This is a genomic window from Shimia fortis (assembly GCF_040225985.1).
Classification (GTDB): domain Bacteria; phylum Pseudomonadota; class Alphaproteobacteria; order Rhodobacterales; family Rhodobacteraceae; genus Shimia.
In genome coordinates this window covers 107,277-157,429 of the sequence record NZ_JBBPEU010000009.1, presented here as the reverse complement: position 1 = coordinate 157,429, position 50,153 = coordinate 107,277, and the positions used below count along the sequence as shown (strand labels likewise).

General features: G+C 60.9%; 57 protein-coding genes (1 of these 57 only partly in view). 14 read left to right on the top strand and 43 right to left on the bottom strand.

The window, feature by feature from the left end; all coding sequences use genetic code 11:
• Nucleotides 1-43: 43 nt before the first annotated feature.
• The 6 genes from WNE31_RS14405 to WNE31_RS14380 form a co-directional block, all read right to left on the bottom strand.
• The gene (locus WNE31_RS14405; RefSeq protein ID WP_349980597.1) at nucleotides 44-1,102 is read right to left on the bottom strand and encodes a branched-chain amino acid ABC transporter permease; all 1,059 of its coding nucleotides are present in this window, start codon (nucleotides 1,100-1,102) and stop codon (nucleotides 44-46) included.
• 1 nt (nucleotide 1,103) lies between these two features.
• Nucleotides 1,104-2,135 (bottom strand): branched-chain amino acid ABC transporter permease, encoded by a 1,032-nt coding sequence (locus WNE31_RS14400; RefSeq protein WP_349980595.1) that lies wholly within the window; start codon nucleotides 2,133-2,135, stop codon nucleotides 1,104-1,106.
• A 63-nt stretch (nucleotides 2,136-2,198) separates the two neighbouring features.
• A complete protein-coding gene (locus tag WNE31_RS14395) occupies nucleotides 2,199-2,924 on the bottom strand; it encodes an ABC transporter ATP-binding protein (RefSeq protein ID WP_349980594.1) in 726 nt (241 codons plus the stop codon).
• Nucleotides 2,917-3,681 (bottom strand): ABC transporter ATP-binding protein, encoded by a 765-nt coding sequence (locus WNE31_RS14390; protein ID WP_349980592.1) that lies wholly within the window; start codon nucleotides 3,679-3,681, stop codon nucleotides 2,917-2,919. Before WNE31_RS14390 ends, WNE31_RS14395 begins: the two co-directional genes overlap by 8 nt.
• A gap of 74 nt (nucleotides 3,682-3,755) precedes the next feature.
• Nucleotides 3,756-4,931 carry a substrate-binding domain-containing protein gene (locus WNE31_RS14385; RefSeq protein ID WP_349980590.1) on the bottom strand — a complete coding sequence of 392 codons (1,176 nt, stop codon included), beginning with the start codon at nucleotides 4,929-4,931 and terminating at the stop codon, nucleotides 3,756-3,758.
• A 111-nt stretch (nucleotides 4,932-5,042) separates the two neighbouring features.
• Complete coding sequence (locus WNE31_RS14380; protein WP_349980589.1) at nucleotides 5,043-6,455, bottom strand: pyridoxal phosphate-dependent decarboxylase family protein; 1,413 nt, start codon at nucleotides 6,453-6,455, stop codon at nucleotides 5,043-5,045.
• Nucleotides 6,456-6,559: 104 nt separating this feature from the next.
• Between WNE31_RS14380 and hpaR the strand changes: the two genes are divergently transcribed.
• Entirely contained in the window at nucleotides 6,560-7,000 is a 441-nt protein-coding gene (gene hpaR / locus WNE31_RS14375) for a homoprotocatechuate degradation operon regulator HpaR (RefSeq protein WP_349980588.1), read from the top strand.
• A gap of 6 nt (nucleotides 7,001-7,006) precedes the next feature.
• Here the strand turns inward: hpaR and WNE31_RS14370 are convergent, their stop codons facing one another.
• The 6 genes from WNE31_RS14370 to WNE31_RS14345 form a co-directional block, all read right to left on the bottom strand.
• Entirely contained in the window at nucleotides 7,007-7,816 is an 810-nt protein-coding gene (locus tag WNE31_RS14370) for a PaaX family transcriptional regulator C-terminal domain-containing protein (RefSeq protein WP_349980587.1), read from the bottom strand.
• A gap of 79 nt (nucleotides 7,817-7,895) precedes the next feature.
• The gene (gene paaZ / locus WNE31_RS14365) at nucleotides 7,896-9,926 is read right to left on the bottom strand and encodes a phenylacetic acid degradation bifunctional protein PaaZ (RefSeq protein ID WP_349980586.1); all 2,031 of its coding nucleotides are present in this window, start codon (nucleotides 9,924-9,926) and stop codon (nucleotides 7,896-7,898) included.
• Between the two features lie 130 nt (nucleotides 9,927-10,056).
• Nucleotides 10,057-11,409, bottom strand: coding sequence for a TRAP transporter large permease (locus WNE31_RS14360; RefSeq protein WP_349980585.1), 1,353 nt, complete (start codon nucleotides 11,407-11,409; stop codon nucleotides 10,057-10,059).
• Complete coding sequence (locus WNE31_RS14355; protein WP_349980584.1) at nucleotides 11,406-11,912, bottom strand: TRAP transporter small permease; 507 nt, start codon at nucleotides 11,910-11,912, stop codon at nucleotides 11,406-11,408. The genes WNE31_RS14360 and WNE31_RS14355 overlap by 4 nt, the downstream gene beginning before the upstream one ends.
• Nucleotides 11,913-11,989: 77 nt before the next feature.
• Nucleotides 11,990-13,012, bottom strand: coding sequence for a TRAP transporter substrate-binding protein (locus WNE31_RS14350; protein WP_349980583.1), 1,023 nt, complete (start codon nucleotides 13,010-13,012; stop codon nucleotides 11,990-11,992).
• A 71-nt stretch (nucleotides 13,013-13,083) separates the two neighbouring features.
• On the bottom strand, nucleotides 13,084-15,123 hold the full coding sequence (locus WNE31_RS14345) for an FAD-dependent oxidoreductase (protein ID WP_349980582.1): 2,040 nt from the start codon (nucleotides 15,121-15,123) through the stop codon (nucleotides 13,084-13,086).
• A gap of 104 nt (nucleotides 15,124-15,227) precedes the next feature.
• Between WNE31_RS14345 and paaG the strand changes: the two genes are divergently transcribed.
• From paaG to WNE31_RS14320, 5 genes are read left to right on the top strand one after another with little or no spacing between them, the layout of a single operon-like run.
• Nucleotides 15,228-16,013, top strand: coding sequence for a 2-(1,2-epoxy-1,2-dihydrophenyl)acetyl-CoA isomerase PaaG (paaG, locus tag WNE31_RS14340; RefSeq protein ID WP_349980581.1), 786 nt, complete (start codon nucleotides 15,228-15,230; stop codon nucleotides 16,011-16,013).
• A complete protein-coding gene (paaI, locus tag WNE31_RS14335; protein WP_349980580.1) occupies nucleotides 16,010-16,435 on the top strand; it encodes a hydroxyphenylacetyl-CoA thioesterase PaaI in 426 nt (141 codons plus the stop codon). The genes paaG and paaI overlap by 4 nt, the downstream gene beginning before the upstream one ends.
• A gap of 19 nt (nucleotides 16,436-16,454) precedes the next feature.
• Complete coding sequence (gene paaK, locus WNE31_RS14330; protein WP_349980579.1) at nucleotides 16,455-17,765, top strand: phenylacetate--CoA ligase PaaK; 1,311 nt, start codon at nucleotides 16,455-16,457, stop codon at nucleotides 17,763-17,765.
• A gap of 3 nt (nucleotides 17,766-17,768) precedes the next feature.
• Nucleotides 17,769-18,365 carry a TetR/AcrR family transcriptional regulator gene (locus WNE31_RS14325; RefSeq protein WP_349980578.1) on the top strand — a complete coding sequence of 199 codons (597 nt, stop codon included), beginning with the start codon at nucleotides 17,769-17,771 and terminating at the stop codon, nucleotides 18,363-18,365.
• 51 nt (nucleotides 18,366-18,416) lie between these two features.
• Entirely contained in the window at nucleotides 18,417-19,520 is a 1,104-nt protein-coding gene (locus WNE31_RS14320; protein ID WP_349980576.1) for an acyltransferase family protein, read from the top strand.
• Between the two features lie 53 nt (nucleotides 19,521-19,573).
• Here WNE31_RS14320 and WNE31_RS14315 read toward each other — a convergent pair whose 3' ends face one another.
• Nucleotides 19,574-20,635 carry a Glu/Leu/Phe/Val family dehydrogenase gene (locus tag WNE31_RS14315; protein ID WP_349980575.1) on the bottom strand — a complete coding sequence of 354 codons (1,062 nt, stop codon included), beginning with the start codon at nucleotides 20,633-20,635 and terminating at the stop codon, nucleotides 19,574-19,576.
• A gap of 132 nt (nucleotides 20,636-20,767) precedes the next feature.
• Here WNE31_RS14315 and WNE31_RS14310 point away from each other — a divergent pair, with 132 nt between their 5' ends.
• Nucleotides 20,768-21,226 (top strand): Lrp/AsnC family transcriptional regulator, encoded by a 459-nt coding sequence (locus WNE31_RS14310; protein WP_349980573.1) that lies wholly within the window; start codon nucleotides 20,768-20,770, stop codon nucleotides 21,224-21,226.
• Here WNE31_RS14310 and WNE31_RS14305 read toward each other — a convergent pair.
• Nucleotides 21,223-21,663 carry a PACE efflux transporter gene (locus WNE31_RS14305; RefSeq protein WP_349980571.1) on the bottom strand — a complete coding sequence of 147 codons (441 nt, stop codon included), beginning with the start codon at nucleotides 21,661-21,663 and terminating at the stop codon, nucleotides 21,223-21,225. The two genes, WNE31_RS14310 and WNE31_RS14305, sit on opposite strands and share 4 nt — an antisense overlap.
• A gap of 79 nt (nucleotides 21,664-21,742) precedes the next feature.
• On the opposite strand from WNE31_RS14305, the gene WNE31_RS14300 reads away from it, so the two are divergent.
• Nucleotides 21,743-22,258, top strand: coding sequence for a MarR family winged helix-turn-helix transcriptional regulator (locus WNE31_RS14300; RefSeq protein WP_349980569.1), 516 nt, complete (start codon nucleotides 21,743-21,745; stop codon nucleotides 22,256-22,258).
• 57 nt (nucleotides 22,259-22,315) lie between these two features.
• On the opposite strand, the gene WNE31_RS14295 is transcribed toward WNE31_RS14300, so the two are convergent.
• The 14 genes from WNE31_RS14295 to hmgA all read right to left on the bottom strand — a co-directional run bounded on the left by WNE31_RS14295 (nucleotide 22,316) and on the right by hmgA (nucleotide 35,197).
• Nucleotides 22,316-23,074: a Phenylacetic acid catabolic protein gene (locus WNE31_RS14295; protein WP_349980567.1), complete on the bottom strand. Its 759-nt coding sequence runs from the start codon at nucleotides 23,072-23,074 to the stop codon at nucleotides 22,316-22,318.
• Between the two features lie 13 nt (nucleotides 23,075-23,087).
• Nucleotides 23,088-24,164, bottom strand: a complete 1,077-nt coding sequence (locus WNE31_RS14290; RefSeq protein ID WP_349980565.1) for a 2Fe-2S iron-sulfur cluster-binding protein — start codon at nucleotides 24,162-24,164, stop codon at nucleotides 23,088-23,090.
• A gap of 12 nt (nucleotides 24,165-24,176) precedes the next feature.
• A complete protein-coding gene (paaD, locus tag WNE31_RS14285; RefSeq protein WP_349980563.1) occupies nucleotides 24,177-24,638 on the bottom strand; it encodes a 1,2-phenylacetyl-CoA epoxidase subunit PaaD in 462 nt (153 codons plus the stop codon).
• A gap of 51 nt (nucleotides 24,639-24,689) precedes the next feature.
• Complete coding sequence (gene paaC, locus WNE31_RS14280; RefSeq protein WP_349980562.1) at nucleotides 24,690-25,454, bottom strand: 1,2-phenylacetyl-CoA epoxidase subunit PaaC; 765 nt, start codon at nucleotides 25,452-25,454, stop codon at nucleotides 24,690-24,692.
• Entirely contained in the window at nucleotides 25,454-25,738 is a 285-nt protein-coding gene (gene paaB / locus WNE31_RS14275; protein WP_349980560.1) for a 1,2-phenylacetyl-CoA epoxidase subunit PaaB, read from the bottom strand. Before paaB ends, paaC begins: the two co-directional genes overlap by 1 nt.
• 22 nt (nucleotides 25,739-25,760) lie before the next feature.
• Nucleotides 25,761-26,753, bottom strand: a complete 993-nt coding sequence (gene paaA / locus WNE31_RS14270; protein ID WP_349980558.1) for a 1,2-phenylacetyl-CoA epoxidase subunit PaaA — start codon at nucleotides 26,751-26,753, stop codon at nucleotides 25,761-25,763.
• Nucleotides 26,754-26,771: 18 nt separating this feature from the next.
• Nucleotides 26,772-27,974 (bottom strand): 3-oxoadipyl-CoA thiolase, encoded by a 1,203-nt coding sequence (gene pcaF, locus WNE31_RS14265; protein ID WP_349980556.1) that lies wholly within the window; start codon nucleotides 27,972-27,974, stop codon nucleotides 26,772-26,774.
• Between the two features lie 270 nt (nucleotides 27,975-28,244).
• Nucleotides 28,245-28,883, bottom strand: coding sequence for a maleylacetoacetate isomerase (maiA, locus tag WNE31_RS14260; RefSeq protein WP_349980554.1), 639 nt, complete (start codon nucleotides 28,881-28,883; stop codon nucleotides 28,245-28,247).
• Nucleotides 28,884-28,959: 76 nt separating this feature from the next.
• Nucleotides 28,960-29,505 (bottom strand): VOC family protein, encoded by a 546-nt coding sequence (locus WNE31_RS14255; RefSeq protein WP_349980553.1) that lies wholly within the window; start codon nucleotides 29,503-29,505, stop codon nucleotides 28,960-28,962.
• A gap of 6 nt (nucleotides 29,506-29,511) precedes the next feature.
• Complete coding sequence (locus tag WNE31_RS14250) at nucleotides 29,512-29,712, bottom strand: DUF2783 domain-containing protein (protein WP_349980551.1); 201 nt, start codon at nucleotides 29,710-29,712, stop codon at nucleotides 29,512-29,514.
• A 5-nt stretch (nucleotides 29,713-29,717) separates the two neighbouring features.
• Nucleotides 29,718-31,340: an FAD-dependent oxidoreductase gene (locus tag WNE31_RS14245; RefSeq protein WP_349980550.1), complete on the bottom strand. Its 1,623-nt coding sequence runs from the start codon at nucleotides 31,338-31,340 to the stop codon at nucleotides 29,718-29,720.
• 133 nt (nucleotides 31,341-31,473) lie between these two features.
• Nucleotides 31,474-32,424, bottom strand: a complete 951-nt coding sequence (locus WNE31_RS14240; protein WP_349980549.1) for an MBL fold metallo-hydrolase — start codon at nucleotides 32,422-32,424, stop codon at nucleotides 31,474-31,476.
• A gap of 82 nt (nucleotides 32,425-32,506) precedes the next feature.
• Nucleotides 32,507-33,763, bottom strand: a complete 1,257-nt coding sequence (gene fahA / locus WNE31_RS14235) for a fumarylacetoacetase (RefSeq protein WP_349980548.1) — start codon at nucleotides 33,761-33,763, stop codon at nucleotides 32,507-32,509.
• 81 nt (nucleotides 33,764-33,844) lie between these two features.
• On the bottom strand, nucleotides 33,845-35,197 hold the full coding sequence (hmgA, locus tag WNE31_RS14230; RefSeq protein WP_349980609.1) for a homogentisate 1,2-dioxygenase: 1,353 nt from the start codon (nucleotides 35,195-35,197) through the stop codon (nucleotides 33,845-33,847).
• Nucleotides 35,198-35,293: 96 nt separating this feature from the next.
• Between hmgA and WNE31_RS14225 the strand changes: the two genes are divergently transcribed.
• From WNE31_RS14225 to WNE31_RS14210, 4 genes are all read left to right on the top strand, one after another.
• On the top strand, nucleotides 35,294-35,731 hold the full coding sequence (locus WNE31_RS14225; RefSeq protein WP_349980547.1) for a MarR family winged helix-turn-helix transcriptional regulator: 438 nt from the start codon (nucleotides 35,294-35,296) through the stop codon (nucleotides 35,729-35,731).
• Between the two features lie 4 nt (nucleotides 35,732-35,735).
• Nucleotides 35,736-36,965, top strand: a complete 1,230-nt coding sequence (locus WNE31_RS14220; protein WP_349980545.1) for an adenylate/guanylate cyclase domain-containing protein — start codon at nucleotides 35,736-35,738, stop codon at nucleotides 36,963-36,965.
• Between the two features lie 76 nt (nucleotides 36,966-37,041).
• Nucleotides 37,042-38,502, top strand: a complete 1,461-nt coding sequence (locus WNE31_RS14215; RefSeq protein ID WP_349980544.1) for a pyridoxal phosphate-dependent decarboxylase family protein — start codon at nucleotides 37,042-37,044, stop codon at nucleotides 38,500-38,502.
• Entirely contained in the window at nucleotides 38,499-39,353 is an 855-nt protein-coding gene (locus WNE31_RS14210) for a DMT family transporter (RefSeq protein WP_349980542.1), read from the top strand. The genes WNE31_RS14215 and WNE31_RS14210 overlap by 4 nt, the downstream gene beginning before the upstream one ends.
• Here the strand turns inward: WNE31_RS14210 and WNE31_RS14205 are convergent.
• Both WNE31_RS14205 and WNE31_RS14200 read right to left on the bottom strand, forming a co-directional pair.
• Nucleotides 39,350-40,159: a division plane positioning ATPase MipZ gene (locus WNE31_RS14205; RefSeq protein ID WP_349980541.1), complete on the bottom strand. Its 810-nt coding sequence runs from the start codon at nucleotides 40,157-40,159 to the stop codon at nucleotides 39,350-39,352. The genes WNE31_RS14210 and WNE31_RS14205 overlap by 4 nt on opposite strands.
• A gap of 106 nt (nucleotides 40,160-40,265) precedes the next feature.
• Entirely contained in the window at nucleotides 40,266-40,895 is a 630-nt protein-coding gene (locus WNE31_RS14200) for a pseudouridine synthase (RefSeq protein WP_349980540.1), read from the bottom strand.
• A 105-nt stretch (nucleotides 40,896-41,000) separates the two neighbouring features.
• Between WNE31_RS14200 and WNE31_RS14195 the strand changes: the two genes are divergently transcribed.
• Complete coding sequence (locus WNE31_RS14195; protein WP_349980539.1) at nucleotides 41,001-42,143, top strand: trans-sulfuration enzyme family protein; 1,143 nt, start codon at nucleotides 41,001-41,003, stop codon at nucleotides 42,141-42,143.
• A 175-nt stretch (nucleotides 42,144-42,318) separates the two neighbouring features.
• Here the strand turns inward: WNE31_RS14195 and rpmE are convergent, their stop codons facing one another.
• Together rpmE and rplS are read right to left on the bottom strand one after the other, a co-directional pair.
• Complete coding sequence (rpmE, locus tag WNE31_RS14190; RefSeq protein WP_058311915.1) at nucleotides 42,319-42,540, bottom strand: 50S ribosomal protein L31; 222 nt, start codon at nucleotides 42,538-42,540, stop codon at nucleotides 42,319-42,321.
• 11 nt (nucleotides 42,541-42,551) lie between these two features.
• Entirely contained in the window at nucleotides 42,552-42,926 is a 375-nt protein-coding gene (gene rplS, locus WNE31_RS14185) for a 50S ribosomal protein L19 (protein ID WP_349980538.1), read from the bottom strand.
• A 385-nt stretch (nucleotides 42,927-43,311) separates the two neighbouring features.
• Here rplS and WNE31_RS14180 point away from each other — a divergent pair, with 385 nt between their 5' ends.
• Complete coding sequence (locus WNE31_RS14180; RefSeq protein ID WP_349980608.1) at nucleotides 43,312-44,109, top strand: glycoside hydrolase family 25 protein; 798 nt, start codon at nucleotides 43,312-43,314, stop codon at nucleotides 44,107-44,109.
• Nucleotides 44,110-44,115: 6 nt separating this feature from the next.
• Here WNE31_RS14180 and WNE31_RS14175 read toward each other — a convergent pair whose 3' ends face one another.
• From WNE31_RS14175 to ffh, 11 genes are all read right to left on the bottom strand, one after another.
• A complete protein-coding gene (locus WNE31_RS14175; protein ID WP_349980536.1) occupies nucleotides 44,116-44,448 on the bottom strand; it encodes a YegP family protein in 333 nt (110 codons plus the stop codon).
• Between the two features lie 75 nt (nucleotides 44,449-44,523).
• Complete coding sequence (gene trmD / locus WNE31_RS14170; protein ID WP_349980535.1) at nucleotides 44,524-45,342, bottom strand: tRNA (guanosine(37)-N1)-methyltransferase TrmD; 819 nt, start codon at nucleotides 45,340-45,342, stop codon at nucleotides 44,524-44,526.
• Nucleotides 45,343-45,422: 80 nt separating this feature from the next.
• Nucleotides 45,423-46,247 carry a hypothetical protein gene (locus tag WNE31_RS14165; protein ID WP_349980533.1) on the bottom strand — a complete coding sequence of 275 codons (825 nt, stop codon included), beginning with the start codon at nucleotides 46,245-46,247 and terminating at the stop codon, nucleotides 45,423-45,425.
• 1 nt (nucleotide 46,248) lies between these two features.
• The gene (gene rimM, locus WNE31_RS14160) at nucleotides 46,249-46,752 is read right to left on the bottom strand and encodes a ribosome maturation factor RimM (RefSeq protein WP_349980532.1); all 504 of its coding nucleotides are present in this window, start codon (nucleotides 46,750-46,752) and stop codon (nucleotides 46,249-46,251) included.
• A 90-nt stretch (nucleotides 46,753-46,842) separates the two neighbouring features.
• Entirely contained in the window at nucleotides 46,843-47,472 is a 630-nt protein-coding gene (gene bluB / locus WNE31_RS14155; RefSeq protein ID WP_349980531.1) for a 5,6-dimethylbenzimidazole synthase, read from the bottom strand.
• Nucleotides 47,473-47,489: 17 nt separating this feature from the next.
• On the bottom strand, nucleotides 47,490-47,864 hold the full coding sequence (gene rpsP / locus WNE31_RS14150; RefSeq protein ID WP_349980530.1) for a 30S ribosomal protein S16: 375 nt from the start codon (nucleotides 47,862-47,864) through the stop codon (nucleotides 47,490-47,492).
• Between the two features lie 69 nt (nucleotides 47,865-47,933).
• Complete coding sequence (locus WNE31_RS14145) at nucleotides 47,934-48,230, bottom strand: chorismate mutase (protein ID WP_058311923.1); 297 nt, start codon at nucleotides 48,228-48,230, stop codon at nucleotides 47,934-47,936.
• Entirely contained in the window at nucleotides 48,223-48,828 is a 606-nt protein-coding gene (locus tag WNE31_RS14140; RefSeq protein WP_349980528.1) for a GNAT family N-acetyltransferase, read from the bottom strand. The genes WNE31_RS14145 and WNE31_RS14140 overlap by 8 nt, the downstream gene beginning before the upstream one ends.
• The gene (locus tag WNE31_RS14135) at nucleotides 48,828-49,382 is read right to left on the bottom strand and encodes a GNAT family N-acetyltransferase (protein WP_349980526.1); all 555 of its coding nucleotides are present in this window, start codon (nucleotides 49,380-49,382) and stop codon (nucleotides 48,828-48,830) included. The genes WNE31_RS14140 and WNE31_RS14135 overlap by 1 nt, the downstream gene beginning before the upstream one ends.
• Complete coding sequence (locus tag WNE31_RS14130; RefSeq protein ID WP_349980525.1) at nucleotides 49,379-49,918, bottom strand: GNAT family N-acetyltransferase; 540 nt, start codon at nucleotides 49,916-49,918, stop codon at nucleotides 49,379-49,381. The genes WNE31_RS14135 and WNE31_RS14130 overlap by 4 nt, the downstream gene beginning before the upstream one ends.
• Nucleotides 49,919-49,922: 4 nt before the next feature.
• Nucleotides 49,923-50,153, bottom strand: the final stretch of a protein-coding gene (gene ffh / locus WNE31_RS14125; RefSeq protein WP_349980523.1) for a signal recognition particle protein. It continues 1,275 nt past the right edge of the window; 231 of the gene's 1,506 nt are visible here — the last part of the coding sequence; its start codon lies off the right edge, out of view; its stop codon occupies nucleotides 49,923-49,925.

The following is a 50,153-nucleotide window of genomic DNA, read 5'->3' as shown; positions in this document are numbered from 1 at the left end:
GGGGGGCTATGCCACCGCCGCGGCCCAGTTGCGTGCCTGACGCCTATTTACCCTGGCGTAGACGCCCGACAATGCCCGTCGGGAAGAAATAAACCGACATGATGAACAGCACACCCAGCCACAACAGCCAGCGATCCGCGCTGAGCAGTTCGGGCAGGATGGGCAGCCCTTCGACCGCCTGTGACGCGGCGCCCATGAGGTTCTGCAGATAGTTCTGCGCCAGCACGAACAGGGTCGCACCGATCACGGCCCCGTACATTGTGCCCATGCCGCCGATCACCACCATCAACAGGATGTCGATCATGATCTCCATCGACAGTGATGTGTCCGGCCCGACATAGCGCAGCCAGATCGCATAGAGTGACCCTGCCAGTGCCGCCAGCGCCGCCGACAGACAGGTCGCAACCACGCGGTAATGCACCACGCGATAGCCGATCGCCTCGGCGCGGAAATCGTTTTCGCGGATGGCCAGCAGAACCCGGCCAAAGGGCGAATGCACGATCCGCAGCATGAACAGGAACAGCACGAGGCACGAGATGAACACGAGATAGTATTTCAGCAGGTTGCCGTTCATCTTCACGCCGAGAAACTCTCCATCGGCGAACTTGAACGCCGGGCCCAGTTCGCGCGGAATCTTGTAGGACAGGCCGTCCTCCCCACCGGTCAGGCCGGACAGTTGGCTGACCAGCACGGCCACGGCCGAGGCCACCGCCAGCGTGATCATGGCAAAGAAGATCGCCCGCACCCGCAGGGAAAACAGCCCGATCACCAACGCCAGCAACGCCGCGATCAAAGCGCCGGACAGCGACCCGACCAGCAACGCGTCAAAGCCGCGCCCCATATGGGTGCTGGCCAGCGCGACGCCATAGGCCCCGAGCCCGAAGAACATCGTATGGGCAAAGCTGACGATCCCGCCATAGCCCAGCATCAGGTCGTAGGACGCGACCAGCACGATGAACACGCAGATGCGCGCCGCCGTATCGACCGAGCGTACCCCCGGAAACAGGAAGGGCGCAAAGGCGAGACAGAACAGGATGCCACCCAGGACAATGGCAAGAACGGTGCTGCGGGGCATGTCGCCCGAAAGAAGTTTGTTCAGCATCTTACTTGGCCTTCACAACAGGGATCATGCCTTGCGGGCGCCACATCAGGATCGCAACCATCAGGCCGATGTTGGAAATCAGGGCCACCTTGGGTTCAAGGAAGGCGACATAGTTCTGCATCAGGCCCACCAGCAGCGCGCCGATGAAGCAGCCCTCGACGCTGCCCAGACCGCCGATGATGACCACGATGAAGATCAGGATCATCGAATGGTTGCCCATATGTGCGGTGATGACCTCTTGGTAGAGCCCCCAGAGCACGCCGCCCAGACCGGCCAGCGCCGAGCCAGCCAGAAACACGCCGATAAAGACAAGGCGCAGGCGATAACCCAATGCCTCGACCATTTCGCCGTTTTCCACACCGGCACGCACGATCAGGCCGATCTTGGTGCGGCGCAGAACCCAGCGCATCGCAAGGAATACCACCAGACCGATGGCCACCGCCACGAGGCGGTACTTTTCGAGCGCGGCGCCGGCAAAGGTGATCGCACCCTTCAGGGCCTCGGGGCGGGTGATATAGATCTCTTCCGGCCCCCACAGCACGATGATCAGCTGTTCCACCACGATCAGACCACCCATCGTGACAAGGATCTGTTTGAGGTGGTTGCCATAGACCGGCTTGACGATGACCTTTTCAAAAGCCCAGCCCATCGCCCCCGTCGCCGCCATGGCGCCAAAGATCGCCACCATCATCGCGGTGAGGTTCAACGCCAGTGACGGCGCATCGGTCATGTGTTCCAGGACCAGCAACAGCGAGACCCCGACAAAGGCCCCGACCGAGACAAAGGCCCCGTGGCCGAAGTTGATGATGTCCATCAGACCAAAGACCAGTGTCAGCCCCGAGGCCATGATGAAGATCATCATCCCCATGGCCAGCCCCGAGACGGTCAGGGTCAGCCAGCTTGAGGTGGTCGGGATCAGGATCAGGCCCAGGATCATCAGGCCCAGCACCAGCAATACGGGTGCGTATGGTTCAAGCCGTTGTGACAGGCTGATCTGGGCCATGGTCGGAGTGTGATCGGGTGCGGCGCTCATGGCTGTTCCCCTTGTTTCGCGTTTCCAAACAGTGTCATTGTTCTTGCTCTTTCCCGAAGTTCGCTAGTGTTGGGCGTCCAGAGACAGCCCCATCAGGCGTTCCTGCAACTCGGCGTCGGTGGCGAGCGTTTTCATGTCGCCCGACCAGATCATGCGCCCGTCATCCATGACGTTCGCCGTATCCCCCAGCGCCTTGGCCACCGAAAAGTTCTGTTCGACCAAAAGGATTGATGCGCCCTGTTCCTTCAATTCGCGCAACGCGCGCGCCATGGTCGAGATGATCGCGGGCGCGAGGCCCTTGGTCGGCTCGTCAATCAGGTAGAGCTTGCGTTCCTCGATCATCGCGCGCGCGATCGTCAGCATCTGTTTCTGGCCGCCCGACAGGGTGCCCGCGTCTTTCTTCCAGAAGGTTTCGAGCGCGGGAAACACCGTGAACAGCCATTGCAGGCGGGTCTGGTCGATCGGGCCGGATGCAGCGGCAAGGATCATGTTCTCCTCGACGCTGAGATCGGCAAAGATGCCCATGTCCTCGGGGACAAAGCCGACACCCAGACGGGCAATGGCCGGGGTTGGCATCTTCTTGATATCCTCACCATCCAGCAGGATTTCGCCCTCATGCGCGCGCCAGTGGCCGATGATCGTGCGCAGCGTGGTGGTCTTGCCCACCCCGTTGCGCCCCAACAGCATTGTGACCGCGCCGCGCGGCACCTCGAGGTCGACGCCCTGAAGGATGTGATACTGGGCGATGTTGGTCTTGACGCCCCTGAGCGTGAGAATGTTGTCAGACATCTTCCAGTTCCTTGCCCATATACGCCTCTTGCACCACGTCCGAGGCGATCACCTCGGCGGGTTCGCCATCTGCGGCCAACGCGCCGTTGTGCAGCACGATGATCCGGTCGGCGAGGGTGCGGATCACGTCCATCTTGTGTTCGACCAGAAGGATCGAGCGGTCTTTCTTGGCCTTGAGTTCGGCAATCAGGTCCAGCACGACGGGTGCCTCGTCCACGGACATGCCCGCGGTGGGTTCGTCAAACATGTAGACCAGCGGGTCCAGCGCGATCAGCAGCGCGACCTCCAGCTTGCGCTGGTCGCCATGGCTGAGTTCGGACACGATCTGGTGGGCCTGGTCGGTCAGGCGGACGCGTTCGACGATTTCCTCGGCTGGCGTCGTCAGGTCGTCATGGTCCGATGCCATCGAGAACATGTTGAACCCGCGCCCGGCCTTGGACTGAATCACCAGCCGCACGTTTTCCAGAACGTTCAGGTTCGGAAACAGGTTGGTCAACTGAAAGGCCCGCCCGATGCCCAGATGGGTGCGCTGGGCGACGGACATGCGCGTGATGTCGCGCCCGTTCAGCTTGACCCGGCCCTCGCTGGACGGGATCTGCCCTGAGATCAGGTTGAAATAGGTGGTTTTACCTGCGCCGTTCGGGCCGACAATCGCTGTCAACTCGCCCGTGTTGAAGCCGCAGGAGATGTGGTCGACCGCCACGTGGCCACCAAAGCGCACGGTCAGGTCGGTTGTTTCTAGGATGGGGTGTGACATGTCACCAAGTTTCCCTTTGGGGAATGCAAAGGCCCGGCGGCCGCAAAACCGCCGGGCCTGATGTTACGGTTCGATTACTTGTTGCGGACGGGGATCGGCAGATCGTCCATGGTCAGTTCACGCACCAGTTCGGGGATCGCCCACTCGACATTGTCGTCGACGCGGATCTTGAAGTGGTACATGGACTGCATCGCCTGATGATCCTCGGCGCGGAACTTCATGGTGCCCTTTGGGGTCTCCCATTCCATGCCCTTCATCGCGGCAATCAGGTCTTCGGTGTCGGTGCCACCGGCCTTCTTGATGGCCTCAACCGCGGCGATCCCGGCGGTCATGCCACCTGCGGTGAAGAAATCGGGCGGCGAACCAAAACGCTCCTGGTGGGTTTTCACCAGCCAGTCATTCACCGGGTTCTGCGGGATTTCGTAGTAGTAGTAGGTCGCGCCTTCCATGCCGGGGAAGTCCTTGTAAGCTTTCATCGCCGCAAGGATGTTGCCGCCAGTCGCGATTTCGATGCCAAAGCGGCTGGGATCCATCGCTTGGATCTTGCCCATCGGGTTGCCGCCACCGGCCCAGATGATGAACAGCCGTTTCTCACCATCCAGATCCTTCATCGCATTGAAGATCCGCTCGGCGGCTGCGGTAAAGTCGGTGGTGTCGGTGGGCACGTATTCTTCGTGCGCAATGCTCGATCCAACGCTTTCAAGGGCCTCCTTGAAGGCGCCGATCCCGTCACGGCCAAAGGCATAGTCCTGGGCGAGCGTGGCGATATGCACATTTTCACCCGCCAGTGCGATCGCGTTCGACACGGCGTCTTGCGACGAGTTGCGCGAGGTGCGGAAGATATAGCGGTTCCAGTTCGAACCGGTGATCGAGTCTGCCACGGCGGGCTCCACGATCAGGATTTTCTCGTATTCCTCGGCAACCGGCAGCATCGCCAGCGCCACGCCCGAGCTGACCGGACCGATGGCAAGATCGACCTCGTCATCGCCATAGGCCTCTTCCAGAAGGGCCTTGCCGTTGTCGGGCTTCAACTGGGTGTCTTTTTCGATCACGACGATCTTTTCGCCGTTGATCTCCATGGTGCCACCGGTGGCGTATTCCAGCCCCAGCATCAGGCCGTCATGCGACTGTTTCGCATAGGCCTCGAACGGGCCGGTTTTGCCATAGACATGGGCAATCTTGATATCGGCAAAGGCCGCGCTGGCAAGCGCCATCGCCGAGACCATGCTGCCGAGCAGCAGTTTCTTCATTGGTTTTCCTCCCTGTCGACCAGGCCCCGGAAAGGGACCCGTATCCATTGTCACAATCGTAGAGGTGCGGCGCCGGAACGGTCAACTTGGTGGAAATACGTAGTTCACCCCTTACCTAAGGTCGCGGGCAATTTCCTGAATGACTTCAAGGGCTAAGAGGATGTCTTCGCGGGTTGCATCGACCTGTCCCGCCTGAAAGCGGATGACCAGCGCGCCTGCGACCCGCGTCTGGGTCAGGTAGATGCGTCCGTCATCGTTGATGGCATCGACCAGTCTCTGGTTCAACTCATCCAGGTCTTTGGCCCCCTCGGGCGCATAGCGGAAGGTGAACAGCGACAGCACCGGCGCGGTCAAGATTTCAAAGTCGCTTTCCTGCGCAAGCAGGTCGTGCAGTTCCTCGGCCCATGCAACGTGATTTCGGATCATCGCCTGCAATCCTTCAATGCCATAGACCCGCAGCACAAACCAGATTTTCAAGGCGCGGAAGCGCCGGCCAAGCGGCACCGACCATTCGGAATAGTTGATGATCCCGTCCGCGCCATGGGTCTTGAGATACTCGGGGCGGATTGCCAGCGTACGCACCAGATCGTCGGGGTTTTTTACAAAATGCGCTGAACAGTCGAATTGCATCCCAAGCCATTTATGCGGGTTGAACACGACCGAATCCGCCTTGTCGATGCCGGTCCAGTAATGCCGGTATTCAGGACAGATCATCGCCGCCCCCGCCCAGGCCGCATCGACATGTACGTAAAGATCAAATTTGGCCGCGATATCGCAGACCGCCGAGACGTCATCGCACCCGCCGGTGCCGGTGCCCCCAACACAAGCCACGATGCCTGCGGGCTTCAGCCCGTTGGCGATATCTTCTTTGATGGTCGCTTCCAGAGCCTCGGGCTGCATCGACCGCAATGGTCCTTGCGTCGGTACACGGCGCAGGTTGTTTTGTCCGATGCCAGCGATCCAGATGGCGCGGTCCACCGAGGTGTGGACCTCTTCCGAACAATAGATCCGCAGGGTGTCGAGACCGGCGAGCCCCTCTTCGTTGCCCTTCCACGCAAGCGCCCGTTCGCGCATTGTCAGCACCGCAGCCAACGTTGCGGTCGAGGCGCTGTCCTGAATAACACCTTCGAAATGGTCTGCCAGCCCCAGTGACTGGCGCAACCATTGCAGCATTCGTGTTTCCATCTCGGTCGCGGCGGGCGAGGTCTGCCATAGCATACATTGCGGCGCGACCACCGTGGCTAGATAATCTGCCAGCATCGAAGGCGGTGTGGCATTCGCGGGGAAATATGCAAAGAAGCGGGGATGTTGCCAATGGGTGATGCCGGGCATGACGATGTTTTCAAAGTCTGCAAACACATCCTCCATCGCGCCGCCCGTGGTCGGGGGCGTCTCGGGCAATTGCCGCAGAATGTCACCAGGGGCAACCTGTGCCCGCACGGGGCGGTCACGCAGGGTTGTGTGATACCCTTTCGCCCAGTCCGAGATGCGCGCGCCCCATTTCGAAAACTCGTCCCAGTTCACCTGCCATGCCTCCCCTTAAGTCTTGGATCAGCGTCACCTTTTGGGCGGTAGTTTACAAGTGAAATGATATTGCTCTTCAGGGCATAAAAGTGCATCATTATGTTATGCCTACCACGCGTTCCAACCCGTCTACATCCCGTTCGCTGCCCATCGCCCTTTTGCGGGCCCGTGAGAAAGTCATGGGGCCGATCCGGCACATGCTGGCCGATGCCGGTGTGACCGAGCAGCAATGGCGCGTTTTGCGGGTGCTGGATGAAGAAGGCCCGTTGGATCCGACCACCATCGCCGACCGTGCGGTGCTATTGCTGCCCAGCCTCACGCGCATTCTGCAAAAGCTTGAGGAAAAGGGTCTGGTCACGAGGCGTCGCGATGAACATGACCGCCGCCGCCAGGTCATTGCCGCCACCGAAAGCGGCAGTGCGCTGATTGCGGCGAACATGGAAACCAGCCGGAAAATCCTCAGCGACCTGCGCGACCGTATGGGCGAGGACAAACACGAGGCGCTGATCGACCTTCTGGCCGAGTTGACCGACCTCGAAATGTGACCGCCCCTAGCGGGCGTCCAGCTCGGTCAGCGTGGGGCGTCCAAGGCGATCCAGAATGCCCATCACCTTGTCGCGGCAGGCGGTGCCGCGCCAGTGTTCGCTGAAAAAACTGTCGGGAAGATCAGGATGGGACAACAACGCCTTGCGCCAGTTATGCACGATCACAGTTCGCAGACTTGCCACTTCGCAAGGGGACAGGCACGGTGCCGCGTCAAGCATGCCGGCAAACCGGTCCAGCGCCTGTTCAAGATCGGCATAGGCCTGCACCAATTCCGGTGGCGAGGTGCGCGCCCGCAGCCAATCCGGCACGGTGTCGACGGTGCCGGTCATGACCAACCCGTCCACATCCGACAAGGGTGCGGTCGACGGCGCCAGAAAGACACCCGGCGCCACCACAAGATGCCCGCTGCGGGTCAGTTCCTTTTCGACCGATTGCCGTTCCGCCATTTTCACCGTGTCCTGCACCAGAAGACGCCATTGGTCGGGGGCGGCGCTGGCGCGGGCATAGATGCGTGGGGTGGCGGCGGCGGTTTCGGCAAGGCCGTGATCCGTCAGGGAATAGAGGCTTGAGCGGCCCGCCTTTTCGCTGCGCAGCCAGCCGTCATTGCGCAACCGGAACAGGGCCACGCGCTGGGCCTCGGGTTTGATGCCCGTGGGTTCGATGATCGAAGACAGGGTGGTGCCCGCAATCCGGTCTCCGGCGGTACCGGCAAGATCCCCGAACAGGGTCACGATGACCGACCAGACCCTCTGGTTGCGGTTGTAGGTCAAAACCGAAATTGCGGTTTCAAACCATTTGTTTGCGGTGTCTTTCATGCCCCCGTTATAGGCGGGGCGCAGAGCAAACACCATCCCCACCCGAAGTCTGTACCCTCGGGCGGGAATGGGTGATCGCTTAATAGGCGTTCATGGTCAGCAGTTCGTATTCCGCGACCAGTTCGTCGTCCTGGTTGGTCAGCGTCACGTGCCAGCGGACCTCGCCATACTCATCGTTGCGCTGAGTCTTTTTCTTGACGGTCAGGCGCACCTTGATGCTGTCGCCAGCCGAGACCGGCTTCATGAAACGCAATCCGTCCAGGCCGGTATTGGCCAGAACCGGACCTTCGTTCGGCTCGACAAACAGGCCCGCCGCGAAGGACAGGAGAAGGTAACCATGTGCAACACGGCCGGGGAAAAACGGGTTCCGCTCGGCGGCTTCCTGATCCATGTGGGCATAGAAGGTGTCGCCGGTGAAGTTCGCGAAATGCTCGATGTCCTCAAGGGTTACGGTGCGCGGCGCGGTGTGCAGGGTTTCGCCGATCGACAGCTCGCCATATTTGCGGGTGAACGGATGCGCAGGGCCTTCGATCTCGGTCGCGCCAGGCACCCATTTCTCGCCAATCGCCGACAGGATATCGGGCGACCCCTGGATCGCGGTCCGCTGCATGTAGTGTTTCACACCACGCACACCGCCCATTTCTTCGCCGCCGCCTGCGCGACCCGGACCGCCATGCACCATGTGCGGCAGCGGAGAGCCGTGACCGGTCGATTCCTTCATCGAGTCGCGGTTGTTGAAATAGAGGCGACCATGGAACGCGCCCGATCCCATTGCGACGTGACGCGCGACGGTCGGATCATGGGTGATGACCGACGCCACGAGCGAGCCCTGACCCTTGTTGGCCAATTCGATCGCGTGGTCCAGATCGCGATAGCCCATGATGGTCGACACGGGGCCAAAGGCCTCGGTGTCGTGGATGCGCTCTGCGGTATCGGGGTTGGCGCAGTGGAACAGCATCGGCGGCACAAAGGCGCCCTTGTCGGCGTCGGCGCCATCGACCGCGAAATCCTCTGGGTTTCCAAAGACACGCTCGGCCTCGGTGCCGATGATCGCGGCTTTTTCCAGCACGTCGCGTTTCTGACCGTTCGAGACCAGCGCGCCCATGCGGGTGGTTTCGAGACGCGGATCGCCGATCACGGTTTTCGCCAGACGTGCGGACAGGGCTTCGATCACGGCCTGTACCGTGTTTTCCGGTGCGATGATGCGGCGGATTGCGGTACATTTCTGGCCCGCCTTGGTGGTCATCTCGCGCTGGACTTCTTTGACAAACAGATCGAACTCGGGTGTGCCAGGTTGCGCATCGGGGCCAAGGATCGAGGCGTTCAGGCTGTCCTGTTCGGCCACGAACCGCACCGAGTTTTCAAGGATCACAGGGTTGGAGCGCAGCTTCAGCGCGGTGTCGGCCGAGCCGGTAAAGCTGACCACGTCCTGCATGCCCAGACGGTCGAGCATGTCGCCCAGGCCACCAGACACCAACTGGATCGCACCGGCGGGCAGAATGCCCGAGTCGAGCATCAGGCGCACGCAAAGCTCTGTCACATAGCACGAGTTCGTCGCGGGTTTCACGATGCAGGGCACACCGGCCAGAAGGGTCGGCGCAACCTTTTCAAGCATCCCCCAGACAGGGAAGTTGAAGGCGTTGATATGTACCGCCACACCTTGCAGTGGGGTACAAATGTGCTGACCCAGGAAGGTGCCGTTGCGCGACAGTTGTTCCAGATCCCCGTCGAGATAAACATGCCCGTCGGGCATTTCGCGGCGGCCTTTCGATGCAAAGACCAGAAGCGTACCGATCCCGCCGTCGATGTCGATCAGGTGGTCCGACTGGGTCGCGCCCGTATCAAACGACAGGTCGTACATGGCCTGACGGTGCTCGCGCAGATGCAGTGCCACAGCCTTGAGCATCTTGGCGCGCTCGTGGAAGGTCATTTTGCGCAGGGCAGGGCCGCCCACGTTTCGTGCGTAGTCCAGCATGGCCTGCACGTCGAGATCGTTGTTGCCCGCGCTGGCGATCACGTCGCCGGTGACGGCGCTGGCGATGTTGCGGGCACCTGCGCCCGGAGCAATCCATTCACCAGCGGCAAAGCTGGAAATCTGTTGGACGGTCATGGTTTTTCCTCCTGTCACACCCTACAGGACGCGGGTGGATTCTGGGTTAGCATATAACCAACCGTACGGTCGGTCAATAAATTCGGTCAGGAAAAGGCCGCAACGCTTGCACGCGCGGCCCTTTCAAAGGTCAGTGGCCCATCGCGCCCATTTGCTCGGGCAGGACCAGAACGATCCACGGGATCAGAACGATCAGCGCCAGACGGAAGATATCGGCGATCCAGAACGGGGTCACCCCGCGGAAGATCGTACCGGTCGAGACATCCCCGACCACCCCCTTGAGGATGAACACGTTCAAACCCACAGGTGGTGTAATCAACGAGATCTCGGTCACCACGACCACCACGATGCCGAACCAGATCGGATCATAGCCCAGCGATGTGACCAGCGGGAAGAAGATCGGAACCGTGAGCAGCAGCATCGACAGCGATTCAAACACGCAGCCCAGAATGATGTAGATGCCAAGGATCATCAGGATAACCACGAAGTTCGGCACATCATAGGCGGTGACCAGCGCGATCAATGCCTCGGGCAGGCCCGCAAGGTTGATGAAGTTCGAAAAGATCTGCGCGCCGATCAGAACCGAGAACAGCGCCGCGGCGGTGAAAGTGGTTTCTTTCAGCACCTCGAAGGTGGACTTGATGGTCAGCCCGCCGCGCGACAGCGCGATCAGGAACGCACCCGCCGCGCCCATGCCAGCGGCTTCGGTGGGCGAGAAGGTCAGGTTCAGCGGAGCAATGTCAAACGCACCATACAGACCGCCAATCACGAGGAAGAACAGCAACAGCACGGCCCAGACCGATTTCAGGGCCAACAGGCGCTGACCCCAGCCAGCACGTTCCCCGGCCGGACCGGCCTCGGGGTTACGCCAGACGGTGTAGCGGACTGCAAACAGGTAGAACAGGATGCCCATCGCGCCCGGCAAAATGCCGGCCATGAACAGCTTGCCGATCGAGGTTTCGGTCAGCAGGCCATAGATCACGAGGATCACCGAGGGCGGGATCAGGATGCCCAGCGTACCGCCTGCCGCGATCGAGGCGGTTGACAGTTCATCCGAGTATCCATAGCGGCGCATTTCGGGCATCGCGACTTTCGACATGGTCGCCGCAGTGGCCAGCGAAGAACCACAAATGGCCGAGAACCCGCCACAGGCGGCAACGGTCGCCATGGCGATCCCGCCGCGCATATGGCCCAGGAAGGCGTTCGACACGGCATAAAGCTCTTTCGCCATGCCACCCTTGTTCACGAACAGGCCCATCAGGATGAACAGGGGCACAACCGACAGGCCATAGTCCTGCGCGGTATCGGTGATCTGGCGCCCCACCATCGACATGGCAGCCTTGAGGCCACGCTCGTCAAAGATCGAGCCACCGCGTTCATAGGCAAAGCCAAGCGTGCCCACTAGACCCATCGCGAACACGATGGGCATGCGGACCAGCACCAGCACAAGAACAATGAAGAATCCGATGATTGCGGCGGTCATGCGCGATGCTCCGTCAACAGTTTGGGGGCCAGGAAGTGCAACAGGCCGATGACGACCATGGCAATAGCGGCGATTGCAGTGAAGACAGCGATGAACCAACCCACATAGAATTGCGGGATACCGAGATATTCGGTGACATCGCCATAGTCGCGGGCGCGTTCAGCAAGGATCCAGACGCGCTGGATGGGCCAGTACAGCATCACGCCGCAGACAATGTAGATAATGCCATCGCGGATGTGGCTCAGGCGCAGGCGGGCAAAGATACCGTCGGTCAGGTCAACCGCGATATGGCCGTTGCTGGCCGAGATATTGGGCAGGACGGCAAACACGAGGATCGCCATCAGAATGCGGGTCAGTTCGGTCGCGGCCTCGATGGGCGCGTTAAAGACCGACCGCAGGATCACGTCGCAGAACGTCATGACCATCAGGATGAACAAGGCGCCGCAGGCGACCACAACAGGAATGGTGCTGAGCCGGCGTATGAAGTGAAGGAGCGCAGCCATAGGAGCAGCCCTTTCGTCAGACATGGGGGAAGGGGGATGACCCGGCGGGGGTGCCGCCGGGTCCTAGAGGACGGGTCTTAGTAGGCCGACATCTCTTGGGCGATCATGTCATAGGCCGCCTGACCGTCAACACCGGCTTCGGTGACTTCGGCGATGACCTTGGCACGGACGTCTGCAGCAATGGCGTTGAACTTTTCAAGGTCCGCTGCCGAGGCCGCGTTGATGGCGTTGCCTTCGGTCGAGGTGGTGGCCTCACGACCGATGCCGTCGATCTCGTCCCAGATCTTGCCGATTTCGCGCGACAGCGGTTCACCAAAGACTTTCTCGTCCAGGGCTTTCTGCAGGTCGGCAGGCAGGTCTGCGAACACGTCTTCGTTCATGATGAACGCGAACGAACCACGATACAGGCCACCCGGAACTTCATAGACGTTCTGGGCGACTTCGGTCAGCTTAAAGCCCTTGCGCGATTCCATCGGCATCACAACACCGTCGGCGGCGTTCGAAGCGAGGGTTTCATAGACCTTGGGGGCAGGCACGGCGATACCGGTGGCACCCAGAGCCGCGCCGACGTCACCGCCAACACCACCGGGGATACGCACTTTCATGCCTTCGATCTGCGCCATGTCGGTCACGGTCGCGCCCGAGTGCAGCTGGGCCGGGCCGTGCGTGTGCAGAGCAATCAGCTTTACACCGCGGTGCTCGTTGGCAGCCGACAGGTATTTTTCATAGGCGCGCCAGTAGGCCACCGATGCCGCCTCGGCCGAGCCTTCATAGCCAGGCAGTTCGATCATCTTGGTGGTGACAAAACGGCCGGGCTGGTAGCCGTGGAAGATGATCGACGCATCCGCCGCACCGTCCATGATCAGGTCCATTTGGGCCGGGGGCGGGGCGATGCCCAGCTTCAGCTCGGCAGTGACCTTGCCGTCCGTGGCTTCTTCCACCATCTCGATGAACTTGGGCCACATCTTGGCGTTGATGCCGTGGGTCGGCGGTGCCCAGCTCGAGATAACGAGCGTGTGGTCTGCAGCAAAAGCCGCGGCTGCCGACAGAGCCATGGTGGCGCCTGCCAGAAGCGAGGTGATTTTCGAGAATTTGGCCATGAGATCCTCCCTTAAATGCCAATTCGTTGCGGTGTTAACCGTTGATTTTGTAACTATCAACGATGTTCGGTTCACTTTTCAAACCGCGCCGGGACCGGTGCGATCTTCCATGAGTCGGGGCTTTCCTCCACCACCAACTGCATGAATTCCTGAGACTTTTGCCACCCGATTTCAGTGGCGTACTGCATCGGCCCCCCACGCCAACGTGGGAACCCGTAGCCATGAATTTTGACCATATCCACGTCAGCGGGGCGTTCGGCGATTCCCTCGGCGACAATTTGCGCGCCCTCGTTGGCCATCACGGCCAGAAGACGTCCCGAGATGTCCTCGTCGCTGAAGTCGCGCCGGATGATCCCGTGATCGGCCGAGTATTTAACGATCAGATCCTCGACTTCGGGGTCGCGTTGCGGCGTCCGGTTGCCCTCTTCATAGCGGTACCACCCTTTGCCCGTGCGCTGGCCCAGACGGTCCATTTCGCAAAGCTGGTCGGCGATGGTGACATAGCGTTCCTTGGGGTCGCGCGTGGCGGCCTGCCGTTTGCGGTTGGCCCAGGCGATCTGTAACCCGGTCAGGTCCTGCATTTCGTAGGGGCCCATCGGAACGCCCACTTTGCGCATCGCGGCGTCCACCTGATAGGGCAGGGCGCCATCGGCCAGGAGATAATCCGCAGCCCGGCGATAGGCGGCCAGAATGCGGTTGCCGATGAACCCGTCACAAATGCCGGACAGGACCGATACTTTGCGCAAGCGTTTGCCAAGCGCAAAGCCCGTGGCCAGAACCTCGGCGCTGGTATGCGGGGTTTTCACGATCTCCAACAGCTTCATGATATGGGCCGGGCTGAAGAAATGCAGACCCAGACAGCGCGATTGGTTCTCGATCCCTCCAAAGATCAGCATTGGATCAAGATAGGAGGTGTTGGTCGCCAAAATCGCATTTTTGTCCATCACAGCAGAGAGTTTCTGGAACACTTCGCGCTTGACGTCCACGTCCTCGAACACGGCCTCGATGGCCAACGGAGCGCTTGCCGCAGCGGCATAGTCAGATGCAGCGCGGAAAGCGGCCTTGCGCGCCTCGAAGGCTTCGGCCGTCATCTTGCCGCGTTTCACCGCGCCTTCCAGCAGACCATGCACGCGGGTTTCGGCGGTGGCTGCTGCCTCGGCGTCGCGTTCGATCAGGGTGACGGACAATCCGGAATTCAGGGCCGAGGTGGCGATCCCCGCGCCCATCAGGCCACCGCCCACCACCACGAGCGAGTCAATCTGGCGCGGTTCGGCCCCCTTGATGGCGTCGGGTTTGGCGACGACACGTTCGGCAAAGAAAGCGTGGCGCAAGGCGCGGCTTTCGGCGGACTGGCGCAGTTCCAGATGGCGGGCCCGTTCCTTGGGCTGGCCTTCGGCAAAGGGGGCCAGCGCCCATTGCAGCGCGGTCAGGTTTTCCAGCGGCGATTGCTGCCCCTTGGCCCGTTTGACCAGAGCGGTGCGCTTGGTATCGATCAGGGCAGAGTCAAATGCAGGCACGGCGCGGGCGCTGACGCCTACGGGGCGCTCGGGCAGGCTCGCGACAAACGCGGCGACGGCGCTGTTCAGGTCTTCGGCGACGATGTCGATCCCACCAAGTGCCAGCATCTCGTCGGCCTTGATGATTTTTCCAGAGCAGGCAATGTCGATGGCTGCGTCCATGCCGATCAGGCGTGGCAGGCGTTGCGTGCCACCCGCGCCGGGGATCAGGCCGACATTGACCTCGGGCAGGCCGAAACCGGTACCCGCCACGGCGATCCGCCAGGCACAGCCCATGGCGATCTCGAAACCGCCGCCCAGTACGTTGCCATGCATGGCCGCGATAAAGGGCACGGGGCTGTCTTCGATCATCTGAACCACGTCGGGCAGGTGGGGTTCCACCGGGGGCGCGTCGAATTCCGACATGTCCCCTCCGGCCACGAAGGTGCGCCCTGCACAGGTCAGCACCGCGACCCGCGCGCCTTGCACGGCCTGAACCGCATCGGCCAGCCCCTGACGGACGGCGGTCGAGGTTGCGTTAACGGGGGGATTGTTGATCTCGACCCAGGCAACATCGTCCTGATGGGTGACCGTGACCACGTGATTTTCCGACATGCACAAAATTTCCGCGTTCTTAGAATCAATCTTCCGCTCTTTTATTGACCAACCGTTCGGTTTATGCAAGATGATGTTTGAAATGATCGCCAAGGGAGGATGCAGTGAGCGATACGATTCTTGCGCAGGACCATGGAAATTGGGTTGAAATCACCCTGAACCGTCCGGACCGACTCAATTCGTTCAATGACGAAATGCATCTCGCGCTGCGTGCCGCCCTTGAAGGCGCGCGCGATTCGGGCGCGCGCTGCGTGCTTTTGACTGGGGCTGGGCGCGGCTTTTGTGCGGGTCAGGATCTGGGCGACCGTGATCCCTCGAAGATGGAGGGCAAGCCCGACCTGTCCAAGACGGTCCGCACCTTCTATGCACCGCTGGTGAACCTGATTCGGTCTCTCGACTTCCCCGTGATCTGCGCCGTAAACGGTGTGGCCGCCGGGGCAGGGGCCAACGTGGCACTGGCCTGTGACGTGGTGCTGGCCTCGGAAAGCGCCAAGTTCATACAGTCCTTCTCCAAGGTGGGCCTGATCCCCGATACCGGTGGATCGTGGCACCTGCCGCGCCTTCTGGGAGAAGCGCGTGCCAAGGGACTGGCCTTTACCGCCCAACCGCTGCCCGCCAAGCAGGCCGAGGACTGGGGTCTGATCTGGAAGGCCCTGCCCGATGGTGCCCTGATGGACGAGGCCCGCAGCATGGCCGAACAATTCGCCAACGGGCCGACGCTGGGCCTTGGGCTGACCAAGAAGTGCATTCAGGCCGCCGCAGTGGACACGCTGGAAGACCACCTTGAAATGGAAGCTGACGCCATGAAGATCTGTGGCGAGAGCGACGACTATGCCGAAGGCGTGTCGGCCTTCCTCGAAAAACGCACACCGGAGTTCAAAGGCAAATGACCCCCAAGGACCGCGCAGAGAAATCCGCCGCCGCCATGTGGGCGGGCGACCGCGCCAGTCAGGACCTCGGCATGACCATAGTCGAGGTCGACGAAGGTCGCGCCGTGCTGCAATTGACCGTGGCGGAACGCCATTCGAACGGTCACGGTATCTGTCACGGCGGTATTACCTTCTCGCTGGCCGACAGCGCCTTTGCCTTTGCCTGCAACAGTCGCAACCAGTCGACGGTCGCGCAGCATAATATCATCTCTTACCTCGCGCCGGGGCGTCTTGGCGACGTCCTGACCGCGACCGCAACCGAGCTGAGCCTGACCGGGCGCAGCGGTATTTACGACGTGAAAGTCACCAATCAGGATGGCACCGTGATCGCCGAGTTCCGTGGGTTCTCGCGCGCAATCAAGGGCCAGCTTTTCGAAGAATAACCGTGTCGAGGAGGATGCGATGAAAGACCTTACCCCGAACAAAGCCGATCTGGACCCGATCGAAATTGCCTCGATCGATGAAATCCGCGCGACCCAGCTTGAGCGCCTGAAATGGTCGCTGCGCCACGCTTATGATAACGTGCCGATGTATAAACAGCGCTTTGATGAAGCCGGCGTGCACCCCGACGACCTGAAAGAGCTGAAGGATCTGGCGAAGTTCCCTTTCACCTACAAGAACGACCTGCGCGACAACTATCCCTTTGGCCTGTTCGCCGTGCCGCGCGACCAGATCATCCGCCTGCACGCCTCGTCCGGCACGACAGGCAAGCCGACCGTAGTGGGGTACACCAAAAACGATATCTCGATGTGGGCCGACGTTCTGGCGCGGTCGCTGCGCGCCGCTGGTCTGCGTGCCGGCAACACCGTGCATAATGCTTATGGCTATGGCCTGTTCACCGGTGGCCTTGGCGCGCACTACGGGATCGAGCGCCTTGGCGCGACAGTGGTGCCCATGGGCGGTGGTCAGACCGAGAAACAGGTGGGCCTGATCACCGATTTCAAACCCGACGGTATCATGGTCACCCCGTCCTATATGCTGAACATCCTTGAAGGGTTCCACAAGGCCGGTCTTGATCCGCGCGAGTCGTCCCTGTCGGTGGGTGTGTTTGGCGCCGAGCCGTGGACCAACGCCATGCGCAAAGAGGTAGAAGACGCCTTTGATATGCACGCGGTCGACATCTACGGTCTGTCCGAAATCATCGGCCCCGGCGTCGCCAACGAATGTGTGGAAACCAAAGACGGCCTGCACATCTGGGAAGACCATTTCTATCCCGAGATCATCAACCCCACCACCGGCGAACCGGTCGAGGACGGCGAGGAAGGCGAACTTGTCTTCACCACGCTGACCAAGGAAGGTATGCCGATGATCCGCTATCGCACGCGTGACCTGACAACTCTGATGCCGGGCTCTGCGCGCTCGATGCGCCGCATGGCCAAGATCACCGGCCGCAGCGACGACATGATCATCCTGCGCGGTGTGAACGTGTTCCCGACCCAGATCGAGGAACAGGTTGTGGCCACCGGCGGTCTGGCCCCGCATTTCCAGATCGAACTGTTCAAGTCGGGCCGCATGGACGCGATGCGCGTCTATGTCGAGGCCAACCCGGACGCCGCAGACAACCTGTCGAAAACCGCTGCCGCGCGTATGTTGACCAAGCACATCAAGGACATGGTGGGGGTTTCGACCGAGGTCATCGTCGGCAACCCAGGCGACGTTGCCCGTTCCCAAGGTAAAGCGGTTCGTGTTATCGACAACCGCGACAAGGAGTAAGCATTGGCCCGCACGATCGCAAAAGACCACGACCAGAAGCGCGAGCAGATCCTGACGAATGCCGCCAAGGTATTCGCAACCGAGGGGTTTGACCGCGCCTCCATGGCGATGCTGGCGCGCGAATGCGGGATCTCCAAGGCGAATATCTACCACTATTACGACAGTAAGGACGCGCTGTTGTTTGACCTGCTAGAGACCTATCTGCGCGAACTGCGCGACAGGATCTGCGGGATCGAAATTGCGAACCTCGCGCCCGAGGAAAAGCTGCGGCATGTCGTGGCAGAAACGCTGTTGGCTTATCAAGGGGCCGATCACGAACACCAGGTTCAGATCGGCTCTATGTCGGCCCTGCCGGAAGATCAGCAAAAGCTTCTGCGCGGGTATCAGCGGGATATGGTGGTTTTCGTCCGTGACATCGTGCAGTCGATCGCGCCAGACGTGTTCGACGGCCAGCCTGAAAAGCTGCGCTCGGCCACGATGTCGGTGTTCGGGATGTTGAACTGGTACTACATGTGGAACTCCGGCGCCGGCAGCGCCGCCCGCGAGGAATACGCCACACTGGTCAGCAACCTGACACTCGGGGGTGTCCCCAAGCTCTGAACCCTTGCATAGTGGCTGAAAACATAAGCCACCTTGCAATGGGGCGCGCAGATGACAGACACGGCAGATGCCAAACAGCCTTTGGCCATGGGCCATGAAAGCGCCTCACGCTTTCGGGCCTATCGGTCCGTGTCTTACTTTCAGAACCTGAACGGGTTGCGGTTCATCTGTATCGCCATGGTGCTCTGGCACCATGCCCAGCCGGTGCAGTCCGAAACCTGGCCCATTCTCGACCGCGGATTTCTGGGCGTTGATTTCTTCTTTGTGCTCAGCGGGTTTCTCATCACCACGCTGTTGCTGCGGGAACGGGATCGCACTGGCCGTTTTTCGCTGCGGCACTTTTATATCCGTCGCGCGCTGCGCATCCTGCCGGTCTATTTCTTTGTCGTGACCCTCGTTGCGGCGTATTTCATCGGCATCAAGGGCGAAACGCGATATTTCACGCAACTGCCTTATTATTATCTGTTTCTATCGAATTTCCTGACGGATCACATCCCGACGCTGTCGATCACTTGGTCCCTGTCGGTTGAAGAGCAGTATTATCTGTTGTGGCCTCTGGCCTTGCTGTTGCTACCGTCCAGATGGGTCGTGCCCGTTCTGGGAGTTTTGATCGCACTGAATGTCACAGCGGCGATGGGGCTGTTTGGGGTCACGCCGCCCCAGCTTGGGCCACTGACCTTCAAGCTGCCCGTGGCAACCTATGCGCCGATCCTGATGGGGTCGCTCGCTGCCGTGCTTTTGAATTCGCAACGGGGGTATGCGGCGTTCGATACGGTGTTGGGTAAACCCCTTGCGCCCTGGGTCTGTGCCGTTCTACTGGCGATTACAATCCAGATTACGCCCTTTGACCTTCGCGGATTGCCGAACCTCTTGATCCACGTCCTGATGACGGCCACGCTGATCACGCTGGTCCTGTACGAGGATACGGTCTGGTCCCCCTTCCTGACCCACCCATTTATCGCGCGCGTAGGCGAGGTCAGCTATGGAATTTATCTCTATCACCTGCTGGCCCTGCACGTGGTCCATGCTCTCGGGATCGCAAATGGCTGGCTGATACTGATCGCCTATTCCCTGATTTCCGTGCTGATCGCCGAAGTCAGCTTCCGCACGCTGGAAAGATGGTTTCTGAACAAACGTCCGGCCCCGGCGGGCTGAACCAGGTCCAAAAGAAAACGCCGGTCGCTGGTGGGCCGGCGTTACTTGTAGGGTCAGGCGGCCTTGGGGGCCAGGATTTCATCCACGATCTCTGTTGCGACGTCGTTAGGGCTACAGCCCCTTTGCGCCGCACGCGTCAGGATCCGGTCGAGCGTCGTGTCCAGCGCGGCCAGTTTTTCATCTACGAACGCGTCTCGAGCCCCGATTTCAAGGATCTCGGTCGCTACGTTGATGATCCCGCCGGCATTCACCACGAAGTCGGGTGCATAGAGAATCCCGCGTGCATGCAGCAGTTTCCCGTCCTCATCCGTGGCAAGCTGATTGTTGGCACCGCCACAGATTGCCGCGACTTGCAGGCCGTCAATGGTGCTTTCGTTCAGGATGCCCCCGATGGCGCAAGGGGCCAGAATATCGGCCTTTTCGCGCAGGATGCCGGTGGCATCTGCGGGTTGCGCGCCAAACTCGGCCACAGCCTGCGCCACGCGCGCGGTGTCCAGATCGGCCACGATCAGCTTGGCCCCTGCCTCGTGCAGCATCCGGCAGAGATGCGCCCCGACATGGCCCAGCCCCTGAACGGCGACGGTCCGACCGGTCAGGTCAGCACTGCCAAACCGGTGGCGCGCGGTGGTGCGGATTGACTGGAAAATGCCCCGCGCGGTGATCGGCGACGGATCGCCGCTGGCGAATTTCCCGTCCGGCAGACCCGCGACAAAGCGGGTTTCTTCGGCAAGGATCGTCATGTCCGCAGGTGTCATGCCCATATCCTCGGCGGTCCAGTATTTCCCGTCCAGCGTATTGATCGCGCGGGCAAAGGCCCGCAGCAATTCGGGCGATTTGATTTCAGCCGGATCACCCATGATGACCGCCTTGCCCCCGCCCAGAGGCAGGCCCGCCGCGGCGTTCTTGTAGGTCATGCCCCGAGACAGGCGCAGCACATCCTCGATCGCCGCATCGGTGCTGGCATAGGGGCGCATCCGCAGCCCCCCCGCCGCTGGTCCGAGAGCGGTTGAATGCACGGCAATGAACCCGGTCAGGCCGGTCGCGGCATCCTCGACGCGCAGAACGGTTTCGTGACCCGGTGCAAACACGCTGCTGATCTCCAAGGGTGTGGTCATCTGGCGTTTCTCCTCCTGTTTGGCGGATTTTATGCCATATTGCGAAGAGTGATTTTCACCAATTTCGGCCCACTGCTTGCGCAATCGTGAAGAAATGCTCTAAAAATCAGTCAATATATAGAGAAAAGCACCATGGATGCCATAGATCGTAGAATCATCGCCGCGCTGCAACGGGACGGGCGCATGACCATTGCTGACCTGGCCGAGACGGTGGGCCTGTCGCCCACGCCCTGCGCGCGACGCCTGGACCGTTTGCAATCCGACGGCGTTATCACCGGCTATGCCGCTCGTGTCGATCCGCACAAGATTGGCCTGCCGGTCTCGGTCTTTATCTCGGTCGAGCTGGAACAGCAGGCCAAGGGCGGGATCGAGGCGTTTGAACGGGCCGTGCGCGGCTTTGACGAGGTCATGGAATGTCACCTGATGACCGGGTCGCGCGATATCCTGCTTCGGGTGGTGGTGGCCGATCTCGCCGCCTTTGACCAGTTTCTGGAGCACCGCCTGATGCGCGTGCCGGGCATTCGTAACATGCGATCGAACTTTGCCTTGCGCACGATGATCAGCCGCGATGTACTGCCCGTGCCGACCTAATGCGCGGGGGCCTTTTCACCCTGCGGGCGGGGGAGGGGAAACACCACGTCATAGGTCCAGTTGAACAGGAAAGCATAGACAAGGAAAAAGGCTGAGAATCCGAGATCCAGCAGGAACGCCTCAAGATACCCGATCTGCAACCACCACGCGGTCAGGAACAGGCCCACAGTCAACAAAACGGATTCAAACAGCACCGCATGGACCATGCGCAGACGCACCGTGCGCGCGGCCATGTCCCGGTATTTGCGGTCCCAGAGGTCGAACAGATAGTTGAACAACAGGTTCCACCCCATGGCGAGCAGGCTGAACATCACGCCAAGGCCGCCCATCGCCTGCAATGAATGCCCGGTCAGAACGCTGCCGCCCACAGTCACCAACCCCAGTGCGATCCCCTCGAACATCAATGTGTGACGAATGCGGTCCGGCAGCGAGCGCATATTTTTACCTTTCCAGAAAGATTGTTTGGTTGATCTAGGGTGTATTTATCTTTCTTGCAAGATACATTATTCCAATCCCATGCAAAAACTGACCATCGCCGAAATCCTCGCCGACATCCGGCGCAACTGGCCCGAGCAGGACACGCCATCAGCCACGACGGTTCTGGCCCTGATCCGTCTCAATGATCTGGTGATCGCGGCGTACAAGGAAACGTTGGCCGGGTTCGGGCTGACCCAGGCCGGATTCGAGGCGCTGGTCACTTTGCGCGGGCAGGCCGCGCCCCATCGCCTGACACCGACCGAGCTTTACCGATCCATCCTCATCACCTCGGGCGGCATGACCAAGGTGTTGAAAGGGTTGGAGCTAGACGGGCTGGTGACGCGGCCCGACAACCCCGCCGACCAACGCAGCCGCTTTGTGCAGTTGACACCCAAGGGGCGCGCCTTGGCTGAAACCTCGATGGAGGCTGTCAGCCAACAGGAACAGGAAATGCTGGAAAGTGCCCTGTCCCCGCAGCAGATTGAACAGTTGTCGCGCGTATTGCTGCGCACGGTCAACAAACTGGAAGGCGGCGAAGGGGGCTGCGAACAATGATAAGACCCCGATGACGGGTGTCACCGGGGCCTGACGTTTCTGGGGACGAAGCGGGACTTACCCGGCTTTCAGACCCAGTTTTTCCAGAATGGCCTTTGTTTCGGCTTCCCAGCGGGCCTTGAGATCGGCATTTGCCGTCTTGCGCAGCCCCATGGTTTTGAGCGTTTCGGCCTTGTCTGACGCCGCTGACCCAAACGAGGCGGCCACACGCGGCCACCAGTAGTCCACGCTGGCCTGCAAGCCGGCCTTGTCCTCGGTCTCAAGCAGTTTTTCGACACCTTCTTCGGCCAGTTCGGCGTGACGGGCTTCAACCGGGGCAATCGCGCGGAACGCTTCGGCCAGCGGCTGATATGACACCATCGAGAATTCGGCCATCTGCACGGCCACGGCACGGCCCATCAACAGGTTCATCACCACCGCGTCGGCCCAACCGGCCAGCGGATAGTTGAACACTGCAAGGCGCATGTCCTGCCTGGTGCGCGAGGCACCGATATCGGCGTCGCGGTCCAGGCGTGCGGTCCACGGGTGGTGGTTGGCATAGCGGTCACCGTCCACACCGAATTCGCCCATGATCTTCAATACCTTGTCGGCATTGTCGGTCTTTTCCAGAACGATCTTCGCGGCGGCGATGCGTTCCTTGATGCCGGGGCCTGCGTTGATCACATCGGCAAAGCCCGCAGCACCCGCCAGTTCAGAGTCCACGAAGGTGGTCATCAGTTTCATCAGCTCGGCGCGATAGCGCGGCGGCACGTTGGACGGGTTGGTCAGAACGCCGCCCGCGGCGAGATAGCTTTCAATGCTCATATCTTCGGCCATGGTCTTTCCTCCCTTACTGGTCAAAGTCGACAACGACGTTGTCGGTCACGGGATAGGACTGGCACGACAGGACATAGCCCTTTTCGACCTCGTAATCCTCGAGCGCGTGGTTGGCGACCATGTCGACCTCGCCTTCCAGAACGCGGCAGCGGCAGGTCGAGCAGACCCCGGCCTTGCAGGCATAGGGCGCGTCCATCTTGTTGTCCAAGGCGGCGTCCAGAATGGTAATGTCCTTGGCCATCTCGACAGTCTGGGTCGATCCGTCCAGCGTGATCGCTGCGGTGGTCTGGTTGGCACCGGATGCTGCGTCTTTGCTGACAGCCTTGCGCTTGGCGCGGCCCGGCTGGGACGAGGCGAACAACTCGAACTTGATCTGCGCGTCGTCCAGACCGGCAGTACGCAGCGCGGCGGCAATGCCCAGCATCATCGGCTCGGGGCCACAGATAAAGGCCGTGTCGATCGACGAGATATCGATCCATCCGGTGTTGAACAGCTGGGCGCATTTTTCCTCGGTCACGAGACCGGTGAAAAGGTCGATTTCCTGCGCGTCGGTTTCCAGAACGTGAATGACGTTGAAGCGGCCCATATAGGTGTTCTTCAGGTCTTCCAGTTCTTCGCGGAACATGATCGTGTTCACGCCCTTGTTGGCGTACACCAGCGTGAAGGTGCTGTTCGGTTCACGGGCCAGCGTGGTTTTCAGGATCGACAGAACCGGGGTGATGCCCGACCCGCCCGCAAAGCCGAGATAATTTTTCTCGTTGCCGGCATCCAGCGCGGTAAAAAAGCCGCCCATCGGGGGCATTGCTTGCACCGTGTCGCCGACTTTCAGCTCTTCATTGGCCCAGGTCGAGAACGCGCCACCATCGACACGCTTGATGCCGACCTGCAGGATGCCGTCATCCTTGCCTGCGCAAATCGAATAGGACCGGCGCAGTTCCTCGCCGTCGAAATCCTGGCGGAAGGTCAGGTACTGGCCTTGGGTGAAATCAAACTCCTCGGCCGCGCCATTGACGGGCTTGAGGGTCACGACAACAGCGTCGCGGATGGTTTTTTGGATGTCCGTGACTTCCAGATCGTGGAAACGTGCCATTCCGGGTCCTCCCTAGATGCACTTGAAATATTCAAAGGGTTCAAGACAGTCCTGGCAGCGCCATTGTGCCTTGCACGGGGTCGAGCCGAACTGGCTCAGTTTTTCGAGATGCGTGCCGCCGCAATGGGGACAGCGTTTGGGCCCGCCCGCCGGTTGCGGCGGCGCGATCCCGTATTTCTCAAGGGCCGCACGGGCCTTGTCGGACATCCAGTCGGTGGTCCAGGCGGGGGCCAGCTGCTGCTTGAGCTCGATCTTTTCGAGTCCGCAGTCGCGCAGCTTGGTCTCGATATCCATGTTGATCATCGAGGTCGCCGGACAACCGGAATAGGTCGGGGTGACCGACACCACGCAGGTATCGCCGTCGAATTCCACGTTCCGGATAATGCCGAGATCCACCAGCGTGATCACTGGAATCTCGGGGTCGGGGATGGTCTCCAACCATTCCCAGACCTGTTTCACACTTGGCTGGGTCATGTCCTTGCTCCTTGTGGGGCAGGGGCCCTGTCGTTCAGGGCCCCTAACACATCACCATTCGCAGCCCGGATAGGCGCGTTGCAGCCACTGCATTTGCGTCAGCAGATGGCCAAGGTGTTCGGTGTGCATGTAACCGGTGCGGCCACCCTTGTGGGCATAGTTGCCCGCGGGGATGGTCAGGGTCGCTTCGGCCAGAACCCTGCCCACCAGCGCGTCATATTCGTCGCGCAAGGAGGCCGGATCGGGCGCGATGCCTGCGTCTGCCATTGCGGCATCCACGTCGTCGCTCTCGAACATCTCGCCGACATAGGGCCAGAGGTAGTCCAGCGCCTCTTGCATCCGGTTGTGGCTTTCTTCGGTGCCGTCACCCAGCCCCACCACGGTGTCAGCGGAACGCTCAACGTGATAGGCCACCTCTTTCGACGCCTTGGCGGCAATCGCGGCAACGGTTTCGTCCGACGACTTCATCAGGCGGCCCATCAGAACCGACTGGAAGGCATCAAACAGGAACTGGCGCAGCAGGGTGCGGCCAAAGTCGCCATTGGGCAGCTCGGTCAGCAGCACGTTGCGGAAATCCCAGGCGTCCCGCAGGAATGCCAGATCATCCGCGCTCTTGCCTTCGCCCTGAACTTCGGCGGCATAGCCCAGCCACATCTGCGTCTGGCCGATCAGGTCCAGCGCGGTGTTGGCCAGTGCGATATCCTCTTCCAGAATGGGCGAATGACCGCACCATTCGGACACGCGGTGTCCCAGGATCAGGGTGTTGTCCCCCTGACGCAGCAGGAACTGCAGCAGTTTATCCTTATCGACCGACATTACATGTGCCCCACTTCTTCGGGGATGTCGAAGAACGTCGGGTGACGATAGACCTTCGACTCCGAGGGTTCGAACAGCGGGCCTTTTTCGCCCGGTGCGGTGGCGCTGATGTGACGGGCTTCCACAACCCAGATCGACACACCTTCGTTGCGGCGGGTATAGACGTCACGCGCGTTCTTGATCGCCATTTCGGCGTCTGGTGCGTGCAGGCTGCCCACGTGACGGTGGCTCATGCCATGTTGACCACGGATGAAGATTTCCCAGAGGGGCCATTCGTTTTTCATGTCGCTTTCCTCCTCGAGAGCGTTATTCAGCTGCAACTTTTGCAGTGGCTTTTTTGCGGGCGTGGGCCAGAAGACCATCGCGGACCCATTGTCCGTCTTCCCATGCTTTGACGCGGTCGTTCAGACGGTCGACGTTGCACGGGCCGTTGCCCTTGATGACGTTGAAGAATTCGTCCCAGTTCGGGTCCGAGAAATCATAGTGGCCACGTTCTTCGTTCCACTTGATCCCCGGATCCGGAAGGTCGAGACCCAGATATTCGATCTGCGGCACAGTCTGGTCGACAAATTGCTGGCGCAGCTCGTCGTTTGACTTGACCTTGATCTTCCACGCCATCGACTGTTCCGAGTGGGTCGATTCACTGTCGTTCGGGCCGAACATCATGATTGCCGGGAACCACAGGCGGTTGACCGCATCCTGAGCCATTTTCTTTTGCTCGGGCGTGCCGAATGCCATTTTCATGATCGCGTGATAGCCCTGACGCGCGTGGAAGCTTTCTTCCTTACAGATACGGATCATGGCGCGGCTATAGGGGCCGTACGACGTCCGTTGCAACGCGACCTGGTTCACGATCGCCGCGCCATCAACCAGCCAGCCCACGGCGCCGATATCGGCCCAGTTCAGGGTGGGATAGTTGAAGATCGACGAATACTTCATGCGACCTTCGTGCAGCAGCTTGACCAGCTCGTCGCGGGTTTCGCCCAGTGTTTCGGCTGCGGAATACAGGTACAGACCGTGGCCCGCCTCGTCCTGCACCTTTGCCAGCAGGATTGCCTTGCGCTCAAGCGTCGGGGCGCGCGTGATCCAGTTGCCCTCGGGCAGCTGCCCCACAACTTCCGAATGCGCGTGCTGGCCGATCTGACGGATCAGCGTGGCGCGGTAGTCGTCCGGCATCCAGTCGCGCGGCTCGATCTTGATGTCGTTGTCGATCTTGTCTTGAAACTCGCGTTCCTGATCCGTCATTTCCTCGCGGGTCTTGACGCCGGAACGGGCGGTCTTGATCATTTGTGCATACATACCGGTAACTCCTCCCGATCAAACACGTTCAAGGATCAGGGCGGCGCCCTGTCCCACACCAACACACATGGTGCACAGCGCATAGCGCCCACCGGTGCGTTGCAACTGATAGGCGGCCGTCAACACAAGCCGCGCGCCGGACATACCCAGCGGGTGACCCATGGCGATCGCGCCGCCATTGGCATTAACATGGGGTGCATCGTCCGCGACACCAAGCTCGCGCAGCGTTGCCAGCCCCTGAGAGGCAAAAGCCTCGTTCAATTCTATCACATCCATCTGGTCGATGGTCAGACCTGCGCGCGCCAGAACCTTCTGGCTGGCCGGAACAGGGCCGATGCCCATGACGCGCGGCGCCACACCGGCGGCCGACATGCCCACCACGCGGGCCATCGGTTTCAGACCGTTTTTCGCGGCGGCGGCTTCGCTGGCCAGCAGGATCGCGGCGGCACCGTCATTCACGCCCGACGCGTTGCCGGCGGTGACGGTCTTGTCGGGGCCGTTCACACCTTTCAGGCCACCCAGTTTCTCGGCGGTGGTGCCGGGGCGCGGGTGTTCGTCGGTGTCCACGATGACCGGATCGCCCTTGCGTTGGGGTACGGTGACCGGGGTGATCTCGTCCTTGAATATGCCCGCCTCTTGCGCCGCGGCCCAGCGGGCCTGGCTGTTGGCGGCAAACTTGTCCTGATCGGCGCGGCTGATGTCATAATCCTCGGCCACGTTGTCGGCAGTCTGCGGCATGGAATCCGTGCCGTACATCTCGTGCATCTTCTTGTTGATAAAGCGCCAGCCAATGGTGGTGTCATAGACCGCATTTGCGCGGGTAAAGGCGCTGGTGGCCTTGGGCATCACGAAAGGCGCACGGCTCATGCTTTCGACACCGCCTGCGATGGCCATGTCATAGTCGCCCGCCTTGATGCCGCGTGCGGCCATGCCGACCGCGTCCATGCCCGAAGCACAAAGACGGTTCACAGTGGTGCCCGGTACGTCGATCGGCAGACCGGCCAAGAGGGCCGCCATGCGCGCCACGTTGCGGTTGTCTTCGCCCGCCTGGTTGGCCGAGCCATAAATCACGTCGTCAATGCTCGCCCAGTCGACCTGGGGGTTGCGCGCGACCAGCGCAGCGATGGGGGCCGCTGCCAGATCGTCTGCCCTTACCGAGGAAAGTGCGCCGCCATATCGCCCGATCGGGGTGCGGGTTGCGTCGCAGATGAATGCGTCCATGGGGATTACCTTTGTCCTGTTCATCGCCGGAAATAGCCGACCGCATGGTCGGGATAGGTTGGAAAATGATTCGAGGCAAGCAAAATGTTACACAAAACAATAAATGGGAAAATTTTCGTAACATAAAAGGGGTGAAGGGCTGACCTGTTTCCCTCAAACCAAACGCCCTCTGCATCGCAAGACGCAGAGGGCGTTAACAATGTATTGCCGAAAACTTTTGTACAAACCGGGCACTGTGCCCCCGGAAACTTGTACAAAACAGCCATTTTACTAGTCGGGTTGCACCGCGTCAGGGTGGGCGGCGGCAAAGGCCGGATGCACCGCACAGGCCGTCTCAACCTGCTGGATCCGCGGACAGTCGGAAAAATCCGCCCCCCAGCGCCGCGCATTATACAGTTGCGGCATCAGACAGATATCGGCCAACGACGGTTGGTCGCCACAGGCATATGGGGCTTGGTCAAATGCGCCCATCAGAGCCTCGAACGCGCGCAGTCCCGGCGGGATAAAGTGCTTCATCCAGTCGACCTTGGCCTCGGGGTGTTCCGGCAAGAGCTTGGCTACATGCGCCACGACGCCCAGGTTGCAGACCGGATGCACATCCACGGCGACGGTATGCGCCATGGCCCGCACCTTGGCCGCTTTGGCGGGATCGCTTGGCAAAAGGTTCAAGTCTCTGGTTTCATTCAGATAATCCAGAATAGCCAGAGACTGCGTAAAACTGTGCCCGTCGATTTCAAGTACCGGCACAAGACCCTGAGGATTGCGATCCAGATGCGCGGGCGTCTTGTGATCCCCTTTGACAAGGTCCACTGAAACGGCCTGATAGTCGATCCCCGCAAGGTTCAGCGCGATGCGCAGCCGATAGCTGGCAGACGAGCGCCAATAGTCATAAAGAATCGTGTCAGTCATTTGATTTCCCTGCCTTTTTCGCAACAACCGGCCGCGAGGGCCGGTTGTCTGAATTTAACGCAATTCACTTGCGATGTTAAGCTTGCTTGTTCAGTTCCTTGGCATGCAGCCAATCCGCGTGTTTCGGCGCCTTCTTGGTGACGGACCATTCGTTCAGCATGTCCCATTTCACCTCGTCCATCCGCTTGAGCATCGCTTCTTCCTCGGGGTCCGGGCAGGCCAGTTCCACACGGTGACCGTTAGGATCGAAGAAATAGATCGAGTGGAAGATCGAGTGGTCGGTAACGCCCAGCACCTCGACACCGTTGGCTTCGAGATGTTCCTTGAATTCAATCAGGGTTTCGCGGTCTTTCACTTTGAACGCAATATGTTGCACCCAGATCGGGGTATTGGGATCGCGGCCCATTTCCGGCTTGGTCGGCAGTTCAAAAAAGGCCAGCACGTTGCCGTCACCCGCATCAAGGAACAGGTGCATATAGGGGTCCGGTTCGTGGGTCGAGGGCACATGGTCCTCGGCAATCGCCAGGATGAAATCCATGTTCAGCATCTTGCCATACCATTCCACGGTCTCTTTCGCGTCCTTGCAGCGATAGGCGACGTGGTGAATCTTTTCGATTTTCATGGGGGGTTACTCCTCCGATTTGAGCGCGGCAGCGGCCAGCGCCTGAGACAGGGTCGCGCGGTCTCCGATATGGTTGGCCATGACCAGCACGAGGCGCGCATTCAGCGCCTGGCTGTCCGCGTCGGACAGGCCCTCGTGGGCGGCAATGAGTTCGGCATAGAAATCGTCTACGCCTTGGATATTCGGGGTCAGGATGAGATCGGACATGGGGATTACTCCTTGCCAATCGCGCGGCGGACGGCGGCGCGGATCTGGTTTTCATCAAAGCTGGGACGGCGGGCTGCGACATGCTGGTCGGGGCGGATCAGGTAAACACCCGAGTCACAGTCACCAAGATACCGTTCTTTCAGCAGCAGGGTCGGGTCGTCATGGGTCGACAGCGCCAGACGCTTGACCGTGATGCCGCTTTCTTCGAACTCGTCCGGCGCATCGGCGTCGATGGTCAGCAGGATGAAGTCATTGCCCAGCTTCGACAGAAGGAACCCGTCTGCCAGCGGCACATCCGGGCAGGGAGATCCGGGGCGGGTGCGTGCCGGACCATCCAGCGCATCGGCTGAATTCAGCGGCGAGCCATCATAGGTACAGGGCACCGAGAGGCGACCCGAGTTCACCATCGGTCGGGCAAATTCATAATGCTCGGACAGGGCCAGAACCGAATCCCGCAACAGCCGCGACATGGCGGATTTTGGCGTGATGAAATCGGTCGAACGGGTCGAGTTCAGGATGTTCTCGTCCGCGCCGTGGATGCGTTCGTCATTATAGCTGTCCAGCAGGGTTTCGGGGGCTTTGCCATTGATAACCAGGCCAAGTTTCCAACCCAGATTGTCGACGTCCTGCATGCCCGAGTTCGCCCCGCGTGCGCCGAAGGGCGACACCTGGTGTGCGGCATCGCCGGCAAAGAACACGCGCCCATGGCGGAAGCTTTCCATGCGCTTGCACTGGAACGTATAGATCGAAGACCAGACCATGTCGTATTCGACCCCGCCGAGGAAGGCATCAAGGCGGCGGCGGATGTTTTCCTCTTTCAGTTCTTCTTTGCGGTCCACGTCCCAGCCTATCTGGAAATCGACGCGCCAGACGTCGTCGGGTTGGCGGTGCAGCAGGACCGAGGCGCCTTCGCCGTGGCTGGGTTCGAACCAGAACCAGCGTTCGGTCGGGAAGTCGACATCGCCCTTCATCTTGATGTCGGCGATCAGGAAACTGTCCTGGAACACCTTGCCGGTAAAGTCATAGCCCAGCATATTGCGCAGCGGCGACGAGGCGCCATCGCACCCGATCAGCCAGTCGGCCTCGACCTTGTATTCCCCGTCCGGGGTCATCACGGTCAGCACTACGTGGTCGTCACGTACCTCGACATTGTCGATGCGGTTCTTGCCGCGGATTTCGATCGGGGCACCCTGCGCCTGCAACTCTTCAAAGCGGTCCAACTGGAAGCTTTCATAATAAGGCTGTTGCAGGTTGATAAAGGCCGGGTACTTGTGGCCTTCCTCGGGCAGCAGGTTGAACTCAAACACCTGATCGTCCTTGTGGAACACCTTGCCCACGTTCCAGACAACGCCTTTGTCCAGCATCGGCTCACCACAGCCATAGCGGTCGGCCACTTCAAGGCAGCGTTTGGCGAAACAGATCGCGCGACTGCCCATGCCGACGCCTTCGTGGTCATCCAGCACCAGCGTTGGGATTCCTTGCAGGCCAAGGTCCAGCGCGGTGGCGATCCCGATTGGACCGCCACCCATCACCACCACGGGGTGGCGCACGGCGTCGGCTTTGTCCTGATCGGGGGATTTTTCATAGGGGTAGCGCTTGTAGGCGAGCGTATACCGGTCGTCAAACATGGGTCTTCTCCTCCAAAATTCGGGCGCACGTTCTGAAACCACAGCCTCGCGTGGCGCCAATTCAGTCTAGTTTATTCAGTTGTGGCCCTTGTGCGCTGATCTGAAACAAAGCCCACAAGGGGATCACAGTCGTTTAGCCTTGCAGCGCTTCCCACATTTCCAGATCGCGCTGTGCGGTCCAGATGCGGGGATGCGCGATGCCGCGGGCTTCGTCATAGGCACGGGCAACGTTGAACGGCAGGCAATGTTCATAGATCGCGTAATCTGCGAATTTCGGATCACATTCGGCGCGTACGGCATCCCACGCTTCTTTCAGTGAACCACCACGCGCAGCAACGCGCGCTGCGGGCAGATAGGTGCTTTGAACGAAGTCGCGGGTGCTTTCGATGGCGCGCTCGACGGCTTCTTTGCCCACCAATGCGCCGCCACGGCCGGGCGCGATGGCGTCGACGTCATAGGCTTTGATGGCGTCCAGCGTGTTGCCCCAATCGGCAAAGTGACCGTCGCCGCAATAGCAGGCCGAGTGGTCTTCGACGATATCGCCGGTGAACATGACGTTCTGGTCTGGCACGTGGATCACGGCGTCACCGGCAGTATGGGCGCGGCCGATCTGCTTGATGTTCACGCGACGTTTGCCAAGGAACACGGTCATTTCGTCGGTGAAGGTGGTGGTCGGGAAGGTCAGGCCGGGGATCGACTCATGCCCTTCGAACAGGCGCGGGAAGCGTTGGAATTCGCTGTCCCAGTCTTCCTGACCGCGTTCAAGCACCATGTTGTAGGCTGCGTTCGACATGATGACCTGTTGCGCATTGAAGGCGCTGGCCCCCAGAACGCGCACAGCGTGATAGTGGGTCAATACAACGTGCGTGATCGGCTTGTCTGTCACCGAGCGTACGCAGTCGATCACCTTGTTGGCCAGACGCGGGGTGGCCTGTGCCTCGACGATCATGACGCTGTCATCGCCAATGATCACGCCCGAGTTCGGGTCGCCCTCGGCTGTGAAGGCATAGAGGCCCTCACCGATTTCGTCGAAAGTGATTTTCTTTTCGGTCAGGTCCCCTTGGGACGCGAATGCTTTTGCCATTGGATGTGTCCTTTGCGGTTCGGTGGCTACAATACCACCTTGCGAATTGGGTGTCGGGTGGGGACGACCCCACCCCTGTTGTTTAGCGGGCGAAAGGGTCGTCCAGCGCAGGCAGAACGGTGCCCACACAATCGCCGAAACCGATGGTATAGCCGTCGCCCTTGGCCGCGCCTTTCAACGTGAGCGTGTCGCCATCTTCGATGAAGGACCGCTCTTCGCCGGTTTCCAGCGTGAACGGTTCCTTGGCCCCCCACGAGATTTCAAGAAGCGAGCCTCGGTTTTCTTTGTTCGGTCCCGAAATGGTGCCCGAGCCCAGCAGATCGCCGACATTCATCGGAGATCCGGCGGTGGTGTGATGGGCCAGTTGCTGGGCGGCCGAATAGTACATTTCCTTGTAATTCGTGCGCGCGATGGTGCTGGCCTCTTTGCCTGCGGGGGCCATCGTGACTTCGAGGTCGATGTCATAGAGCATCGGGCCACAGTCCTTGAGGTGGTCCAGCAATTCGAACTCGCGTTCGGGCGTATCACAGCGGAAGGGTTCCAGCGCGGCTTTGGTCACGATCCACGGGCTGATCGAGGTGGCTGTCGCCTTGGCCTGAAACGGCCCGAGCGGCTGATATTCCCAAGCCTGGATGTCACGCGCGGACCAGTCGTTCAGCAAGACGTAGCCGAAGATGTTGTCATCCGCTTCCCGGACGGTGATGGGGCCGTCCGACGAGGTGCCGACAATCGCGCCCATTTCCAACTCGATGTCGAAACGGGCACAGGGCGCCCAACGGGGCAGGGCGTCATTCGGGCCTTTCAATTGACCCCAGGGGCGGCGGATATCCGTGCCCGAGACATAGACCGACGAGGCGCGCCCGTTATACCCGATCGGGATGTGCAGCCAGTTGGGCGGCAGTGCGTTTTCGGGGCCGCGGAACATGGTGCCCACATTGAATGCGTGGTGACGTCCGGCGTAAAAATCGGTGTATTCGCTGACGGCAATCGGCATGTGAAGTTCGGCGTCGGCCATGGGCACAAGGCAGGCTTCGGCGGCGGTTTGGTCGGCGCTGCCTTCGGAGAGGATTTCGATCAGGCGAGTACGCAGTTCCGCCCACGCGTCCGATCCCAGATCCATAAAGTCGTTCCAGTACGGCGCGTCGAAGACAGGGATATCCGACACCTTGACGAGACCGGCCTCTTCGGCCGCGGCCATGTCGAGGATCATGTCACCGATGGCGACGCCACAGCGTTCCTCGGTGCTGGGGGTCGAAAAGACGCCATAGGGCAGGTTGTTCAGCGGGAAGGGGTGGTTGGCATCGTTGGCCGAGGCCACCCAGCTTTTCATAAGGGGCATAGTTTTTCCTTGTTCGTTTGTGGCGGGCTGAAGCCCGCCCTACGAAATTTCGGGTCGGGCGGATTTCAGCCCGCCGTCGCGTTATTTCTTGCCGGGGGTGCCGTCGAATTTCTTCTCGATGTCGCTCCAGCAGTCGATATAATCGTCCTGCAGAGGTGCCTCCTTGGCGGCAAACGCCGTGAGATGCTGCGGGAAGCGTGTTTCGAACATGAACGACATAGTGTTGTCCAGCTTCTCGGCCTGCAGGTCGGCGTTCGACGCGCCCTCAAAGGCGTTCTTGTCCGGACCGTGCGGCAGCATCATGTTGTGCAGGCTCATGCCGCCGGGGATGAAGCCCTGCGGTTTCGCGTCGTACTGGCCATAGATGTTGCCCATCAGCTCGGACATGATGTTCTTGTGGTACCACGGCGGGCGGAAGGTGTCCTCGGCGACCATCCAGCGTTCGCGGAACAGAACAAAGTCGATATTTGCGGTGCCCGGCTGGCCCGAGGGGGCGGTCAGCACGGTAAAGATCGAGGGGTCGGGGTGATCGAAAAGGATCGCGCCGACAGGGCAATAGGTGCGCAGGTCGTATTTCACCGGCGCATAGTTTCCGTGCCATGCCACCACATCCAGTGGCGACTGGCCGATCTCGGTTTTGTGGAACTGGCCGCACCATTTGACGGTCACGGTCGAGGGCACTTCGCGGTCTTCCCATGCGGCGACGGGCGCTTTGAAGTCACGCGGGTTGGCCATGCAGTTCGCGCCAATCGGGCCACGACCGGGCAATTCGAATTTCTGGCCGTAGTTTTCGCAAACGAAACCGCGCGCCGGACCTTCGAGAACCTCGACACGGTAGAGCAGGCCGCGCGGGATGATGGCGATCTCTTTCGGTTCGAGGTCGATGATGCCCAGCTCGGTCGAGAAACGCAGAACACCTTCTTGCGGCACGACCAGAAGTTCCGAGTCCGCCGAGAAGAAATAGTCATCTTCCATAGAAGTGTTCACGAGATAGATGTGCGAAGCCATGCCGACTTGCGTGTTCACATCACCGGCGGTGGTCATGGTGTACATGCCATTGATCCACGTCAGCGCCTCTTCGCTGTGCGGCACGGGATCCCAGCGATACTGGCCAAGGCTGGTCACGTCCGGGTCGACGTTCGGCGCCGACTTCCAGTGCGGCACGTCGATCTTCTCATAGCGGTGCGAATGTTTCACTGATGGGCGGATACGATAGCACCATGTCCGTTCATTCTGATGCGACGGCGCGGTAAAGGCCGTGCCGGACAGTTGTTCACCATAAAGACCATAATTGCATTTCTGCGGGCTGTTCATGCCCTGCGGCAGGGCACCGGGCAGGGCCTCGGTCTCGTAATCATTGCCAAATCCGGGCATGTAACCCTTGTGCGGGCCTTCCAGAGAGGGGGCCACATTCATCCGTGTGGGGTAAGCCATATCTTTCATCGCGCGTTCCTTTCGGCAGATTCTGTCGAATTTGGTTGCTTTGGTAATAGTTGTTTTTGTAACTAACAAGCAGGAGGACACATTAAAATGTCAGAAAATGATGGTTTCGATCTGCAGGTGTTCCTGCCTTATCTGCTCAACCAGGCTGCGGAGGAAAGCAGCCTTGCCTTTACCAAAGTCTACAAGAACAAATACGGGATGTTGCGCACAGAGTGGCGTGTATTGTTCCATTTGGGTTCTTTTGGGCGGATGAATGCCACCGAGGTCGGAGCGCGGTCGAAGATTCACAAGACCAAGATCAGTCGTGCCGTACAAAAACTGGTCGAGAAGCGATTCGTCACCCGTGAACGGTCAGAGGATGACCGCCGGCAGGAATTCCTGACGCTGACACCTCTGGGGCAAACTGCCTATGCCGACCTGCGCAAGGTGGCGCGGGACTATGACGCGGCGCTTTGTGCAAAATTCACTGAGGACGAGGTGGTCTTGCTGCGTAAGATGCTCAGGCGACTCGCCGGCATGGAGTAAAGGCATGGATACCCCGCAACCGAACCCTGTCAAAGACCTGATTGACTGGCTTTTGGCGCGGGGGCTTGAGGGCACGCAGCAGGGGGCGTTGCTCGAATCCTATTGCGAACAACTGATTGCGATGGGCGTGCCCCTGATCCGCCTGCATGTCGCGCAACGCGCCTTTCACCCCGAATACGGGGGTCTTGGGTTCGATTGGTTGCGTGATGGCGGGTTCTCGGACGAACATTATGCCTATACCGAAACTCCGCGTCAGCGATGGGTGGTCAGCCCGTTCTACATGATGCTGCGCGAGGCCAAGTGGGAATACCGTGAACGGATCGGGGAGCCGGACCATCACAGCAGTTTCCCCCTGCTGCAGGAATTGCAGGAACAGGGGGCGACGGATTATCTCGCGTCCGCAGTCCTGTTCCAGCGCCCCGAACCGGATCAACCGATGGATCCGCATGATACGCCGGAAGGGATGCTGATTTCATGGGTGACGGATGCGCCCGGCGGATTCCGCGAGGATCACGTCGCGCTGTTGCGGGGCAGTTTGCCGGCGTTGGGGCTGGCCCTGAAATCGGCCTCAAACCGGAAAATGGCGCGGGACCTGATGCAGGTCTATCTTGGCCGGGATGCGGGAAAACGCGTGTTGTCGGGGGAAATCCGGCGCGGCAGCCTGCGCAGCCTGGACGCCGTGATCTGCCTGTTCGACCTCAAGGGCTTTACCGTCATGACCGAGCAATATCCCGGTCCGGTCGTGGTCGAGATGTTGAACGATTATTTCGCGCTAGCAGTTGAAACAGTTCGCAGGCATGGCGGGCATGTGCTCAAATTCATGGGGGATGGGATGTTGGCCATGTTCGACCATGACGATGCCAGCGAGGCCGCATCGGCCGCGCTGGACGCGGCGGTGGATCTGGCCGAAGGGATGCAGCGGCGCAGCACCGACCGCGCCGCGCGCGGGGTGCCGCAGACTGGCTTTTCCCTTGCGCTGCACGCCGGAGAGATCCTTTACGGCAATATCGGTGCGGATTCGCGGCTTGATTTCACCGTGATCGGTGCCGCCGTGAACCAGACCGCCCGCATGGGCAGTATGCACGCCGCGCTGGGGCGGGATATCGTGATTTCGCAGGCTTTGGTCGACGCGGCCCGCGCAACGCCCCATGATGTCGTTGCGCTTGGTCGCTACATGCTGCGCGGGGTCTCGGAACCGCAAACCCTGTATACACTTTACTTTTCTGAAAACTGACAGGTTCCGCTTTACAAGCAGCCCCGCTTGCCCGTCAGATACCGGCGTTCATACCGGACAGAACAGGGGCACGCGCATGACCGCCAAGAGTGACCGATCCAAAGCCCGAGGCGGGCTTGATCCCGAAAACTGGGAGAATTTCCGTGCGCGGGCGCATGCCCTGCTGGATGCGGCCATCGACAGGATGCAGGGCGCGGAACAGGGGCCGGTCTGGACCCCTTTGCCCGAGGAAGACAAATGTCACTATGACATCCCGCTGCCGCGTGACGGCATGGGCAGCGACGCAGTGGCCCGCCAGCTTGAACAGCTTTTGCCCTATGGGGTCGGCAATACGCATCCGCGCTTCTTTGGCTGGGTACACGGCACAGGTACGCCGGGCAACATGCTGGCCGAGATCGTGGCATCGGCCATGAACGCCAATCTGGGCGGGCGCGATCACGGGGCCATCTATGTCGAAAAACAGGTTCTGGCATGGGTGCGGGACATGTTCGGATTTCCGGACGGGGCCAGCGGGCTGATCGTGTCGGGCACGTCGATTGCCACGATTGTCGCGCTCAAGGCCGCGCGTGACAGGGCGCTGGCCTGGACCAGCCGCGCAAACGGCGTAGGTGGGGCCAATCTGGTTGGCTATACATCCGACCAAACCCACAGCTGCGTGGCGCGTGCCTTTGATATCCTTGGTCTCGGCAGCGGGGCCTTGCGCAAACTACCCACCAACACGTCGTTCCAGATCGACCTCAACGCCCTGTGCGCGCAAATCGCCGAAGATCGCGCGGCGGGGTTGCAACCCTTCGTGCTGATCGGAACGGCGGGGGCCGTGAACATGGGTGCGATTGATGACCTGTCGGCGCTGGCTGACATCGCGCGGGACGAACAACTCTGGCTGCATGTCGACGGCGCCTTCGGGGCCTTGGGCGTGCTGAGTGACCGCGTTCGCCCGAAACTCTCGGGGCTGGAGCGGGCGGATTCGCTGGCCTTTGATTTCCATAAGTGGATGCATGTGACCTATGACGCGGGCTGTGTCCTGATCCGGGACGAGGCGGACCATCGCCGCGCCTTTTCCGAGCGCCCCGATTACCTCAAAGGGGCGACGCGGGGGCTTGCGGCGGGCAATCCGTGGCCGGTGGAATACGGCCCCGAATTGTCGCGGGGGTTCCGCGCGCTCAAGGTCTGGACGCAGATTGCCGAACACGGCACCGACAGGCTTGGCGCGATGGTGGATCGCAACTGCGCACAGGCTGCAGCCCTGGGCCAGATGGTCGAGTCGGCGGCGGATATGGAACTGATGGCGCCCGTGGCCCTGAATATCTGTTGCTTCCGGGCGGTGCGGTCGGGGCTTGATGAGACGGGGCTGGACGCCCTGAACGAAGAAATCGTGATCCGTCTGCAAGAGCAGGGGATCGCCGCGCCCTCGATGACCAAGCTGCACGGGCGGACGGCCATTCGCGTGAACATCACGAACCACCGCACACGCGACGAAGACATCGAGATCCTGTTTTCGGCGGTGCGTCGGATCGCTGACGAGATCACCGCATGAGTCCGCAGGCCAAAGGATTGCTGATCACCGCGATAGGTGCACTCTGCGTGGTGCCGGATTCGCTGTTCGTGCGCCTGATTGACGCCGACCCTCTGGCCATCGCGTTTTTGCGCAACATGATCTCGGGCATGCTGGTTCTGATCGGTCTTCTGCTGTGGCAGGGTGTTGCCCCGTTCCGCGCGGTGCTGGCGACGGGCTGGCATGGCGTGATCTATATGATTGCCCTGGGAAGCAGCGGCGTTCTGTTCGTGCTCGCGGTCAGCCTGACAAGCGTCGCCAACGTGGTGTTCATCATCGCCTCGATGCCGGTCTTTGCCGCGATTTTCAGCAGGATGTTCCTTGGCGAACGCATCTCACCGCGCATGTTCTATACCATCCTCGCAGTGATCGCAGGGCTGGCGGTGATTGCCTACGGGTCAGGCGAAACCGAGAATGCCAACTGGAGGGGCGACCTGTTGGCCCTGATGGTGTCGGGCGGGTTTGCCGCCGGTCTGACGGCGGTGCGGCGCGTGAAAGAGGTGTCGATGGTGCCGGCAGTGCCCATGGCCTATATCGGATCGGCGCTTTTGATCCTGCCTTTTGCCGATCTTGGCACGGTTCGGCCGGATCAAAGCGGGCTCATCCTGATGCATGGTGCTTTTATTGTCGCCAGCGCCACCCTTCTGGCGCTGGGGCCGCGCTATATCACCTCGGCAGAGGTGGCGTTGCTGATCCTGCTGGAATCCGTGCTCGCGCCACTGGTGGTCTGGGCAATCCTCGGGGAAAATCCGGGCCGCTGGGCGCTTGTGGGTGGCGGTATCGTCGTCGGGGCGCTGGCGGTGTCGAACCTGATCGTACTCAGGCGGCGTTAAAAGTTCACCTCGACCCCGGGCAGGTTCAATGCCTTGACCAGATCGCGTAATTCCTGTCGTGCGGCCACGTTAGAGATGTTGAGCTGTTTCACCCCGATATCGCGCAGGTCCAGCAGCGTCAGGCCACGCGGGAACAATTCGCGGAAGATGACCCGTTCGTTGAACCCGGGTGCCACGCGGAACCCGATGCGGCGGGCCAGATTGTCCAGCGCCTTGCCCATCTTTTCCTTGTTGACCATCTGTTGCGCGCCCATGCGGTTGCGCAGCACCACCCAGTCAATCGGCTTCAACCCTGCCTGCGCGCGCAGTTGGCGGGCGTTCCAGACCATTTCTGAATAGACCGACGGCCCGAGGATCTTGTCACCCTGCGCGTCGACATGCGCCAGAAGGTCAAAATCGATGAAACTGTCATTCAGCGGCGTGACCAGCGTATCGGCCAGCGAATGCGCTACCTGGCTCAGCCGCGTGTGGGATCCCGGGCAGTCGATCAGGATAAAATCACAATCGGGCTCGAGCGTAGCCACCGCAGCAGACAGGCGCAGATCATAGATATTCTCGCCCTGCTTGACCGTGGCCGGATCCACCGCGGGCAATTCGTGGTAATCAGGCGAGGGCAGGTCCAGCCCCTGCTCTTGTAGGAATTTCTGCCGGTTATAAGCATAGCGGCCAAAGGTCTTTTGACGAAGGTCCAGATCAAGCGCGCCCACCTTGTGCCCCATGCGGGCCAGTGCGGTTGCGATATGCATCGAGACCGTGGATTTTCCCGCGCCGCCCTTTTCGTTCCCCACGACGATGATATGTGCCATCTGCCTGTTTCCTGATGCCCGATCCGACCCGCGCACTCTGTGGCGCGCTGGTTGCCTTATGCACACTATATGTTGTGGCAGGCAAGAGGGGAAGCGTTCTGCGTGCTTACTTGGACGGGCGCGGTTTGCGGCGTGGCCGCCGTGCCTTTGGTGCCGCAGTTTTGGGGGCAGGCGGGATGCGATGCGGCGGCGCGTCGTTCCAGGTGCCCGGCAGCAACCCGTCAAGCGTCCACGGGCCAACCGCATAGCGGATCAGGCGCAGGGTCGGGTGCCCGATGGCCGCCGTCATGCGCCGCACCTGCCGATTGCGGCCTTCGGAAATCGTGATCTTCAACCAGCAATCCGGCACCGATTTGCGCACCCGGATCGGCGGCACGCGGGGCCAGAGCGCCGCTGGTTCCTCCATGCGCGAGACCTCGGCGGGACGGGTTCTGCCGTCTTTCAATTCTACCCCCTTGCGCAACAGATCAAGCGCCGCGTCCGAAGGAATCCCCTCGACCTGAACCCAATAGGTCTTGGGCCACTTGTTGCGGGGGTGCGCGATTTTCTGTTGCAGCCCGCCATCATCGGTCAGCACCAGCAACCCTTCGCTGTCCCGGTCAAGCCGCCCGGCGGCATAGACCCCAGGCAGGTCGATGAACTCGGACAGGGTGCGGCGGGAAGTTCCCTCGGTGCCCTTGTCTGTGAATTGCGACAGCACATCAAAGGGCTTGTTGAACAGGATGGTTCGGGGCATGGCGCGACCTTGGAATGGATACCCTGTCATAGGGCGGTGCACAGGGGGGTTGCAAGTCGCCCGATTCCTGCACCAGATGGGCGCGCAGAAGAACAGGAGAGCGCGATGGACCCCAAGGATATGAAACCCGCGACCCTTGCCGCACAGGCCGGCGGGGCGATTGATCTGCAAAGCGGGGGGGTGGTGCCGCCGATCCAGCCCTCGACGACCTTTGTGCGCGACCGGAATTATGCGCCGCTGAACGCCGCCAATACCTATGCGCGGGACCACAATGATGTGGTGCGGCAGGCCGAACAGGTGCTGGCCCAGATGGACGGCGGGGCCGAGGCGCTGCTGTTCCCCTCTGGCATGGCCGCGATAGCCGCGCTGTTCCGCACCGTGCCCAATCGCGGGCGGGTCGTGGTCCAGTCGGGGATTTACTGGGGCACAACCAAGTGGATCCGGGAGTTTTGCGCGCGGCGCGACATCGAAATGGTCGAGGTTGAGGCCAGCGATACCGCCGCCCTTGAGGCGGCATGCGCGGCGGGGGCGGCACAGATCGTCTGGATCGAAACCCCCTCAAACCCGTGGCTGCGCGTGGTAGATATACGCGCCGCGGCTGAGGCGGCCCATGGCGCCGGGGCGCTTTTGGTGGTGGATGGCACGGCGGCGACTCCGATCCTGTCAAACCCGCTGGCGTTGGGGGCGGATATGGTGATGCATTCGGCGACCAAGGCAATCAATGGGCATTCCGATGTGCTGGCCGGGGTGCTGGTGACGCGCGCGGGCGGGCTTGTCTGGGACGAGATTGCCAATGATCGTGCCAGCGCCGGTGCCGTGATCGGGGCGTTCGAGGCGTGGCTGTTGCTGCGCGGGATGCGCACCCTACCGCTGCGGGTCGAGCGGATGTGCCAGAACGCGATGGCGGTGGCTGAATTCCTGGAAGATCACCCGAAGGTCGAGGCGGTGTTCTATCCGGGCCTTGCCAGCCATGCGGGCCATGCCCTTGCCCAACAACAGATGACAGGCGGGTTCGGGTTCCTGTTGTCCTTCCTCGTCAAGGGCGGGCGCGCGGCGGCGCTTGAGGTGGCGGGGCGTCTGAACCTGTTTCACCGGGCCACGTCGCTTGGCGGAGTCGAAAGCCTTGTGGAACACCGCCACACGATCGAGCCTCATACCGGGATTCCTGAAAACCTGCTCAGGATTTCTGTCGGGATCGAGGATGCGGACGATCTGATCGCGGATTTGGGGCAGGCTTTGGGGCAATAAACGGCATCAGCGGGACGCCTGCGGCGTTCAGGTTTTGCGCTCCATGCGGCGCGCGGTGCGAGGCTCTGCCTCGCGCTCCGAGGTTTTTTACCAAGAAAAAGATCGGGGCACGGGTCCAACGAAAAACGCCGCCCCGGGCAGGAGCGGCGTTTCGGTGAAACCGGTAGGTCGGCGCTTAGAAGCCCAGACCTTCGTATTTCTTTTTGAACTTCGACACCCGGCCACCAGCATCCAGCAGGCGCGAGGTGCCGCCGGTCCATGCAGGGTGCACGGTCGGGTCGATATCCAGCGCCAAGGTGTCGCCTTCTTTGCCGTAGGTCGAACGCATCTTGATGATGGTGCCGTCGGTCATTTTGACGTCGATGAAGTGGTAGTCGGGATGGGTGTCTTTTTTCATGATACCACTCCTTACGCTTTCTTGGGCTTGTAGTTGCTGTCTTCGGCGATACGGGCCGATTTACCGCGACGCGAACGCAGATAGTACAGCTTGGCGCGGCGGACGCGGCCACGACGTACGACGGTGATCGAGTCGATGTTGGTCGAGTGCAGCGGGAAGACCCGCTCAACGCCTTCGCCAAACGAAATCTTGCGGACCGTGAACGAGCCAGCGATGCCCGAACCATTTTTACGGCTGATGCAGACGCCTTCATAGTTCTGGACGCGCGAGCGCGAGCCTTCGGTCACTTTATAGCCGACGCGAATGGTGTCACCGGCTTTGAAATCGGGGATGTCTTTCCCCAGGGCGGCAATTTGTTCCGCCTCGAGCTGTGCGATCAGATCCATCTGACCATCTCCTAAACTGCTCGTGGTTGATCCACGAAGTTGGTGCCGCCTCAGAGCTCTGTGTCTTCAACCGGGTCCGCATGTCGCGCCCGCCAGAGGTGAACCGTCGTTTCTTTGGTCTCAGTCGATGATCGCATCCCGGCCGAAGAAAGCAGGGATATACGAACAACCAACGGGCCCGATCGACTCAGGTAAGAGTCGCGGACAGGCGGTGCCTACGCAATTTGGGGCCGGGGATCAAGGGAAAACAGGGGGCTCTGCGTTGTGCAGCGGCGGGAAGGTGCCGTCTTTTTGCGACTTGGCGTCAGGGTGGTTGCCAAGGGGGCTTGCCCCGGCGTGTAATCAAGGGAAAAGGCCCCCGGTCAATTGTGAAGCGAGCAGCATGATGCGTCTTTTCCTGTTTCTTGGTCTTGTCCTCGGCCTCGTCGCGGCCTGCGGCCCACGCCCGCATAAACCGGCGGCGACCGAACAGGCGGCCGTTGTGGTGCCCGATATCGTTACCTACCCGAGGTTTGGCGATGCCGATCCACATGACTGGGACGGGCGGCGTCCGTCCTCGTACCCGGTGCACGGGATCGACATTTCGCGCTGGCAGGGGGATATCGACTGGCGCAAGGCCAAGAACAACGGCGTCAGCTTTGCCTTCATCAAGGCGACCGAAGGAGGGGATGTGGCGGACCCCAAGTTTGACCTCCATCGGCGTGGGGCCGAGCGGGCGGGCGTGCCGTGGGGCGCCTATCACTATTTCTATTTCTGTCGTCCCGCCGAGGAACAGGCCCGCTGGTTCATCCGTAACGTGCTGCGCGGGGCCGACCTGCCGCATGTGCTGGATATGGAGTGGACGCCTTATTCCAAGACCTGCACCCGCCGCCCGGACAAACGCGAGGTCTGGCGCGAGGCGCGCATCTTCATGAACATGATCGAAGCGCATTACGGGCGCCGCCCGATCCTCTATACGACGGTTGATTTCTGGCGGGATACCGAGATCGGGCAACTGGCGCGAACCGAGTTCTGGCTGCGGTCCGTGGCGGGCCATCCGGGCAAGGTCTATCCCGGCGCCTATTGGAGCTTCTGGCAGTATACCGGCACCGGTCTGGTGCCGGGGATCGAAGGTCAGGTGGATATCAACGTGTTCCGCGGGTCGCCCGAGTCATGGGCACAGTGGATGGCGGGCACGCAATAACCACGCTCAGGTCTGGTCGTCGATGCGTGCCTCGGCAGCATTGCGTTTGACCGACTCGATGCCGTTGTCCCGGCCGGATGCGCTGGTATAGCTTTGCGAAGTGCCGATCACCTGGCCGTTGCTGGCCTTGAGGTTGAACATGAACTTGCCCGAGGCCGTTTCCTTGCGCTCGTAGCGTGCTTCGTCACCGGCGTTTTTCTGGACCGAGGCGATGCCGTTTTCGGCGCTGGCCTTTTGCTTGTAGCCTTCGCTGGCAAGGATGTTTTCGCCATTGCCTGCTTTCAGGCGAAAGCGGAATTCACCGGCCTTGTCGGTATAAAGTTCAAATTTCCCTGCCATCGGTCTGGTCCCTGCTTTGGATAATGTGGTTCGCACTAAAGCACGGGGATTGCTGCGCGGCAACGCAAGGTTTGCTCAGCTGCCGCCGGCGTCTGGATCAATCCCCATGGCGGCGCAATAGGCCTGCCACATATCGGGGCGGCGCAACCGGGTCAGCGCCTTGGCCTGCACAAGCCGCCATTCCTCGATCTTGCCGTGGTGGCCGGACATCAGGATGTCCGGGATCGGGCGGCCCATCCATTCAGCGGGGCGGGTATATTGCGGATGTTCCAGAAGGTCGTTGGAGTGGCTTTCGTCCTTGATGCTGTCGGCATTGCCCAGAACCGAGGGCAGCAGGCGCACCGTGGCGTCGATCATGGCCTGTGCCGCGATTTCCCCACCGGTCAGGACAAAATCGCCAAGGCTGACCTCTTGAATGCGGTAGTGGTCCAGAACCCGCTGGTCCACGCCTTCGAACCGCCCGCACAGCATCGTGACCCCGTCGCATTGCGACCAGGCGCGGGCCATTTTCTGGTCAAAGCGGCGACCCCGTGGCGACAGGTAGACAAGCGGCAGGTTGCCGCGCGCGCCTTGCAATGTGTGCTCGATCGCCTTGCCCAGCACATCAGGGCGCAGCACCATGCCAGCCCCTCCCCCGGCGGGCGTATCATCGACATTGCGGTGTTTGCCTTCGCCAAACTGGCGCAGGTCGGTGGTTTCGATCTGCCACTTGCCATCCTTCAGGGCCTTGCCGGTCAGGCTTTCGCCCAAGACACCGGGAAAGGCATCGGGGAACAGGGTGATGATCCGCGCCGTCCACACGCCGGCAAGACGTGGGTTATGCGTCATCAACTCGCGCGGTTTCAGGGAAACGGAAATGGATTTGCGTCCATGGGAGCGGGGCTTGTCGGACATGATGCGCCTTTTGGTGCTGTGGTGGCCTCGGTTGATTTCCTTTGGCTGAAAACGGTCGACAGGTCCAGAGGATCGTCTCGTCAGGATCCGGTCGCCGTTTCCGCTCCGGCCGATGCATTACGCTTCCAGCGTTTGCGCGCCTGTGCCTTGGCGCGCTTCAGAGCCTCTTTGTCCAGATCGCTTTGGTTAAGGGTCAGGATTTCTGCGATCAGCGGGTCCGGCAACCCGACATTGACCGGCGCGACCGGTTCCAGCTGGCTTTGCAATTCGGCGGACCACCCCAGAAGATCGGCAACCGGTTGCAGCGGGCCAAGCGGGGCGTCTTCGGTGTCATGCAGCCAGGCTGTCTCAACGCGATGCGGGGCCACAGCAAGGCGGATGCGCTCGATGCAGGCATTAAGGTCTGCGGACTCCAGGTGCTCGGTCAGGAACTCTTCGCGGGTCTGGGTCATGCGCACGACACGCACGTGATGGGCATAGCAGCTGTTCAGCCATGCGTGCGGATCGCGCAGCGAGAAATAGAAGATCACTTCGGGCGGCTCGGGAAAGGCGTCGGCGATGGCGACGGTCAGCGCCTTCATCAGAAAGGGTGCCGCTTCATAGGTTTTCTGCCCGCGTCGGCCCGGCATCAGCCCGGCCAGATCCTCGGCGCTGATGAGTATGTCGCGGGTGTCATCGTCGGGCAGGGATTTCAGGAAATTGCCAAACCCGTTTGCATATTTGTGCAGGGCGGCGGTCCGGCGTTTGGCCGAATAGGTGCGCGCCGCATTGCAGGTATTCGTCAGAGTGTCATGCAGCACAATCCGCGCCACTGGATCAAGGCGGGTGCGGTTTACCTCCAGCATTTTTTGCAGGGTGGATGTGCCGGTCTTGTGAAATCCGGCGTGGATCAGCAGGCGTCTCATCTTAGAACAGGCCCTCGGGCGGGTCAGCGATGATCCGGCCCCCTGCAATATCGACGGTTGGCACCACTTCGTGCGTGAAGGGCAGCAGAACGGTCGCCTTCAAACCCGGTCCGTGGACTTCCAGAAGGTCCGTCGCGCCGTGGTTCTGCACCGATTTCACATGCCCCAGTGTGGTGCCGCCGGTGTCGCGCACCTCGAGGCCCACAAGATCGGCATAATAATACTCATCGTCTTCCAGCGCTGGCAGCCGATCGCGCGGCACGTAAAGCTGAACCCCTTTCAGGGCGTCGGCCTCCTCCTTGGTCGCCACACCTGAAAGGCGCGCGGCCAGCCCATTCTTGATGGTGCGGGTCAGGGTCACGTCAAACTGGCGGCTGCCGTCTTCGGTGCTGAGCGGGGCATAATCTGCGATGGACTCGGCCTCGGTGGTAAAGCTTTTGAGGCGCACTTCTCCGCGCACCCCATAGGCACCAGCGATGGCTCCGACACAGACCTGTTCCGTCATCTTGTGTTCCGTTTTGACTGCTTGCCCTGTTTTCCCCTATTGCGCCCCCAAGGGCAACCCATTGCCCGGATGCCGCGTCAGAAAGCGGCGCTAGCGGGTTTCGACCGGAAGGGTCTGGCGCCGTGTCTCCCAGCCCTGTGTTTCCAGTTCCGGTGTGTCAGAGGTGGTTTGCGGATAACCGACGCAGAGATAGGCCACCAAACGCCAGTCGTTTGGCACATCGAGGTCGGCACTAAGCTGTGCAGGATCAAGGATCGACACCCAGCCAACCCCCAAACCGCGCGCCCGTGCCGCCAGCCAGAACAGGTTCACCGCCCCGACCACAGAATAGCGGCGCATTTCCGGCATGGTCGCCGCGCCAAGCCCGTATCCCTTGGACGTGGCATCGTCGCAATAGATCGCAAGCTGGACTGGTGCATCCGCCATGCCCGACAGTTTGAGCGTGGCATACTGCGCGGCCTTCTCGCCACCATACCCTCGCAGGGCATCGGCATTCGCGGCCCTGAAATTGCCGAGCGCCGCCGCGCGGGCCGCCGGGCTTTCGACGCGCAACACGCGCCACGGTTCCGACAGCCCCACAGAAGGGGCCATCAGAAATGCGTCGAGGCACTCGGTCAGGAGTGCCTCGTCCACAGGGTAGGTGCGAAAGCGGCGCACATCACGCCGCCACCGCATCAACCGCGCAAGGTCGCTCTGGAACGCGTCTGAAAATTCGGCCATTCCAGAGCGGGCCCTGCTTATTCTTCTGCCGGTGCGGCGTCTGCTTCGGCGGCTTCAGCGGCCTTTGCAGCTTTTTCTTCAGCGCGTTCCTGGGCTTTCTTGCCGGGGACAGCTTTCTTGGGGTTGTTGCGCTCGGTTTTCGCCAGGGTGCCGGCGGCTTCGAGGAAACGGGCCACACGGTCGGTCGGCTGTGCGCCTTGGTCCAGCCAGTACTGAACGCGTTCCATGTTCAGTTTCACGCGCTCTTCGCTGTCTTTCGGCAGCAGCGGGTTGTAGGTGCCCAGCTTCTCGATGAAGCGACCGTCGCGGGGCATACGGCTGTCAGCCGCAACAACGCGATAGAAGGGACGTTTTTTCGAGCCGCCGCGGGCGAGACGAATTTTCATAGCCATGGTGAGTACTCCTGTTCTTAGCTATTTGAGGGGCAGCGCCCCGTCATTCCTGTTGTGTCTTTACCAGCGCTATTGCTGGTGTTTCTTGTGATGCCTGATGACCTCATCAATGATGAAGTTCAGGAATTTCTTGGCGAATTCGGGGTCCAGATCGGCACGCGTGGCCAGATCTTCCAGTCGCGCGATCTGCGAGGCTTCGCGGTTCGGGTCCGACGGGGGCAGATCATGTTCAGCCTTGAGCTTGCCCACCGCCTGCGTGTGCTTGAACCGCTCGCCCAGCGTATAGACGAGGATCGCATCCAGGCGGTCGATGCTTTCGCGATGTTCCTTCAGCACCTCGGCGGCGCGGGTCACGGCGTCAGTCAAGAGCGTATCCTTTCGGTTTGAACCTGGGATCGGCATAGTGGCTGATCTCCATCTCGATTGCGTCGCCAATCTGGCTTGTGCGCAGCTTCTCCGGGCTCGGGTGGCGATAGACGACATCGTTGCCATCCACCGACGGGGCCTCTTTGTCCTTTACCGCGCCCAGACGTTCGGCCAGCCGGATCGAGTCGAGGTTTTTTGGATCAAGGTACGACACCGCGCCTTCCCAGCCGAGCTGGTTATAAAAATACTTGCGCGCCGCATGGGTCGCCTCGAGCGCATAGCCATGGCCGGCCTTGTCGGGCCAGATGATCCAAGCCAGCTCGGCTTCGGGCCAAGCGGCGGGTTTCCAGCCACCCGCCATGCCATAGGTTTCGTCGGTGTCCTTGTCGTGGATCATCCACATGCCATAGCCGCGAATGTTCCAGTGGCCGATCTCGGCGGCATAGAGCATCCAGGTTTCATAGGGGTTCAACGGACCGCCCATAAAGCGCGACCGGTACGAGGCAAAGGTCGCTTTGAAGGCTGCGTAATCCTCGGCTTCGGGGCCGCGCAGCACCAGACGTTTGGTTTCGATGATGGGGATATTCTTGGTCGCCATTACGCATAGGCCTCCATGCCACCATTGATCAGCGCATCCGGTGCGGGATGGCGCCAGATTTCGGTCGTGCCGTATTCGGGTTCTTCGTAATGCTTTTCGAACGTGGCCCCGAGACGCCGTGCAACGGCCTTGGAGGCGGTGTTCTCAGGGGCGATGCATGAAATTGCCGTGTCCCAGCCCAGCACGTCATAAGCATGGGCGCGCGATGCCATGGCAGCTTCGGTGGCCAGCCCCTTGCCCCAGGCATGGGGCATCAGCGTCCAGCCGATCTCACGCTCGATCCATCCGTCGGGATACCAGAGACCGACACGCCCGACATACTGGCCGGTTTCCTTGTCTTCCAGCGCCCACAAGCCAAAGCCACGCAACGCCCAATGACCGGTGACCATTGCAATTGAGCGCCACGCACGGTGCGGCGGCATCGGGCCACCAACAAAGCGCGAGTCTTCGCTGGCCAGAAACGCCTTTTCAAAGGCGATATCGTCTTCGCAGAACGCCCGCATGATCAGGCGCTCGGTTTCAAGCGTCGGGATGCTGAAAGTTATTGCGCTCATGCCACGGCCCCCGCTTTGAAGGCTTTTGCGCCCAGGTGACGGAACAGCATTTCCTCGCCCATGTGCACGTTATCATAGGTGCTCTCGTGATGGGCGCCCATGCGTTCGGCCAGCGCGATCGAGCGCGTGTTCGTCGGCACGATCTGCGAGGTCATCGTCGTGAACCCAAGGTCATCATAGGCCCATTGCAACGCGCGCTGCGCCGCCTCATAGGCGATGCCCTTGCCCTCGGCCCCGTCAAATACCACCCAGCCCAGTTCCGGCTCGGGCCAGCCTTCGGGATTCCAGATGCCAACCATACCGACAGGCATCTCGGTCGCCTTGTCCACCACGGTGAAATATCCATAGCCGTGGATGTGCCAGTGCCCGACGCTCAGCGCGAACCAGCGCCACGCGTCGCTGCGTGTGCTGCAATACCCGAACCCCTTGGCGCGCCCCTCATCCATCAGAAACGCGATCACGGCCTCCGCATCCCCGGTGACGGGGCTGCGCAGGATCAGGCGCTCGGTTTCAAGGGTGGGGGCGTTGGTCAGCATGGGGTTACTTCTTCTTGCCGAATCCGCTCAGGCCCGGGGGCAGGCCCATGCCGCCACCCAGCCCGGGCAAACCGCCCCGACCGCCCATGGCCTTGGCCGCCGCTTCCAGTTGCTTGGGGTCCATTCCTGCCGCCATCTCTTCGGGGCTCGGGCCGCCTTTGCCCATCATGCCCTTCATGGCCTGCTTGAGCATCCCGCCTTTGCCCATCTTGCCCATCTTCTTCATCATGTCGGC

Coding starts and splice junctions, on each gene's coding strand:
- WNE31_RS14405 (WP_349980597.1), bottom strand. CDS start 1,102: ATGCTGAACAAACTTCTTTCGGGCGACATGCCCCGCAGCACCGTTCTT.
- WNE31_RS14400 (WP_349980595.1), bottom strand. CDS start 2,135: ATGAGCGCCGCACCCGATCACACTCCGACCATGGCCCAGATCAGCCTG.
- WNE31_RS14395 (WP_349980594.1), bottom strand. CDS start 2,924: ATGTCTGACAACATTCTCACGCTCAGGGGCGTCAAGACCAACATCGCC.
- WNE31_RS14390 (WP_349980592.1), bottom strand. CDS start 3,681: ATGTCACACCCCATCCTAGAAACAACCGACCTGACCGTGCGCTTTGGT.
- WNE31_RS14385 (WP_349980590.1), bottom strand. CDS start 4,931: ATGAAGAAACTGCTGCTCGGCAGCATGGTCTCGGCGATGGCGCTTGCC.
- hpaR (WP_349980588.1), top strand. CDS start 6,560: ATGCCTACCACGCGTTCCAACCCGTCTACATCCCGTTCGCTGCCCATC.
- WNE31_RS14370 (WP_349980587.1), bottom strand. CDS start 7,816: ATGAAAGACACCGCAAACAAATGGTTTGAAACCGCAATTTCGGTTTTG.
- paaZ (WP_349980586.1), bottom strand. CDS start 9,926: ATGACCGTCCAACAGATTTCCAGCTTTGCCGCTGGTGAATGGATTGCT.
- WNE31_RS14360 (WP_349980585.1), bottom strand. CDS start 11,409: ATGACCGCCGCAATCATCGGATTCTTCATTGTTCTTGTGCTGGTGCTG.
- WNE31_RS14355 (WP_349980584.1), bottom strand. CDS start 11,912: ATGGCTGCGCTCCTTCACTTCATACGCCGGCTCAGCACCATTCCTGTT.
- WNE31_RS14350 (WP_349980583.1), bottom strand. CDS start 13,012: ATGGCCAAATTCTCGAAAATCACCTCGCTTCTGGCAGGCGCCACCATG.
- WNE31_RS14345 (WP_349980582.1), bottom strand. CDS start 15,123: ATGTCGGAAAATCACGTGGTCACGGTCACCCATCAGGACGATGTTGCC.
- paaI (WP_349980580.1), top strand. CDS start 16,010: ATGACCCCCAAGGACCGCGCAGAGAAATCCGCCGCCGCCATGTGGGCG.
- paaK (WP_349980579.1), top strand. CDS start 16,455: ATGAAAGACCTTACCCCGAACAAAGCCGATCTGGACCCGATCGAAATT.
- WNE31_RS14320 (WP_349980576.1), top strand. CDS start 18,417: ATGACAGACACGGCAGATGCCAAACAGCCTTTGGCCATGGGCCATGAA.
- WNE31_RS14315 (WP_349980575.1), bottom strand. CDS start 20,635: ATGACCACACCCTTGGAGATCAGCAGCGTGTTTGCACCGGGTCACGAA.
- WNE31_RS14310 (WP_349980573.1), top strand. CDS start 20,768: ATGGATGCCATAGATCGTAGAATCATCGCCGCGCTGCAACGGGACGGG.
- WNE31_RS14305 (WP_349980571.1), bottom strand. CDS start 21,663: ATGCGCTCGCTGCCGGACCGCATTCGTCACACATTGATGTTCGAGGGG.
- WNE31_RS14300 (WP_349980569.1), top strand. CDS start 21,743: ATGCAAAAACTGACCATCGCCGAAATCCTCGCCGACATCCGGCGCAAC.
- WNE31_RS14295 (WP_349980567.1), bottom strand. CDS start 23,074: ATGGCCGAAGATATGAGCATTGAAAGCTATCTCGCCGCGGGCGGCGTT.
- WNE31_RS14290 (WP_349980565.1), bottom strand. CDS start 24,164: ATGGCACGTTTCCACGATCTGGAAGTCACGGACATCCAAAAAACCATC.
- paaD (WP_349980563.1), bottom strand. CDS start 24,638: ATGACCCAGCCAAGTGTGAAACAGGTCTGGGAATGGTTGGAGACCATC.
- paaC (WP_349980562.1), bottom strand. CDS start 25,454: ATGTCGGTCGATAAGGATAAACTGCTGCAGTTCCTGCTGCGTCAGGGG.
- paaB (WP_349980560.1), bottom strand. CDS start 25,738: ATGAAAAACGAATGGCCCCTCTGGGAAATCTTCATCCGTGGTCAACAT.
- paaA (WP_349980558.1), bottom strand. CDS start 26,753: ATGTATGCACAAATGATCAAGACCGCCCGTTCCGGCGTCAAGACCCGC.
- pcaF (WP_349980556.1), bottom strand. CDS start 27,974: ATGGACGCATTCATCTGCGACGCAACCCGCACCCCGATCGGGCGATAT.
- maiA (WP_349980554.1), bottom strand. CDS start 28,883: ATGACTGACACGATTCTTTATGACTATTGGCGCTCGTCTGCCAGCTAT.
- WNE31_RS14255 (WP_349980553.1), bottom strand. CDS start 29,505: ATGAAAATCGAAAAGATTCACCACGTCGCCTATCGCTGCAAGGACGCG.
- WNE31_RS14250 (WP_349980551.1), bottom strand. CDS start 29,712: ATGTCCGATCTCATCCTGACCCCGAATATCCAAGGCGTAGACGATTTC.
- WNE31_RS14245 (WP_349980550.1), bottom strand. CDS start 31,340: ATGTTTGACGACCGGTATACGCTCGCCTACAAGCGCTACCCCTATGAA.
- WNE31_RS14240 (WP_349980549.1), bottom strand. CDS start 32,424: ATGGCAAAAGCATTCGCGTCCCAAGGGGACCTGACCGAAAAGAAAATC.
- fahA (WP_349980548.1), bottom strand. CDS start 33,763: ATGCCCCTTATGAAAAGCTGGGTGGCCTCGGCCAACGATGCCAACCAC.
- hmgA (WP_349980609.1), bottom strand. CDS start 35,197: ATGGCTTACCCCACACGGATGAATGTGGCCCCCTCTCTGGAAGGCCCG.
- WNE31_RS14225 (WP_349980547.1), top strand. CDS start 35,294: ATGTCAGAAAATGATGGTTTCGATCTGCAGGTGTTCCTGCCTTATCTG.
- WNE31_RS14220 (WP_349980545.1), top strand. CDS start 35,736: ATGGATACCCCGCAACCGAACCCTGTCAAAGACCTGATTGACTGGCTT.
- WNE31_RS14215 (WP_349980544.1), top strand. CDS start 37,042: ATGACCGCCAAGAGTGACCGATCCAAAGCCCGAGGCGGGCTTGATCCC.
- WNE31_RS14210 (WP_349980542.1), top strand. CDS start 38,499: ATGAGTCCGCAGGCCAAAGGATTGCTGATCACCGCGATAGGTGCACTC.
- WNE31_RS14205 (WP_349980541.1), bottom strand. CDS start 40,159: ATGGCACATATCATCGTCGTGGGGAACGAAAAGGGCGGCGCGGGAAAA.
- WNE31_RS14200 (WP_349980540.1), bottom strand. CDS start 40,895: ATGCCCCGAACCATCCTGTTCAACAAGCCCTTTGATGTGCTGTCGCAA.
- WNE31_RS14195 (WP_349980539.1), top strand. CDS start 41,001: ATGGACCCCAAGGATATGAAACCCGCGACCCTTGCCGCACAGGCCGGC.
- rpmE (WP_058311915.1), bottom strand. CDS start 42,540: ATGAAAAAAGACACCCATCCCGACTACCACTTCATCGACGTCAAAATG.
- rplS (WP_349980538.1), bottom strand. CDS start 42,926: ATGGATCTGATCGCACAGCTCGAGGCGGAACAAATTGCCGCCCTGGGG.
- WNE31_RS14180 (WP_349980608.1), top strand. CDS start 43,312: ATGCGTCTTTTCCTGTTTCTTGGTCTTGTCCTCGGCCTCGTCGCGGCC.
- WNE31_RS14175 (WP_349980536.1), bottom strand. CDS start 44,448: ATGGCAGGGAAATTTGAACTTTATACCGACAAGGCCGGTGAATTCCGC.
- trmD (WP_349980535.1), bottom strand. CDS start 45,342: ATGTCCGACAAGCCCCGCTCCCATGGACGCAAATCCATTTCCGTTTCC.
- WNE31_RS14165 (WP_349980533.1), bottom strand. CDS start 46,247: ATGAGACGCCTGCTGATCCACGCCGGATTTCACAAGACCGGCACATCC.
- rimM (WP_349980532.1), bottom strand. CDS start 46,752: ATGACGGAACAGGTCTGTGTCGGAGCCATCGCTGGTGCCTATGGGGTG.
- bluB (WP_349980531.1), bottom strand. CDS start 47,472: ATGGCCGAATTTTCAGACGCGTTCCAGAGCGACCTTGCGCGGTTGATG.
- rpsP (WP_349980530.1), bottom strand. CDS start 47,864: ATGGCTATGAAAATTCGTCTCGCCCGCGGCGGCTCGAAAAAACGTCCC.
- WNE31_RS14140 (WP_349980528.1), bottom strand. CDS start 48,828: ATGGCGACCAAGAATATCCCCATCATCGAAACCAAACGTCTGGTGCTG.
- WNE31_RS14135 (WP_349980526.1), bottom strand. CDS start 49,382: ATGAGCGCAATAACTTTCAGCATCCCGACGCTTGAAACCGAGCGCCTG.
- WNE31_RS14130 (WP_349980525.1), bottom strand. CDS start 49,918: ATGCTGACCAACGCCCCCACCCTTGAAACCGAGCGCCTGATCCTGCGC.